General features: G+C 59.9%; 51 protein-coding genes (2 of these 51 running past the window's edge). 27 read left to right on the top strand and 24 right to left on the bottom strand.

What is annotated here, in order from left to right; genetic code table 11:
- On the top strand, positions 1-636 hold the final stretch of the coding sequence (locus KGB28_RS13275) for a peptidoglycan DD-metalloendopeptidase family protein (protein ID WP_223445716.1). 801 nt of this gene lie to the left of the window's left edge; 636 of the gene's 1437 nt are visible here — the last part of the coding sequence; its start codon lies off the left edge, out of view; it ends in the stop codon at positions 634-636.
- A 3-nt stretch (positions 637-639) separates the two neighbouring features.
- Positions 640-1731 (top strand): anhydro-N-acetylmuramic acid kinase, encoded by a 1092-nt coding sequence (locus KGB28_RS13270; protein ID WP_223445714.1) that lies wholly within the window; start codon positions 640-642, stop codon positions 1729-1731.
- A 68-nt stretch (positions 1732-1799) separates the two neighbouring features.
- On the opposite strand, the gene erpA is transcribed toward KGB28_RS13270, so the two are convergent.
- Together erpA and argC are read right to left on the bottom strand one after the other, a co-directional pair.
- Positions 1800-2150 carry an iron-sulfur cluster insertion protein ErpA gene (gene erpA, locus KGB28_RS13265; protein WP_007906865.1) on the bottom strand — a complete coding sequence of 117 codons (351 nt, stop codon included), beginning with the start codon at positions 2148-2150 and terminating at the stop codon, positions 1800-1802.
- 166 nt (positions 2151-2316) lie between these two features.
- Entirely contained in the window at positions 2317-3351 is a 1035-nt protein-coding gene (gene argC, locus KGB28_RS13260; RefSeq protein WP_007980174.1) for an N-acetyl-gamma-glutamyl-phosphate reductase, read from the bottom strand.
- A 135-nt stretch (positions 3352-3486) separates the two neighbouring features.
- On the opposite strand from argC, the gene hemJ reads away from it, so the two are divergent.
- The 6 genes from hemJ (at position 3487) to coq7 (ending at position 8042) form a co-directional block, all read left to right on the top strand.
- The gene (gene hemJ / locus KGB28_RS13255) at positions 3487-3915 is read left to right on the top strand and encodes a protoporphyrinogen oxidase HemJ (protein WP_020798784.1); all 429 of its coding nucleotides are present in this window, start codon (positions 3487-3489) and stop codon (positions 3913-3915) included.
- A gap of 33 nt (positions 3916-3948) precedes the next feature.
- Positions 3949-4917 carry an NAD(P)H-dependent flavin oxidoreductase gene (locus KGB28_RS13250; RefSeq protein WP_223445711.1) on the top strand — a complete coding sequence of 323 codons (969 nt, stop codon included), beginning with the start codon at positions 3949-3951 and terminating at the stop codon, positions 4915-4917.
- Between the two features lie 93 nt (positions 4918-5010).
- Entirely contained in the window at positions 5011-5976 is a 966-nt protein-coding gene (locus tag KGB28_RS13245; RefSeq protein WP_223445710.1) for a DUF805 domain-containing protein, read from the top strand.
- 61 nt (positions 5977-6037) lie between these two features.
- Entirely contained in the window at positions 6038-6826 is a 789-nt protein-coding gene (locus KGB28_RS13240) for an SDR family NAD(P)-dependent oxidoreductase (RefSeq protein ID WP_223445708.1), read from the top strand.
- 80 nt (positions 6827-6906) lie between these two features.
- Entirely contained in the window at positions 6907-7245 is a 339-nt protein-coding gene (locus KGB28_RS13235; protein WP_007986008.1) for a histidine triad nucleotide-binding protein, read from the top strand.
- Positions 7246-7394: 149 nt separating this feature from the next.
- Positions 7395-8042 carry a 2-polyprenyl-3-methyl-6-methoxy-1,4-benzoquinone monooxygenase gene (gene coq7, locus KGB28_RS13230; protein WP_008051652.1) on the top strand — a complete coding sequence of 216 codons (648 nt, stop codon included), beginning with the start codon at positions 7395-7397 and terminating at the stop codon, positions 8040-8042.
- Positions 8043-8174: 132 nt separating this feature from the next.
- Here the strand turns inward: coq7 and speD are convergent, their stop codons facing one another.
- A complete protein-coding gene (speD, locus tag KGB28_RS13225; RefSeq protein WP_007986012.1) occupies positions 8175-8966 on the bottom strand; it encodes an adenosylmethionine decarboxylase in 792 nt (263 codons plus the stop codon).
- 239 nt (positions 8967-9205) lie between these two features.
- Positions 9206-9628 carry an OsmC family protein gene (locus KGB28_RS13220; RefSeq protein WP_007941657.1) on the bottom strand — a complete coding sequence of 141 codons (423 nt, stop codon included), beginning with the start codon at positions 9626-9628 and terminating at the stop codon, positions 9206-9208.
- A 230-nt stretch (positions 9629-9858) separates the two neighbouring features.
- On the opposite strand from KGB28_RS13220, the gene crp reads away from it, so the two are divergent.
- Entirely contained in the window at positions 9859-10503 is a 645-nt protein-coding gene (gene crp, locus KGB28_RS13215) for a cAMP-activated global transcriptional regulator CRP (RefSeq protein WP_223445706.1), read from the top strand.
- On the opposite strand, the gene KGB28_RS13210 is transcribed toward crp, so the two are convergent.
- From KGB28_RS13210 to KGB28_RS13195, 4 genes are all read right to left on the bottom strand, one after another.
- Positions 10500-11201: a biotin/lipoate A/B protein ligase family protein gene (locus KGB28_RS13210; RefSeq protein ID WP_223445704.1), complete on the bottom strand. Its 702-nt coding sequence runs from the start codon at positions 11199-11201 to the stop codon at positions 10500-10502. The two genes, crp and KGB28_RS13210, sit on opposite strands and share 4 nt — an antisense overlap.
- Before the next feature lie 164 nt (positions 11202-11365).
- Positions 11366-12202, bottom strand: a complete 837-nt coding sequence (trpC, locus tag KGB28_RS13205) for an indole-3-glycerol phosphate synthase TrpC (RefSeq protein WP_223445702.1) — start codon at positions 12200-12202, stop codon at positions 11366-11368.
- The gene (trpD, locus tag KGB28_RS13200) at positions 12199-13248 is read right to left on the bottom strand and encodes an anthranilate phosphoribosyltransferase (RefSeq protein ID WP_223445700.1); all 1050 of its coding nucleotides are present in this window, start codon (positions 13246-13248) and stop codon (positions 12199-12201) included. The genes trpC and trpD overlap by 4 nt, the downstream gene beginning before the upstream one ends.
- Before the next feature lie 9 nt (positions 13249-13257).
- Positions 13258-13851 carry an aminodeoxychorismate/anthranilate synthase component II gene (locus tag KGB28_RS13195; RefSeq protein ID WP_007906885.1) on the bottom strand — a complete coding sequence of 198 codons (594 nt, stop codon included), beginning with the start codon at positions 13849-13851 and terminating at the stop codon, positions 13258-13260.
- Positions 13852-14259: 408 nt separating this feature from the next.
- Here KGB28_RS13195 and estP point away from each other — a divergent pair, with 408 nt between their 5' ends.
- Entirely contained in the window at positions 14260-16170 is a 1911-nt protein-coding gene (gene estP / locus KGB28_RS13190; protein WP_223445698.1) for an esterase EstP, read from the top strand.
- Positions 16171-16337: 167 nt separating this feature from the next.
- On the opposite strand, the gene trpE is transcribed toward estP, so the two are convergent.
- From trpE to KGB28_RS13140, 10 genes are all read right to left on the bottom strand, one after another.
- Positions 16338-17819 (bottom strand): anthranilate synthase component I, encoded by a 1482-nt coding sequence (trpE, locus tag KGB28_RS13185; protein WP_223445696.1) that lies wholly within the window; start codon positions 17817-17819, stop codon positions 16338-16340.
- A 70-nt stretch (positions 17820-17889) separates the two neighbouring features.
- Entirely contained in the window at positions 17890-18708 is an 819-nt protein-coding gene (locus KGB28_RS13180; RefSeq protein WP_223445694.1) for a phosphoglycolate phosphatase, read from the bottom strand.
- Positions 18705-19379, bottom strand: a complete 675-nt coding sequence (gene rpe / locus KGB28_RS13175; RefSeq protein ID WP_150725211.1) for a ribulose-phosphate 3-epimerase — start codon at positions 19377-19379, stop codon at positions 18705-18707. The genes KGB28_RS13180 and rpe overlap by 4 nt, the downstream gene beginning before the upstream one ends.
- A 115-nt stretch (positions 19380-19494) precedes the next feature.
- Positions 19495-20643, bottom strand: coding sequence for an iron-containing alcohol dehydrogenase (locus tag KGB28_RS13170; RefSeq protein ID WP_223445692.1), 1149 nt, complete (start codon positions 20641-20643; stop codon positions 19495-19497).
- Between the two features lie 219 nt (positions 20644-20862).
- Positions 20863-21687 (bottom strand): ABC transporter permease, encoded by an 825-nt coding sequence (locus KGB28_RS13165; protein WP_007980200.1) that lies wholly within the window; start codon positions 21685-21687, stop codon positions 20863-20865.
- A gap of 12 nt (positions 21688-21699) precedes the next feature.
- Complete coding sequence (locus KGB28_RS13160; RefSeq protein ID WP_223445690.1) at positions 21700-22947, bottom strand: ABC transporter permease; 1248 nt, start codon at positions 22945-22947, stop codon at positions 21700-21702.
- Positions 22948-23129: 182 nt separating this feature from the next.
- Positions 23130-24173: an ABC transporter substrate-binding protein gene (locus tag KGB28_RS13155; RefSeq protein ID WP_150725209.1), complete on the bottom strand. Its 1044-nt coding sequence runs from the start codon at positions 24171-24173 to the stop codon at positions 23130-23132.
- Between the two features lie 48 nt (positions 24174-24221).
- Positions 24222-25346 (bottom strand): ABC transporter ATP-binding protein, encoded by a 1125-nt coding sequence (locus KGB28_RS13150; protein WP_046039490.1) that lies wholly within the window; start codon positions 25344-25346, stop codon positions 24222-24224.
- Between the two features lie 358 nt (positions 25347-25704).
- Positions 25705-26358 carry a response regulator transcription factor gene (locus tag KGB28_RS13145; protein ID WP_223445688.1) on the bottom strand — a complete coding sequence of 218 codons (654 nt, stop codon included), beginning with the start codon at positions 26356-26358 and terminating at the stop codon, positions 25705-25707.
- A 92-nt stretch (positions 26359-26450) separates the two neighbouring features.
- A complete protein-coding gene (locus KGB28_RS13140; RefSeq protein WP_223445671.1) occupies positions 26451-28847 on the bottom strand; it encodes a PAS domain S-box protein in 2397 nt (798 codons plus the stop codon).
- 73 nt (positions 28848-28920) lie between these two features.
- Between KGB28_RS13140 and KGB28_RS13135 the strand changes: the two genes are divergently transcribed.
- Positions 28921-29910, top strand: coding sequence for an alpha/beta hydrolase family protein (locus KGB28_RS13135; RefSeq protein WP_223445669.1), 990 nt, complete (start codon positions 28921-28923; stop codon positions 29908-29910).
- A 142-nt stretch (positions 29911-30052) separates the two neighbouring features.
- Here KGB28_RS13135 and KGB28_RS13130 read toward each other — a convergent pair whose 3' ends face one another.
- Genes KGB28_RS13130 through KGB28_RS13120 form a run of 3 tightly spaced genes read right to left on the bottom strand, consistent with a single transcriptional unit; the run spans position 30053 to position 32509 of the window.
- The gene (locus tag KGB28_RS13130) at positions 30053-30820 is read right to left on the bottom strand and encodes a TerB family tellurite resistance protein (RefSeq protein ID WP_223445667.1); all 768 of its coding nucleotides are present in this window, start codon (positions 30818-30820) and stop codon (positions 30053-30055) included.
- Between the two features lies 1 nt (position 30821).
- Positions 30822-31493 carry an N-acetylmuramate alpha-1-phosphate uridylyltransferase MurU gene (gene murU / locus KGB28_RS13125; RefSeq protein ID WP_223445658.1) on the bottom strand — a complete coding sequence of 224 codons (672 nt, stop codon included), beginning with the start codon at positions 31491-31493 and terminating at the stop codon, positions 30822-30824.
- Positions 31490-32509, bottom strand: a complete 1020-nt coding sequence (locus KGB28_RS13120; protein ID WP_223445656.1) for an aminoglycoside phosphotransferase family protein — start codon at positions 32507-32509, stop codon at positions 31490-31492. The genes murU and KGB28_RS13120 overlap by 4 nt, the downstream gene beginning before the upstream one ends.
- Positions 32510-32639: 130 nt before the next feature.
- Here KGB28_RS13120 and KGB28_RS13115 point away from each other — a divergent pair, with 130 nt between their 5' ends.
- From KGB28_RS13115 to KGB28_RS13065, 11 genes are all read left to right on the top strand, one after another.
- Complete coding sequence (locus KGB28_RS13115; RefSeq protein ID WP_223445654.1) at positions 32640-35438, top strand: LPS-assembly protein LptD; 2799 nt, start codon at positions 32640-32642, stop codon at positions 35436-35438.
- Positions 35419-36735: a peptidylprolyl isomerase SurA gene (surA, locus tag KGB28_RS13110; RefSeq protein WP_223445652.1), complete on the top strand. Its 1317-nt coding sequence runs from the start codon at positions 35419-35421 to the stop codon at positions 36733-36735. Before KGB28_RS13115 ends, surA begins: the two co-directional genes overlap by 20 nt.
- Complete coding sequence (pdxA, locus tag KGB28_RS13105) at positions 36732-37721, top strand: 4-hydroxythreonine-4-phosphate dehydrogenase PdxA (RefSeq protein WP_150756416.1); 990 nt, start codon at positions 36732-36734, stop codon at positions 37719-37721. Before surA ends, pdxA begins: the two co-directional genes overlap by 4 nt.
- Positions 37718-38527 carry a 16S rRNA (adenine(1518)-N(6)/adenine(1519)-N(6))-dimethyltransferase RsmA gene (gene rsmA, locus KGB28_RS13100; RefSeq protein ID WP_046039480.1) on the top strand — a complete coding sequence of 270 codons (810 nt, stop codon included), beginning with the start codon at positions 37718-37720 and terminating at the stop codon, positions 38525-38527. The genes pdxA and rsmA overlap by 4 nt, the downstream gene beginning before the upstream one ends.
- Before the next feature lie 115 nt (positions 38528-38642).
- Complete coding sequence (apaG, locus tag KGB28_RS13095; protein WP_223445650.1) at positions 38643-39023, top strand: Co2+/Mg2+ efflux protein ApaG; 381 nt, start codon at positions 38643-38645, stop codon at positions 39021-39023.
- A complete protein-coding gene (locus KGB28_RS13090; RefSeq protein ID WP_223445648.1) occupies positions 39023-39904 on the top strand; it encodes a symmetrical bis(5'-nucleosyl)-tetraphosphatase in 882 nt (293 codons plus the stop codon). The genes apaG and KGB28_RS13090 overlap by 1 nt, the downstream gene beginning before the upstream one ends.
- 33 nt (positions 39905-39937) lie before the next feature.
- Positions 39938-40267, top strand: coding sequence for a thiosulfate sulfurtransferase GlpE (glpE, locus tag KGB28_RS13085; RefSeq protein WP_008051614.1), 330 nt, complete (start codon positions 39938-39940; stop codon positions 40265-40267).
- A gap of 297 nt (positions 40268-40564) precedes the next feature.
- Entirely contained in the window at positions 40565-42487 is a 1923-nt protein-coding gene (locus tag KGB28_RS13080) for a PrkA family serine protein kinase (protein WP_007982655.1), read from the top strand.
- Positions 42488-42691: 204 nt separating this feature from the next.
- On the top strand, positions 42692-43963 hold the full coding sequence (locus tag KGB28_RS13075) for a YeaH/YhbH family protein (RefSeq protein ID WP_007993202.1): 1272 nt from the start codon (positions 42692-42694) through the stop codon (positions 43961-43963).
- A complete protein-coding gene (locus KGB28_RS13070) occupies positions 43960-45522 on the top strand; it encodes a SpoVR family protein (RefSeq protein ID WP_223445646.1) in 1563 nt (520 codons plus the stop codon). The genes KGB28_RS13075 and KGB28_RS13070 overlap by 4 nt, the downstream gene beginning before the upstream one ends.
- A 63-nt stretch (positions 45523-45585) precedes the next feature.
- Positions 45586-46815, top strand: a complete 1230-nt coding sequence (locus KGB28_RS13065) for a multifunctional CCA addition/repair protein (protein ID WP_223445644.1) — start codon at positions 45586-45588, stop codon at positions 46813-46815.
- 96 nt (positions 46816-46911) lie between these two features.
- Here the strand turns inward: KGB28_RS13065 and folK are convergent, their stop codons facing one another.
- On the bottom strand, positions 46912-47430 hold the full coding sequence (folK, locus tag KGB28_RS13060) for a 2-amino-4-hydroxy-6-hydroxymethyldihydropteridine diphosphokinase (protein WP_223445642.1): 519 nt from the start codon (positions 47428-47430) through the stop codon (positions 46912-46914).
- Positions 47421-47777: a dihydroneopterin aldolase gene (gene folB, locus KGB28_RS13055; protein ID WP_223445640.1), complete on the bottom strand. Its 357-nt coding sequence runs from the start codon at positions 47775-47777 to the stop codon at positions 47421-47423. The genes folK and folB overlap by 10 nt, the downstream gene beginning before the upstream one ends.
- Before the next feature lie 74 nt (positions 47778-47851).
- Between folB and plsY the strand changes: the two genes are divergently transcribed.
- Positions 47852-48421, top strand: a complete 570-nt coding sequence (plsY, locus tag KGB28_RS13050; RefSeq protein ID WP_007993197.1) for a glycerol-3-phosphate 1-O-acyltransferase PlsY — start codon at positions 47852-47854, stop codon at positions 48419-48421.
- A 23-nt stretch (positions 48422-48444) separates the two neighbouring features.
- Here the strand turns inward: plsY and tsaD are convergent, their stop codons facing one another.
- Positions 48445-49470 (bottom strand): tRNA (adenosine(37)-N6)-threonylcarbamoyltransferase complex transferase subunit TsaD, encoded by a 1026-nt coding sequence (tsaD, locus tag KGB28_RS13045; RefSeq protein ID WP_223445632.1) that lies wholly within the window; start codon positions 49468-49470, stop codon positions 48445-48447.
- 199 nt (positions 49471-49669) lie between these two features.
- Here tsaD and rpsU point away from each other — a divergent pair, with 199 nt between their 5' ends.
- The 4 genes from rpsU to KGB28_RS13025 form a co-directional block, all read left to right on the top strand.
- Positions 49670-49885 (top strand): 30S ribosomal protein S21, encoded by a 216-nt coding sequence (rpsU, locus tag KGB28_RS13040; RefSeq protein WP_002551877.1) that lies wholly within the window; start codon positions 49670-49672, stop codon positions 49883-49885.
- A gap of 480 nt (positions 49886-50365) precedes the next feature.
- Positions 50366-52333 (top strand): DNA primase, encoded by a 1968-nt coding sequence (gene dnaG, locus KGB28_RS13035; protein WP_223445630.1) that lies wholly within the window; start codon positions 50366-50368, stop codon positions 52331-52333.
- A gap of 67 nt (positions 52334-52400) precedes the next feature.
- Positions 52401-54248: an RNA polymerase sigma factor RpoD gene (gene rpoD, locus KGB28_RS13030; RefSeq protein WP_223445627.1), complete on the top strand. Its 1848-nt coding sequence runs from the start codon at positions 52401-52403 to the stop codon at positions 54246-54248.
- 122 nt (positions 54249-54370) lie between these two features.
- Positions 54371-57671 carry the 5' portion of a bifunctional diguanylate cyclase/phosphodiesterase gene (locus KGB28_RS13025; RefSeq protein ID WP_223445625.1) on the top strand. Its footprint extends 446 nt past the window's final position, so 3301 of the gene's 3747 nt are visible here — the first part of the coding sequence; the start codon lies at positions 54371-54373; its stop codon lies off the right edge, out of view.

Here is a 57671-nt window from a genome sequence, read left to right as displayed (position 1 = left end):
GTCGGCAATGGTCCGATCCTGTCCGCACGCTTCACCAACCGCGGCAAGACTTACACTGCCGTGCGTTACACCAACAAACAAGGCAACAGCAGCTACTACACCGCTGACGGCAACAGCATGCGCAAGGCGTTCATCCGCACACCGGTGGACTTCGCCCGCATCAGCTCGAAATTTTCCATGGGCCGCAAACACCCGATCCTGAACAAGATCCGCGCCCACAAAGGCGTCGACTACGCAGCACCGCGCGGCACGCCGATCAAGGCAGCCGGTGATGGCAAGGTCTTGCTGGCCGGTCGCCGTGGTGGCTACGGCAATACCGTGGTCCTCCAGCACGGCAATACCTACACCACGCTCTACGGCCACATGCAAGGCTTCGCCAAAGGCGTGAAGACTGGCGGCACGGTGAAACAGGGCCAGGTGATTGGCTATATCGGCACCACCGGTCTCTCCACCGGCCCGCACTTGCACTACGAATTCCAGGTCAATGGCGTGCACGTCGATCCGCTGGGCCAGAAAGTAGCGATGGCCGATCCGATCTCCAAAGGTGAACGCGCACGCTTCCTCGCGCAGAGCCAACCGCTGATGGCGCGCATGGATCAGGAAAAATCCACCCAGCTAGCTTCGGCCAAGCGCTAAGCCATGGCGCTCTATATAGGCGTGATGTCCGGGACCAGCCTTGATGGCCTGGATATCGCGCTGATCGAGCAAGCCCCGGCGATCAAGCTGATCGCCACCCATTACATCCCGATGCCCGACTCACTGCGCGCCGAGCTGCTTGGCTTGTGCGCCAGTGGGCCGGACGAGATTGCCCGCTCCGCCATCGCCCAGCAGAACTGGGTAAAACTGGCCGCGCAGGGCATTAATACCCTCCTGACCCAACAGCAGCTCAAGCCTGAAAGCATTCGTGCGATTGGCAGTCATGGCCAGACCATCCGCCACGAACCGGCACGCGGTTTCACAGTGCAGATTGGCAACCCGGCCCTTCTGACGGAGCTGACCGGCATCACCGTGGTCAGCGATTTCCGCAGCCGCGATGTCGCTGCCGGCGGACAAGGCGCACCGCTGGTTCCCGCCTTTCACGAAGCCCTGTTTGAAGAGCGGGCTGGTCATCGCGCAGTGCTGAACGTTGGCGGCTTCAGCAACCTCAGCCTTATCGAGCCCGGCAAGCCGGTCGCCGGTTTCGACTGTGGCCCGGGTAATGTGCTGCTGGACGCCTGGATTTACCAGCAACGCGGCGACCACTTTGACCGTGACGGCCAATGGGCTGCCAGCGGCAACGTAGAACCGGTGCTGTTGAATGCACTGCTCAGTGATCCGTTCTTTGTGACCAAAGGCCCGAAGAGTACCGGCCGGGAAGTGTTCAACCTGCCATGGCTGACACGGCATCTGGCACAACTGCCAGCCTTCGCCGCCGAAGATGTTCAGGCGACGCTGCTTGAGCTGACCGCGCTGACCATCATCGAATCACTGCAAAGCGCCCAAGCAGACACGCAGGAACTGCTGGTCTGCGGCGGCGGCGCCCACAACACTGCCTTGATGAATCGCCTGGCCAGCCTGCTGCCAAACGCCAGCGTCAGCAGCACCGCCACTTACGGCGTGGACCCCGACTGGGTCGAAGCCATGGCCTTCGCGTGGCTGGCTCATTGCTGCCTCGAAGGCATCGCAGCCAACCGTCCGAGCGTTACCGGTGCCCGTGGCTTGCGCGTACTGGGCGCCATCTACCCCGCATAAATCCTCCACACAGCAAAACGCCGCAAGGCCCTGAGGCCGTGCGGCGTTATGTGAAACCGGTGCGCTGATCAGATCGAGAACGAAGAACCGCAGCCACAGGTGGTGGTCGCATTCGGGTTCTTGATGACAAAACGCGAACCTTCCAGACCTTCCTGGTAGTCCACCTCGGCACCTGCCAGGTACTGGAAGCTCATCGGATCGACAACCAGACTCACACCTTCGCGCTCGACGATGGTGTCGTCATCGGCCACTTCTTCATCGAAGGTGAAGCCGTACTGAAAACCTGAACAACCGCCGCCCGTAACGAATACGCGCAGCTTCAAGCGATCATTCCCCTCTTCATCGACCAGGCTCTTCACCTTGTGCGCGGCACCGTGGGTGAATTGCAAAGCCGTGGGGGTGAAGGATTCGACGCTCATGCTGACTATCTCCCGGCGTTACGCCGTCATATTGCGTGATGACGCGCATTATCCGCTTCTCCTAGAAAAGCGGTCAACTATTGTTATGGTATATCAACCAATCCAGTCGCCAGCCCGGAATGCAAAAAGGCCCGTCAGACGGGCCTTTTGCTGTACGCGATAACGCTTACGGCAGCATGCCGGCGTGGGACAGGCCCAGACGTTCATCCAGCCCGAACAGAATGTTCATGTTCTGCACGGCCTGACCCGAAGCGCCTTTGACCAGGTTGTCGATCACCGACAGCACAACCACCAGATCGCCATCCTGTGGGCGATGCACCGCGATACGGCAGACGTTGGCACCCCGTACGCTACGAGTCTCCGGATGGCTGCCGGCCGGCATCACATCGACGAACGGTTCGTTGGCGTAACGCTTTTCAAACAATGCCTGCAGGTCCACCGAGCGATCAACAACGGTTGCGTAGAGCGTGGAGTGAATGCCACGAATCATCGGTGTCAGGTGCGGAACGAAGGTCAGGCCGACGTCCTTGCCTGCTGCGCGACGCAGCCCCTGGCGAATCTCCGGCAGGTGACGGTGACCTTTGACCGCATAGGCCTTCATGCTTTCCGACGTCTCGGAGTACAACGAGCCTACGGAAGCACCACGACCGGCACCGCTGACGCCGGACTTGCAGTCAGCGATCAGATGCGCGGCATCGGCCAGGCCGGCTTCGAGCAATGGCAGGAAGCCCAATTGCGTTGCAGTTGGGTAACAGCCCGGCACGGCAATCAGACGTGCTTTCTTGATCTGTTCGCGATTGACTTCCGGCAAGCCATAGACCGCCTCGTCCAGCAACTCCGGTGCACCGTGCGGCTGGCCGTACCACTTGGCCCATTCATCCGCGTCTTGCAGACGGAAGTCGGCCGACAGGTCGATGACCTTGGTCCCGGCCGCCAGCAGTTCGCCCGCCAAGGCATGGGCAACACCGTGCGGTGTGGCGAAGAACACCACATCGCAGGCACCCAGGGTCTTGATGTCCGGAACGCTGAACGCCAGGCCGTCGTAATGGCCTCGCAGGTTCGGGTACATGTCGGCCACGGCAAGGCCAGCCTCGGATCGGGAAGTGATGACAACCACCTCAGCTTGCGGATGTTGCGCCAACAGACGCAGCAGTTCGACACCGGTGTAACCCGTGCCGCCGACGATACCGACCTTGACCATAAACCTGCCCTCAACGAACCCACTGGAAAGCCGTCGATAATAGGGGCCGCGCGCCCCTGCGACAACCGTCAAGGTGACGTGCGGACGCTCAAGCCTCTACTATTCCCAGTACCGTGAATTGGGGAATAACTAAAAATGCTCTATCTGTGGCTAAAAGCTTTTCACATCATCAGCGTCGTTTGCTGGTTTGCCGGCCTGTTCTACCTGCCACGACTGTTCGTTTATCACGCACAAAGTGAAGACACGATCAGCAAGGAACGCTTCAGCATCATGGAGCGCAAGCTGTACCGGGGCATCATGGGCCCGGCGATGATCGCCACGCTGATCTTCGGTGGCTGGCTCATCTACCTCAATCCAGGCATCTTCAGCCAGGGTGGCTGGATACACGCCAAACTGACCCTGGTCGTGTTGCTGATCGGCTACCACCACATGTGCGGCGCCCAGGTAAAACGTTTTGCCCGTGGCGAGAACACCCGCAGCCATGTCTTTTATCGCTGGTTCAATGAAGTGCCGGTTCTGATATTGCTGGCTATCGTAATTCTGGTCGTCGTTCGGCCGTTCTAAATCCAAGAGACACAACTCACCGGGGTACTTCCAATGTCGCTGCCCGCTCTGCTCGAAGAACGTTTGCGCCTACCCGTGGTGGCGGCGCCGATGTTCCTGATTTCCAATCCGCAATTGGTACTCGCCTGCTGTCGCCAGGGCGTGGTCGGCAGCTTCCCGGCGCTGAACCAGCGCGAAAGCAGCGGCTTCAAGGCCTGGCTGGAGGAAATCGAAGCCGGGCTGGCGACACTGGAAAAACCCGCGCCTTATGCCGTGAACCTGATCGTCCATAACAGCAATCCTCGTTTACAGGCGGATCTTGAGATCTGCGTCGAACACAAAGTGCCGATCGTGATCACCAGCCTCGGTGCCGTGAAAGAACTGGTCGACGCGGTGCACAGTTACGGCGGCCTGGTGTTCCATGATGTGACGACTCGTCGTCATGCCGAGAAAGCGGCCGAAGCCGGCGTGGATGGCTTGATCGCCGTGGCTGCCGGCGCCGGTGGACACGCCGGGACCTGGAGTCCGTTCTCGCTGATTGCCGAAATCCGTCAGTTCTTCGACAAGACCCTGTTGCTGGCCGGCTGCTTGAACCACGGCCACGAAATTCTTGCCGCTCAATTGCTCGGCGCGGATTTGGCCTACTTTGGTACACGATTTATCGGCACGACCGAAAGTCACGCGCCTGACGCCTACAAAGAAATGCTGCTGACATCCAAAGCGGCAGACATCATCCATACTCCAGTCGTGTCAGGTGTCCCCGCGAGCTTCATGCGCCAGAGCCTGGAGGCCGCCGGTTTCGACATGGCCGCCTTGCAAGGCAAGGGCGAGATCAACTTCGGCTCCAAGCTCAAACCCGTGAGCGATGAGGCCAAAGCCTGGAAAACCGTTTGGTCTGCCGGCCAGGGCGTGGGAGAAATCGAGGACTTGCCGAGTGTCGAGCAGTTGATTGCACGTCTCGACGCGGAGTACCGCAAGGCCCTGGAGCAGGCTGCCCAGTTGACCAAGCGCTGGCCGAGCTGACAGCAAACCTTGGCCAGTCTTGCTCGGCTGGCCTTACACTCGCTTGGGCACAACATTCTTCTTTCAACCTCTCGCGACAAGGATGCTTCGCACATGGGCGAAAATCATTTCAAAATCGTATTCGAGGGCGCCTTGCTACCCGGTGTCGACATCACCACGGCAAAGCTCAATCTCGCCGATTTGTTCAAAAGCGATGTCACGGCCATTGAGCGCTTGTTCACCGGGCGTCCGGTAGCACTCAAACGCAACCTGTCGCAAGTCGATGCCCAGACCTATCTCCAGGCGCTGAGCAAAACCGGTATCGACGCCCGCATCGAAGCCGAAACGCCGATCGAACTGAACCTCGCCGACGTTCATGACCATGCTCCGGCCAGCAGCCAGGCGTCTTTTGCAGATCCGCAGTCCCCTTACGCGCCGCCTCGCGCGCCCGTCGGCGAAGCCGTGGCGGAATTCGCCACGCTCAAGCCCTTCAGTTTCGATGGCCGTATCGGCCGCTTGCGTTACCTCGCCTGGACGCTGGTGCTGTCAATTGTGCTCCTGGCCGTTTGCGGGGTGTTTGCATTGGCCGCTCTGACCGTCATCGGCGCGGATTCGTCCGCCGGCCTGATATTGGGCAGCTTGCTGGCCTTGATCCTGTTCGTCGGATTTGTCTTCGTCAGCATCCAGATCACTGTTCAACGCTTGCACGATATCGGCTGGTCCGGCTGGCTGTGGCTGCTGAACCTGGTGCCGTTCGTTGGCAGTTTCTTTCCGTTCGTGATCATGGTCGTACCGGGCAACGACACCGCCAACCGCTACGGCCCGCCGCCTCCGCCGAACAGTACCGCAGTCAAGGTATTGTCTTCGCTGTGGCTGATCGTTATCGCGCTGGTTCTGTTCGGCTCGCTGGCCGGTGGTCTCACGGCGATACGGGAAGAATACAAAAGCGCCGCCCAGAGCAGCTACGAAAGCAGTTCGGTCACCACCGATGAAGTCGACGTCGAGGTCGAACCGGTGCCAAATTCCACCGACGATACAGCCGAAGAGGCCCGGCCCCCTGTAGACTCTGCGAAAGAATGAACAGCGCTCCTGGCCCGTGACACCTGCGTCGCGGCGCGGAGCTGTTGCGATGGAGAACTGCATGACCCGTTACGCTCTGATCACTGGCGCCTCCAGCGGCATCGGCCTGGCAATGGCCGAAGCGCTGGCCCGCCGCGGCCGCAGCCTGATTCTGGTGGCCCGACAACGTGATCAGCTGGAAAGTATTGCGATTGAACTGACCCAAAGGTTCGGCGTGGAAGTGTTGTTCCGTGCCTGTGACCTGGGTGAACCGCTGCGCCTGTCCGGATTCCTGCTGGAGCTGGAAGAAGGCGACCGGCAGATCGATCTGCTGGTCAATTGCGCCGGTATCGGTACATGCGGCCCGTTTCTGGCCCAGGACTGGATGACCGAGCAAGACCTGATCGAAGTGAACATCCTCGCCCTCACCCGCCTGTGCCATGCCATCGGCAACAGCATGGCCCTGCAAGGCGGCGGGCAGATTCTGAATGTGGCCTCGGTGGCGGCGTTTCAGCCCGGGCCGTGGATGAGCACCTATTACGCCAGCAAGGCGTATGTGCTGCACTTTTCCGAAGGATTGCGCGTCGAGCTGAAAAAATGTGCGATCAAGGTTTCGGTGCTCTGCCCCGGGCCGACCCGCACGGCGTTTTTCCGTACAGCACAACTCGACAGCGACAAACTGGCCAACAGCAAACTGCTGATGAGCCCCGAGGAAGTGGCGCTCTACACCGTGCGCGCACTGGAAAAGAATAAAGCGATCATTATTCCCGGGCGGCGCAACCGCTGGTTCACCTTCCTGCCGCGGCTCGGCTCGCGCTGGCTGACTCGCACAATCGCCGGCATGATCAACAAGGCTTACTGCCCGCGCTGATCCAATTCAAGGTAAAAAGCTGGGCGCTGGCATACGCCATGAGTACACTCAGGCCAGCCCAAATAACGGAGAAAACAGCTGTGGATACTCTGTTCACCAAGATCATCAACCGGGAAATCCCGGCGAAGATCATTTACGAGGACGACCAGGTACTGGCCTTCCACGACATTGCCCCACAGGCACCGGTACATTTCCTGGTGGTCCCGAAGAAACCGGTTCGCACCTTGAACGACCTGACCGAGGACGACAAGGCATTGGCCGGGCACATCCTGTTCACCGCCCAGCGCCTGGCACTGGAACTGGGCTGCGAAAAAGGTTTCCGCGTCGTCATGAACTGCAATGAAGAAGGCGGACAAACCGTCTACCACATTCATATGCACGTGCTGGGTCAGCGCCAGATGCACTGGCCACCGGGCTGATTACTGCCTCCCCCTGTGGGAGCGGCGTACTGCCGCTTCCACAAAAAGCATCACAACACTGTCACAGCCTCTGCATCACAATGACCCAGCGCAAACCTTCCCCGGCCGTTTGGGTTAAACTGGCCGCCGAAATCCCCCCGGAGGTCAGCATGACTACCCAACGTCACTACTCGCCAATTGACCGCCTTCTGCTGCAAGCCGATGCCGCGATGCGCACCCTGCTGCCCTTCAGCGGCCAGCCGTACCGTCCGTCGCCAGCCATCGTGCAGCCGGATGCGAAAATGAGCGACGAAGACACACGCCACGTTGCCGGTCTGATGCGCATCAACCATACCGGCGAAGTCTGCGCCCAGGCGCTGTACCAGGGACAGGCGCTGACCGCCAAGCTGCCGCAAGTGCGCGCTGCGATGGAGCATGCCGCCGAAGAAGAAATCGATCACCTGGTCTGGTGCGAACAACGCATTCACCAACTGGGCAGCCACACCAGCATCCTCAATCCGCTGTTCTATGGCATGTCGTTCGGGATTGGCGCAGTGGCCGGCCTGATCAGCGACAAAGTCAGCCTGGGGTTCGTTGCGGCGACGGAAGACCAGGTGTGCAAGCACCTGAACGAACATCTGGAGCAATTGCCGGCCGAGGATGAAAAGTCCCGGGCGATTCTTGAGCAGATGCGCATCGATGAAGAACAGCATGCCGAAAGTGCGCTGGATGCTGGCGGGTTCCGCTTTCCGGCACCAGTGAAGTTCGGGATGAGTCTGATGGCCAAGGTGATGACCAAGAGTACCTATCGAATCTAATTTCTCTGCTGCCTGATTGGGCCTCTTCGCGGGCAAGTCGGATCGCCGCACCGCCACTCCTACAAGGGTTCGGTGATAACAATAAAAAAGGCGACTGCCGTGAGGGAGTCGCCTTTTTTGTGTTCGAGAATCTTACGCCATATTGCGCGCGTAGAAGATTTCGAGCATTTCGTGTTTCACCCGCTCGGTCACCTGGGCACGTTGCTCAGAGGACAGGTTGCTGGTGGCGTCGCCGAACAGGTAGTTATCCAGTTCGAAGTTCTTCAGCAGCATCTTGGTGTGGAACAGGTTTTCCTGGTACACGTTCACGTCGGTCATCTGGTACGCGTCGTAAGTGTCGTCGGAGAGGTAGTTCTGGATCGAATTGATCTCGTGGTCGATGAAGTGCTTTTTGCCCTCAACGTCACGGGTGAAGCCGCGCACACGGTAGTCCACGGTCACGATGTCCGAATCGAACTGGTGAATCAGGAAGTTGAGCGCTTTAAGCGGTGAAATGACGCCGCAAGTCGACACGTCGATATCCACACGGAAGGTTGCAATACCGCTGACCGGATGGATTTCCGGGTAGGTGTGCACCGTGATGTGGCTCTTGTCGAGGTGGGCCAGAATAATTTCGGGCAGCGGGCCCGGGGACTCTTCGATCTGACTATCGGTCGGGGTTACCGGCTCTTCCGAGATCAGGATCGTGACGCTGGCGCCCTGCGGCTCATAGTCCTGACTGGCAATGTTCAGGATGTTGGCACCAATGATATCGACAACTTCCGTGAGGATCTGCGTCAGGCGTTTCGCGTTGTACTCTTTATTGATGTACTCGACGTAAGCCTGCTGGTCTTGCGGGGTTTCCGCGTAGCAGATGTCATAGATGTTGAAGCTCAAGGTCTTTGTCAGGTTATTGAACCCGTGGAGCTTGAGTTTGCTTTTCACCGTTAAAAACTCTCTATGTGTTTGCGGCCCGGCCGCGTGATCAAGCATGCCCGTCAAATGCGAACAACGCACCTGCGTAGGACGGTTAACACCTCTTCGCGATGGCGATTTTGGTTGTCTGTTCGGGTGCGAGGCCTGTCGGCTGACGGGCCACTACCCTGAAAAAAGTGGCGCATTATGCAGACGTCAGCTTGTGTTCGCCAGAGTCTGCACAGACTTTATGATAGTTGAATGTCGATTCAACCGAGCTCGATGATTTCGTAGTCGTGGGTGATTGCCACGCCGGCCGCACCGAGCATGATCGAAGCCGAGCAATACTTCTCGGCAGACAGCTCGATGGCGCGTTTGACCTGGGCTTCTTTCAGCCCGCGGCCCTTGACCACGAAGTGCATGTGGATCTTGGTGAACACCTTTGGATCTTCGGTCGCACGCTCGGCTTCGAGGAAGGCTTCACAGCTTTCGACCGCCTGGCGGGACTTCTTGAGGATGCTGACCACATCGAAATTGCTGCAACCGCCGACACCCAGCAGCAGCATTTCCATCGGCCGGACACCCAGGTTACGTCCGCCGGCATCGGGCGGACCGTCCATGACCACGACATGACCGCTACCGGATTCGCCGAGGAACATGGCTTCGCCAGCCCATTGGATGCGTGCCTTCATCGCCAAGACTCCACTGTATAAAAAAGGGTCGCCAGCTTAGCACAGGCCCCGTGATTGACGGCGCCCGGCGTCCTGGGACATATCCCACCGCCTTGTAGGTAAATGCTCGAATATTTCAGGAAGTGTCTGTTAAGCTGACGCCAAATCAATGGCGCATGGCCAGCTTTACCTCAGCGTTCACTATTCATAAAAAAACCAAACACACCGTGCAGTCTTTTCGGGATACAACCATGGTTGCGATTGCCCCCAACCCCAAGATCAAGAACCTCGACAAGCTGTTGATGCATTGCCAGCGCCGCCGTTATCAGGCCAAGAGCAACATCATTTGTGCCGGCGACCGCTCGGAAACGCTGTTCTTCATCATCAAAGGCTCAGTCACCATCCTGATCGAAGATGACGACGGCCGGGAAATGATCATTTCCTACCTGAACACCGGGGACTTTTTCGGCGAGTTGGGCCTGTTTGAGCAAGCTGGCCTGGAGCAGGAGCGCAGCGCCTGGGTGCGGGCCAAGGTTGAATGCGAAGTCGCGGAAATCAGCTACGCGAAATTCCGCGAGTTGTCCCAGCAGGACCCGGACATTCTTTACGTGCTCAGCGGACAAATCGCACAGCGCCTGCGCAACACCACGCGCAAGGTCGGTGACCTGGCGTTTTTTGACGTGACCGGCCGAGTTGCCCGCTGCCTGCTGGAACTGTGTAAACAGCCAGACGCCATGACTCACCCCGATGGCATGCAAATCAAGGTGACCCGTCAGGAAATCGGGCGGATTGTCGGTTGTTCCCGGGAGATGGTCGGTCGCGTGCTCAAGGATCTGGAAGAACGCAACCTGGTGGGCGTCAAAGGCAAGACCATGGTGGTCTTTGGTACGCGTTAAGCGCTGAACATCTGTGCCAGCATCAACCGGTAGAGTTCGTCCAGACGTGCCAGTGCATTGGGTGCCGTGAACTTCTCATGCAGCGCGATGTGGTTTTCGGAGCGTACGCGTTGCTCCAGCCCGCAGGCCTCGTTGAAACGATTGACCGCGGCTACCATTGACTCTCGCTCGTTATCGATCAGCATCGCTCCGTGCACCAGTCCTACCGGGCGCTGCCCACCCTGGCTCTGACGCCAGCGCTGGGCGGTGCCGACCATCTTGCGTCCATCGAGGTTGACGTTGAAGCGACCGTCACAGAAGGCGCCTTCGATTTCACCCAGGGATGAAGTGCCTCCCAACTCATCCAGCAACTGACAGATTGGATCGCACAAACGGTGGTAACCGGTTTCGATGCGATTCAGATCCCCTTCGCTGCGTGGTGGCGCGTAAACCAGGGCGATGTTGATCGTTGTGGCTGATTGTGGAACCGGTTCGCCGCCGGTTTCACGCAACAGCACTGGCCAATCTGCCGCTGCCGATACCTCACATGCAGCTTCGAAACCAGGCAAGCGATTCAAACGGCGCGGCATCACCAATGCCTGATCACTTGGTTGCCAGAACAGCAGGCCGAACTCGGCATCGCCGGCGCAGACCGAGGCCAACAGATCCTGTTCGGCTTGCAGGCCGGCTTCGATGGTCAGGGAGATTGGCAGCGACATGGAGAACTCCGACAGACATGAGGTCTTTGGGGAATTTGCGGACCTCTTCGCGAGCAAGTCGAATCGTCGCACCGCCGCTCCCACATTTGATCGCGGTCTAATGTGGGAGCGGCGGTGCGACGATTCGACTTGCTCGCGAAGGAGTCGACTCGGTCTGCGCGTGATCAGTCGAGTGTAGAACCGCTGACAGGCACACCGCGCTCAGGGAAGAACAGACGCTGCAACTCGCTGCCCGGGCTTTCGGCACGCATGAACGCCTCGCCGACCAGGAACGCGTAGACGTCGCTGATTTCCATCAGTTCGACATCGGCGCGGTTGAGAATTCCGCTCTCGGTGATGACCAAACGATCGCGCGGAATACGCGGCAACAGGTCGAGGGTGGTTTCCAGGCTGACATCGAAGGTGTGCAGATTGCGGTTGTTCACGCCAACCAGCGGAGTGTCGAGGGTTTTCAAGGCCCGCTCCAGCTCGTCGCCATCGTGGACTTCCACCAACACATCGAGGTTAACGCTTTTGGCCACGGCTGCCAGTTCGGCCATTTTCACGTCATCCAGCGCGGAAACGATCAACAGCACGCAGTCGGCACCCAAGGCACGGGCTTCGACGATCTGGTACGGATCGATCATGAAGTCCTTGCGGATCACCGGCAGCTGGCACGCCGCGCGAGCCTGCTGCAGATACGCATCCGCGCCCTGAAAGTAGTCGATGTCGGTGAGTACCGACAGGCAGGTCGCGCCGCCCTTCTCGTAGCTTCTGGCGATGTCGGCGGGAACGAAGTTCTCGCGGATCACGCCTTTGCTCGGCGAGGCTTTCTTGATTTCGGCAATGACTGCCGGCTGCTTCAGCTTGGCCTGAGCCAGCAAGGCCTTGGCAAAACCACGGGGTGCATCGGCCACCTTGGCCAGGCTTTCCAGCTCGGCGAGGCTGACGCGAGCGCTGCGCTCGGCCACCTCCTCGACTTTGCGCGCCAGAATCTTTTCCAGAACCGTCGGTACACTCATCCCTCATTCTCCACTCTGAATACCGCGGTAAACGCACCCAGCTCCTCAAGCTTTTCTCGAGCGAGGCCGGTGTGCAGCGCATCGTGCGCAAGTGCAACTCCCTCTTTCAAACTGCTGGCATGATCGGCGGCGTACAGCGCGGCACCGGCATTGAGCATGATCATCTCGGCCGCTTTCTGACCGTTTTCGGTCTTGCGCTTGCCCAGGGCATCGCGAATCAGTTCAAGAGAAGCCGCCGGGCTTTCCACCGCCAGGCCATGCAGGCTCTGGCTCTTCATGCCCAGGTCTTCCGGCTCGACCCAATACTCGGTGATCTGGTCGTTTTTCAGCTCTGCCACGAAGGTCGGTGCTGCCAGGCTGAACTCATCCAGGCCATCCTTCGAATGCACCACCAGCACATGCTTGCTGCCCAGACGCTGCAACACTTCCGCCAGCGGCCGGCACAAGGCCTGGGTGAACACGCCCACCACCTGATGTTTCACACCGGCCGGATTCGTAAGCGGGCCAAGCATGTTGAACAAGGTCCGCAGACCCAGTTCGCGGCGCGGGCTTGCAGCGTATTTCATCGCAGAGTGATGGGTCTGGGCAAACATGAAACCAATACCAACGTTGTCAATGCAGCGCGCCACTTGCACCGGTGTCAGGTTCAGGTAGATACCGGCCGCCTCCAGCAGGTCGGCACTGCCGCTCTTGCCCGAGACTGCACGGTTGCCATGCTTGGCCACGGTGCAGCCAGCAGCGGCAACCACGAACGCAGCAGCGGTCGACACGTTGAAGATATTGGCACCGTCACCGCCGGTGCCCACCACATCGACCACACCGTCGAGGGTCTTGAGTTCGACCTTGTCCGCCAGTTCGCGCATCACCGACACCGCGCCGACGATCTCGTCGATGCTTTCGCTTTTCATGCGCATGGCCATCATGAACGCGCCAATCTGCGCATCCGAGCATTGCCCGGTCATGATTTCGCGCATGACATCGCGCATTTCATCGGTGCTGAGGTCGAGGTGATCGACGATACGGCTCAGGGCTGTCTTGATGTTCATGAAAAGTCCTTAGCGCGTGCCGCCGGTTTGTTTGAGGAAGTTGGCGAACAGTTCGTGACCCTGTTCGGTGAGGATCGACTCAGGGTGGAACTGCACGCCTTCGATGTTAAGAGTCTTGTGACGCAGGCCCATGATCTCGTCGACCGAGCCGTCTTCGAGCTGGGTCCAGGCCGTCAGCTCCAGGCAATCGGGCAGGGTTTCGCGCTTGACGATCAATGAATGATAGCGGGTCACCGTCAGCGGACGATTCAGGCCTTCGAATACACCCTTGTCCTCGTGAAATACCGGGCTAGTCTTACCGTGCATCACTTGGCGGGCGCGCACCACATCACCGCCAAAGGCCTGGCCGATGGACTGGTGGCCGAGGCAGACGCCAAGAATCGGCAGTTTGCCGGCGAAATGCTTGATCGCTTCAATCGAGATGCCGGCTTCGGTCGGCGTGCAAGGACCGGGGGACACAACGATGCGCTCAGGGTTGAGGGCTTCGATTTCAGCGATGGTCAGTTCGTCGTTGCGCACGACCTTGACCTGGGAGCCGAGCTCGCCCAGGTACTGCACAACGTTGTAGGTAAAGGAGTCGTAATTATCGATCATCAGCAACATGGCGTTTAGAACCTCTTGAACTCACTGACTTTGAGGATGGCCTTCGAATGATTGACCCGCAGAGCGCTGCGCTTTGTCAGATGCTGGAGCAGCGCCAGCAAAGCGGCATTTCAAACAGGTAAAGAAGGCGAAGCGATACAGGTCCGGCGAGGCCGGCAAAAGAATTCAGGCGCGCCAACGCCAGCGGGCGTGTGCCTTGATGACTTGATCCAGGAGTTTACTGATGATCAACACGGGGAAGGTCTCGTTCGTACGTCCCGGCACAGTAACTTAGCTGGGCAGAGCGCGCAATATCGCCGGGGGTGCTGCCCGCGAAACTATCAAAGGCTTCGCGACAGATGGCAAAAGGCCGAAAGTTTTTGGTACTGTCGTTTCGTTCACTACAACAATAAATAAACGGACTTGCTCATGATCAAACAGTCGTTGTTTGTACCGCTCGCAGGATGCTTGCTCGCGATCGCGTGCGCCCAGGCGAACGCCGCACCTAATCCTTATACAAATTTCGTTGTCTTCGGGGACAGTCTCAACGATGCAGGGACCTTTGCCGACACGGGCGGGCCTGCCGGGGCGACACAGCGCTTCACCAACCGGACGGGGCCGGTGTACCTGGATGGCAGCGGCGAGGTCCGCTCGCTCAACTCCACACAGATTCTGGGTGGGAAACTGGGGTTTTCAGCAGATCAGACGGCATCCTCTGCTTCAGCAGTTCGCGCCAACGAAGGCCTGCCTGATGGTAACAACTGGGCTGTAGGCGGCTACCGTACCGACCAGATTCTTGATTCGATCACCAGCACCTCCGCCACCGGCGAACGCACCCGGGCCGGCTATCTACCATCCAATAACTTCCGTGCCGACCCGAACGCACTGTATTACCTGTCGGGTGGCGGTAACGACTTCCTGCAAGGTCGCGTCACCAGCCTGCCCCAGGCCAGTGCCGCCGCCGACCGCCTGGCCGACAGCGTGCAGACGCTGCAAACCGCCGGCGCCAAATACGTCATGGTCTGGTTGCTGCCCGATATCGGCTTTACCCCGGCGTTCAACGGCACCCCGCTGCAAGCGTTCACGTCCCAACTCAGCGCCCAGTTCAACACTGAACTGGTAAGCCGACTGCAAAACATCAATGCCGAAGTCATCCCGCTGAACATTCCGGTACTGCTCAAAGAGACGTTCGCCAATCCGGCACAGTTTGGCCTGGCCACCGACCAGAACCTCATCGCCACCTGCTTCAGCGGCAGCGGCTGCACCGAGAACGCCCGCTACGGCATCAACAGCGCGACGCCGGACCCGACCAAGCTGATCTACAACGACTCAGTGCACCCCACCGAAGCCGGGCAGCGCCTGATTGCCGATTACGCCTATTCCCTGCTGGCAGCGCCGTGGGAGCTGACCCTGTTGCCGGAAATGGCCCAGGGCACCGTGCGTGCGCATCAGGATGAGTTGCGCAATCAGTGGCTGGCCGATTGGGAAAACTGGCAAGGCGTCGGCCAATGGCGAGCCATTGTTTCCGGCGGCGGACAGCATCAGGACTTTGACGGTCAGGACAGCGTGGCAAGCGCCGATGGCAACGGAGCCAACCTGAACATCGGTGGCAGCTATCGTCTCGACGATGCCTGGCGTGTTGGTCTGGTGGCGGGTTTCTATAACCAGAAACTCGAAGCCGGCAACAACGACTCCGACTACAAGCTCAACACTTACCTGGGCACGGCATTCGCCCAGTACCAGCAAAACCGTGTGTGGGCTGATGCTGCGTTGACTGCCGGGCATCTGGATTACGATAGCCTCAAGCGTAAATTCCAGCTGGGTGTCAACGAACGCGGCGAAAAAGGCGATACCAGCGGCTACGTCGAAGCCTTCAGCGCACGCGTGGGTTACGACATCGCGCAACAAGCCAGCAGCCCCTGGCATCTGTCGCCGTTTGTCAGTGCCGATTTCGCCAAGGTGCAAGTCGACGGTTACTCGGAGGACGGCAACGATTCCACGGCGCTGACCTTCGCCGATCAGGAGCGTATTTCCCGGCGCCTGGGCGCTGGCCTGCAGGGCAAATACCAGATCACCCCGCAAACCCAGGTTTTCGGCGAAGCGGCAATCGAGCGCGAGTACAACGACGATACCCAGGACGTCGACATCAACCTCAACAGCCTGCCGAACAATCAGTTCACGCTGGAAGGCTACACCCCACAAAGTCACTTGCAACGTGTGAACCTGGGGGTGAGCCACAACCTCACCCGGGACCTGGCACTGCGCGCCAGCTACAACATCCGCAAGGACGACGACTTCACCCAACAGGGCATCAGCGTAGGTGTTGCGCTGGACTTCTGATGTGCAGCCAATAAAAAACGCGGCGCCCTCACAGGCGCCGCGTTTTTTTGGCGATGAGATCATTGTGGGAGCGAGCTTGCTCGCGATAGCGGTGGGTCAGACAACATCAATGTGGCAGTGATGGCCCCATCGCGAGCGAGCTCGCTCCCACAGGATTTTTCGCAAACTCAGGCGTTCGGTGTTTGTTCCGCCAAGGCAACGGCGCGGAACATCGCGCGGCGCTTGTTCAGGGTTTCTTCCCATTCCAGCGCCGGCACCGAGTCGGCGACGATGCCGCCACCAGCCTGCACATGCAGTTCGCCGTTCTTGATCACCGCCGTGCGGATCGCAATGGCAGTGTCCATGTTGCCGTTCCACGCGAAGTAACCGACCGCACCGCCGTAGACGCCACGCTTGACCGGTTCCAGTTCGTCGATGATTTCCATCGCGCGAATCTTCGGTGCACCGGACAAGGTGCCCGCTGGCAGGATCGCCCGCAGTGCGTCCATGGCCGTCAACCCGGCTTTCAGTTGCCCGGTGACGTTGGACACGATGTGCATCACGTTGGAGTAACGCTCGATGACCATCTTCTCGGTGAGCTTCACCGAGCCGATTTCCGATACGCGACCGGTGTCGTTGCGGCCGAGGTCGATCAGCATCAAGTGTTCGGCGATTTCCTTGTCGTCCGACAGCAGGTCTTTTTCCAGCGCCAGGTCAGCCTCTTCGTTGGCGCCCCGCGGACGGGTACCGGCAATCGGGCGTACGGTGATGAGGTTGTCTTCGACCCGCACCAGCACTTCCGGCGAACTGCCGACGACGTGGAAGTCGCCGAAGTTGAAGAAGTACATGTAGGGCGTCGGGTTGAAGCAGCGTAGCGCGCGATACAGATCGATCGGCGCCGCCTTGAAGTCGATCGACATGCGCTGGGACGGCACGACCTGCATGCAGTCACCGGCCAGGATGTATTCCTTGATGGTGTCGACGGCTTTTTCGTAATCGTCCTGGGTGAAGCTGGAGCGGAACACCGGGTCAGCCGATTGTTGCTTGCTGAAGTCCAGGCCACGGCGTGGGGTGATCGGCTGACGGAGTTTTTCCAGCAGCTCTTCCAGGCGCGCGCGACCTTGTTCGAAGGCGTCTTCCTGCGCCGGGTCTGCCAGGACGATGGCGTGCATCTTGCCGGCCAGGTTGTCGAACACCACCACCGCGTCGGACACCATCAGCAGAATGTCCGGTACGCCCAGCGGGTCCGGGTTCGGGCATTTACCCAGGCGCTTCTCGACATAACGTACGCAGTCATAACCGAAGTAACCCACCAGGCCTCCGTTGAAACGCGGCAGGCCGGCAATGGTCGGCACGTTGTAGCGAGCCTTGAAGGCTTCGACGAAGGCCAGCGGGTCTTCCACGTCGTGGCTTTCGGTCTCGACGCCATCGACGGTCACGCTGACGTGATGATCGTGAACCCGCAGCACGGTACGGCACGGCAGGCCGATGATCGAGTAACGGCCCCACTTCTCGCCGCCCTGTACGGACTCCAGCAAGTAGGAATTGGGCTCGTCGGCCAGCTTCAGGTAGATCGACAGCGGCGTGTCGAAGTCGGCCAGGGTTTCGCAGGCAAGCGGGATGCGGTTGTAGCCGGCAGCGGCCAAACGCAGGAATTCTTCGCGGATCATGAGGTGCCTCGTGGCTTGAGGGTCGAACAGTCAGGTATGCAAACGCGCCGGATAACCGGCCAGAATCAAGTCAGGCGCGCCAACGCCAGCGGGCCAGGGCCTTGATGACTTTCATCCAGAGTTTGCGAGTGACCACCACGATGGCGTTTCCAGAAGGGGGTTTGACAGCGTCGGCCAACGTTATCTCAGCAGCCGGATCCAGGCAACCGGGAATTAGTTTGCGCAGGTCGTCGATCACCATTGCCGGCGATTCTTCGGCAATTGGGCGACCGTGGTTATAGCCGTAGCTCAGGGCCACGCACTTGACCCCCGCCGCTTTCGCCGCCAGCACATCGCTGCGCGAATCGCCGACAAACAACGACTGCGAAGCCGGAATGTTGGCCATTTTCATCACGAAAAACAGCGCGGCCGGATCGGGTTTTTTCTGTGGCAGGGTGTCGCCGCCGATAATCCAGCGGAAGTAACGACCGATTTTCATCTGATCCAGCAGCGGCGCGACGAAACGCTCCGGCTTGTTGGTGATCAGCGCCATCTCGACGCCCTGCTTTTGCAGCCATTTGAGGAAGTCGCGCACCCCGGGATACACCACCGTCAACTCATGGCTCTCGCCATAAGCCTGCATGAAATACTCCAGCGCCCGTTCGGCCTCGTGGTTATCGACCGCAGAATGATCGATAGCGCCAGCCAGCGCACGGCGCACCAATACCGGCGCGCCGTTGCCGACCCATTCGCGAACCGCTTCCAGACCGGCGGGCTTACGACCGAGTTTGAGCAGCATCTTGTCCACAGCCACTGCCAGGTCCGGGACTGAGTCGATCAAGGTACCGTCCAGATCGAACATCACCAGCCGCGGCAGTTGCCCCGGGAACAACTGCTCAAAACCACTCATGGGCGAGCCAGCGCCAGTTCGGAACGCATCTTGTCGATGACTTCCTGATAGTTCGGCGCATTGAAGATGGCCGAGCCGGCGACGAAGGTGTCAGCGCCTGCCGCTGCGATTTCGCGAATGTTGTTCACGTTCACGCCACCGTCGATTTCCAGGCGAATGTCACGGCCCGACGCATCGATCAGCGCCCGCACTTCACGCAGCTTGTCGAGGGTGCCGGGGATGAACTTCTGCCCGCCGAAGCCCGGGTTGACGCTCATCAACAGGATCATGTCGACCTTGTCCATGACGTGCTTGAGCACATCCAGCGGGGTCGCCGGGTTGAACACCAGGCCCGACTTGCAGCCGCCTTCGCGGATCAATTGCAGGGAGCGGTCGATGTGCTGCGTGGCTTCCGGGTGGAAGGTGATGTAGGTAGCGCCGGCTTCGATGAAGTCGCCGACGATGCGGTCCACCGGGCTGACCATCAGGTGCGCGTCGATCGGCGCGGTCACGCCGTACTTGCGCAGCGCCGCGCAGACCATCGGGCCGATGGTCAGGTTGGGCACGTAGTGATTGTCCATGACATCGAAGTGCACGAAGTCGGCGCCGGCGGCCAGGACGTTGTCCACTTCTTCACCCAGGCGGGCGAAGTCGGCGGAGAGAATCGACGGAGCAATTACGAAGGGCTGCATGACGCACCTTTTCTGAGCAGAATCACGATGGCGCGCATTGTATACCTCATGCTTTGACGCGCGCACCGTGAGCGCGATGATTGGACCTTGCCATCATCCCTGATCAGAGAAGGCCCTAGTACGCCGCGCGATAGATCTTTTCGATATCGACGGCACTCAACTTACGCGGATTGTTGCGCATCAAGCGCTCGATCCCCGCCGCTTCCACGGCCATGGAAGGGATGGCGTCCTCGGGCACACCGAAACTGCGCAGGCCTTGGGGAATTTCCACAGCGGCACACAGTTCGGTCATGGCTTGCACGGCTTTGTCGGCCGCTTCGTTGATACTCAAGTGAGCGGTCTTCACGCCCATGGCCTCGGCGATATCCTGCATGCGTTCGATGCAGGCCATCTTGTTCCAGGTCATGACATGGGGCAGTAGCAAGGCATTACTGACCCCATGGGCAATGTTGAAACGCCCGCCCAGCGGATACGCCAGCGCATGCACCGCGCCAACCCCGGCATTGCCGAACGCCATGCCGGCCATCAGGCTGGCAGTGGCCATGTCTTCCCTCGCTTGCAGATTCGACGGGTTGGCGTAGGCCTTGGGCAAAGCCTTGGCGATCAACTTGATGGCACCGATGGCCAGGGCATCGGTAATCGGCGAGGCGTTGACCGACAGATAGGACTCGATGGCGTGCACCAGCGCATCGACACCGCTGGCCGCCGTGACGCTGCGCGGACAGGTCAGGGTCATTTGCGGGCTGACCAGCGCCACATCCGGCAACAGGTAGTCGCTGACAATGCCCTTCTTCAGTTGCGCAAGCTTGTCGGAAAGGATGGCGACGTTGGTCACTTCCGAGCCGGTGCCGGCGGTGGTCGGGATGGCGATCAGCGGTGGGCCTTTGCGCGGGACCTGATCGATACCGAACAAATCCTCCAGCGCACCGTGGTACCCGGCGTAGGCCGCCACGCTCTTGGCAATGTCGATGGCACTGCCGCCGCCGAGGCCGATCAAGCCGTCATGCCCGCCGTCGCGATAGACCTGCATGCAATCTTCGACGATGGCGATTTCCGGGTCTGGCAGCACCCGGTCGAAAATCTCGTAGCTACGATCGCCCAGCTGCGCCAGTGCCAGTTCTACCGTGCCGGACTTGACCAGGGCGGCATCGGTGACGATCAGCGGGTTGTCGATGTCCAGGCGTGTAAGCTCGGCAGACAGCTGCTCGATGGCACCTGCGCCGGTGATCAGTTTGTGAGCGATTTTGAAAGAGGAAAGACTCATGTGCGCAGCCTCTTATAGGTAGGGGAGCTGGGCACAATAGTAGCTGGGGATTGGGGTTTGTCTGCCATTCAGGCGCTGAATGACCAAGGTTTCCGGGAACACTAAAAACCATTGTGGGAGCGGGCTTGCTCGCGAAGGCGGTGTGTCATTCAACTAATACACCAGCTGACACTCCGCTTCGCGAGCAAGCCCGCTCCCACATTTTTACCGGGTTCGGCTTCAGACCTGCGCAGTACGCAGTTTCTCGCTACGCCCACGCAGCCATTCCAGGGTCAGCAGCAGGATCACCGAGAAGGCAATCAGCAGCGTCGCGGCGGCGGCGATGGTCGGGCTGAGGTTTTCGCGGATGCCGCTGAACATCTGCCGTGGCAACGTCGCTTGTTCAGGGCCGGCGAGGAACAACGTCACCACCACCTCATCGAACGAAGTCGCAAAGGCAAACAGCGCCCCGGAGATCACGCCCGGCGCAATCAGTGGCAAGGTCACCCGGCGGAACGTAGTCAGCGGCGAAGCGCCCAGGCTCGCAGCGGCCCGCACCAGGTTGTGATTGAACCCCTGCAAGGTCGCCGACACGGTAATGATCACGAACGGCACACCCAATACCGCATGCACCACGATCAGCGAGAAGAAGCTGTTACCCAATCCCAGCGGAGCAAAGAACAGATAACTGGCCACACCGATGATCACCACCGGCACCACCATCGGTGAAATCACCAGCGCCATCACCAGCGCCTTGCCGGGGAAGTCGCCACGGGTCAGGCCGATGGCCGCCAGCGTACCGAAGACCATGGCCAGTACCGTGGCCGCCGGGGCGACGATGATGCTGTTCTTCAGGGCGCGCATCCATTCCGCCGAGGCGAAGAAATCGTGATACCACTGCAACGAGAAGCCTTGCAGCGGGTACACCAGGAAACTGCCGGAGTTGAACGACAGCGGAATGATCACCAGCACCGGCAGGATCAGGAATAACAGAATCAAGCCGCAGAGAATCCGCAAGCTGTAGAACCACACCCGTTCGATGGGCGACATATAAGGACTCAGCATTTCGTTCTCCCCTTAGCTCAGGCGCAGGCGGCTTGCGCCTACCAGCCAGCTGTAAATCAGATAAAGCACGACCGTCGCGAGCAACAGCAGCCCACCGAGTGCGGTCGCCATGCCCCAGTTGATGCTGGTGTTGGTGTAGAAGGCGACAAAGTAGCTGACCATCTGATCGTTCGGGCTGCCCAGCAATGCCGGGGTGATGTAGTAGCCGATGGCGAGGATGAACACCAACAGGCAACCGGCGCCGACACCGGCATAGGTCTGCGGGAAGTACACCCGCCAGAAACTGGCGAACGGATGGCAGCCGAGGGAAATCGCGGCGCGCATGTAGGTCGGCGAGATACCTTTCATCACGCTGTAGATCGGCAGGATCATGAACGGCAGCAGGATGTGCACCATCGAGATGTAGACACCGACGCGGTTGAACACCAGCTCGATCGGCTTATCAATGATGCCCATGGCCATCAGGCCGCTGTTGATCAGGCCACCCGATTGCAGCAACACGATCCACGCCGCGACTCGTACCAGGATCGAGGTCCAGAACGGCAACAGCACCAGAATCATCATCAGGTTGCTCTGCCGTGACGGCAGATTCGCCAGCAGGTAAGCCAGGGGATACGCCAGCACCAGGCAGATCACGGTGATGACCAGGCCCATCCAGAAGGTGCGGGCGAAGATGTCGAGGTAGATCGCCTGATCCGGGGTGGCTGGGGCGATTTCGCCGAGGTCGTCGATGCGGTGATCGACAGCCGCCAGCAGGTAATACGGGGTGATGCTGCTGGTGTTACGGCGCACCGCTTGCCAGTAGGCCGGGTCGCCCCAACGCTCATCGAGGCCTTCCAGCGCTTCCTTATAAGAAGCTGGTTCAGTGGCGAGCGGCAAAGCGCGGGCGGTTTTGGTCAGCAGGCTGCGGTAGCCGGCCAGTTCCATGTTCAGGCGCTTGGACAGATCGCCCAGGGTCTGATTCTTGCGAGCCTCGGCGAGGTCTTCGGCCGCTGCTTTATAAACCGGTTCAGCGGGCAGGCCGCGGCCGTCCCAACTGGCAATGGCGGTCACGGTGCGCGGCATGCCGCCGACCACTTCCGGGTTGCCAACGCTTTTGTAGAGCAGCGCCACGATCGGCACCAGGAACACCAGCAACAGAAACAGCACCAGTGGCGCGATCAACGCCTGGGCCTTCCAGCGGTTGACCCGCTCGGCGTGCTTGAGCCGCTGCTTCAAGGTGGGGCTGGTGCCCTCGTTCAGGGGAACGGCGATAGCCATGACGTACTCCGGGAATCTTTGATCGTTACAGAGGCGGCGAACCACCTCTGTTGTGTTGAAACACCGCAATCTGTGGGAGCGAGCTTGCTCGCGATGAGGCCATCACATTCAACATCTATGTTGATTGACCCACCGCTTTCGCGAGCAAGCTCGCTCCTACAGCGTAAGCCCGCGGTGCGGTCTTACTTGGCAGCCCAGGAATTGAAGCGCTGTTCCAGTTGCTCGCCGTTGTCAGCCCAGAAGCTGACGTCGATCTGCACCTGGTTGGCGATGTTTTCCGGGGTGGTCGGCATGTCTTTCAGGACTTCCTTGGCCAGCAAGGGTACGGCCTGGGTGTTGGCCGGGCCGTAGGCGATATTTTCCGAGTAGGTCTTCTGCTGCTGTGGCATTACCGAGTAGGCGATGAACTTCTTCGCCGCTTCGGCGCGCTTGGCATCCAGGCCTTTTGGGATGGCCCATGCGTCGAAATCGTAGATACCGCCGTTCCACACAACTTTCAGGTTGCTTTCTTTCTGCACGGCAGCGATACGACCGTTGTAGGCCGAGCTCATGACCACGTCACCGGAAGCGAGGTATTGCGGCGGTTGCGCGCCGGCTTCCCACCACTGGATGTTCGGCTTGAGCTCATCGAGCTTCTTGAACGCGCGGTCCTGACCGTCTTTACCGGCCAGCACTTTGTAGACGTCTTTCGGCGCAACGCCGTCGGCCATCAGTGCGAATTCCAGGGTGTACTTGGCGCCTTTACGCAGGCCACGCTTGCCCGGGAACTGCTTGGTGTCCCAGAAATCCACCCAGCTGGTCGGTGCGGTTTTCAGCTTGTCGGCGTTGTAGGCCAGCACGGTCGACCACACGAAGAAACCCACGCCGCAAGGCTGGATGGCGCCCTTGACGTAGTCTTCGGTCTTGCCGAACAACTTCGGATCAAGCTGTTCGAACATGTCTTCGTCGCAACCACGGGACAGTTCCGGCGATTCAACCTCTACCAGATCCCAGGACACGCTCTTGGTGTCGACCATGGCCTTGACCTTGGCCATTTCGCCGTTGTACTCACCGGCCACGATCTTGCCGTTGCCTGCCGCTTCCCACGGTGCGTAGAAGGCTTTGACCTGAGCCGCCTTGTTCGCGCCGCCAAAGGACACCACGGTCAGGTCCGGGCCGGCCGCCATTGCGTGTGCCGCGCCCATCATGCCCAGTGCCAAAGCGGTGAATTTCAGGGATCTCAACATTTATTGTTCTCTCCACGTGCAGGGTTGGTGTTGGTGTTGCCGGGGCGATCAATGCGCCTCTAAAAGAGGATCGAGTGCGCGAACGTGCTCGACCTGCCAGCCAAGCGGTACCACGTCGCCGACGGCGAGCGAGGGATCAAGCTCGGCAATCGGCTGTTTCACGAAGAAGTCGGTCTTGCCGCAGACTTCCATGCGCACCCGGACGTGGTCGCCCAGATAGATGAATTCCTCGACTCGCCCGGAGAAGCGGTTGACGCATTGGTCGCTGGAGCCATTGAGGCTCACTCGCTCCGGACGAATGGACAGGGTCACCGGCTCGCCGGTCTGGCCAACGTTGACCGCCAAGGCTTCCACCTTCTCACCGCGCCCGAGTTCCACAATGCAACGGTCGCCGGTCTGGCTGTGCAGTCGGCCATTGAGGCGGTTGTTCTCGCCGATGAAGTTGGCGACGAAGGTATTTTTCGGCTCTTCGTAGAGGGTGCGCGGTGGCGCGATCTGCTGGATTTCGCCCTGGTGGAACACTGCCACACGGTCGGACATGGTCAAGGCTTCGCCTTGATCGTGGGTCACGTAGACCACGGTGACGCCCAGGCGCTGGTGCAGGTGCTTGATCTCCATCTGCATGTGTTCACGCAGTTGTTTGTCGAGTGCGCCGAGGGGTTCGTCCATCAGCACCAGTTGTGGCTCGAACACCAGCGCGCGGGCCAATGCCACACGCTGTTGCTGACCGCCGGAGAGCTGCGCCGGGTAACGCTGGGCGAAAGCATCGAGCTGAACCATGCTCAGCACGCGCTTGACCCGGGCACTGACGTCGCTCTTGTTCATGCCGCGCACGGTCAGCGGGAACGCCAGGTTCTCGGCCACCGTCATGTGCGGGAACAATGCGTAGTTCTGGAACACCATACCAATGTCGCGCTTGTGCGGCGGCACGTTGTTGATGGCGCGCCCGGCCAACAGAATTTCGCCCGCGGTCGGCGTTTCGAAGCCGGCGAGCATCATCAGGCTGGTGGTCTTGCCGGAGCCGGACGGCCCGAGCAACGTGAGGAATTCGCCTTTGCGAATGTCCAGGTTGAGGTCCTTGACGATCAGGTTCTCGCCGTCGTAGCTCTTCTGCACTCCACGAAAGCTGACCAGAACATCATTGGCCCCTGCGCTTGAATCGACCTGGCTCATACCCACACCTTTGTTATTGATGACTGCTGTGGGGTTAAGCCTAGTGGACGCTGGGGACCGCGCAAATCGGGGCGCAAGAGAGATTGGCCTCAGCCGGATGGAAGGCTGGGGGTAGGGATTGCCCTACAAGGATGGCGGGGATGGATAGGGCAGCAGCACGCTTCAAGCTGCAAGCCGCAAGAATTGGCAAAGCCGCTGCAAAAACATGTCGCTTTTGGATATGCCGGAAATCGAATAGTCGATGGAGCCCCCTGTGGGAGCGAGCTTGCTCGCGATGGCAGCATCACATTCAACATCGATGTTGGCTGGCCCGCCGCTATCGCGAGCAAGCTCGCTCCCACAGGTACAGCAGTGTGCTTTAGAGGAGCTTGTGCTCCATCGCGTACTTCACCAGTTCCGCCAGCGAGGTGATGTTGAGCTTCTGCATCAGCCGCGCCTTGTGGGTGCTGATGGTCTTGCTGCTCAGCGCCAGTTGCTGGGCGATGTCATTGACGTTGGCGCCTTGGGCCAGGCGTTCGAACACGGAGAATTCGCGTTCGGAGAGCAACGAGTGCAATGGCCGCGAGTCGGTAAGACCGACCTCGAAAACCATGCGGTCAGCCAGTTCCGGATCGATGTAACGCCCGCCTGACGCCACCTTGCGAATGGCTGTCAGCAACAGTGCCGGGTCGCTGTCCTTGGTTGCATAACCGGCAGCCCCGACCTTCAACGCCCGGGCGGCCATCTGCGCTTCATCGTGCATCGACAACACCAGGATCGCCGGTGGATTGTTCAGGGCGCGAATCCGCGGAATCGCTTCCAGGCCGTTGACGCCCGGCATGGAGATATCCAGCAACACCACTTCGCAGGGCACATGACGCAAGGTGTCGAGCAACTGCTCGCCATTGCTCGCCTCCCCCACCACCTGCAAGTCCTTGGCCAGGCCGATCAACTGCTTGATGCCTTCGCGAACAATGGTGTGGTCTTCGGCTACCAGTACACGGATCACGTTCTTCTCCAGATTCAAGATCATTCGCGAGCAAGCCCGCTCCCACATTTGGAATGCGCCCCCCCTGTGGGAGCGGGCTTGCTCGCGAAAGCGTCGGTACAGTCAACACAACTTGTTCAGGCAGCATCCAGCGGCACTCGTACCCTCAGGGTTGTGCCTTCACCCGGCTCACTCTCAATGGATAGCTCGCCGCCCATAATCAACACTCGCTCACGCATTCCGACGATCCCGAAAGACGTCGGCCTGCCAGCTGCGGCGACAAATCCTACGCCATCATCGCTAACCGTCAGACACAACTCGTCGCCTTCCAGCGCCAGTGTCAGTTCAACAGTATGCGCCTGGGCGTGCCGCATGACATTGGTCAGCGCCTCCTGAAGGATTCGAAACAGGCCGATTGCCTTCGCATCGCTGAGCACGGGCAAATTGTCCGGCACCTGCACCAGACACGGGATCTGCGTGCGCGCCTCGAATCGGCGGGCCTGCCATTCAATGGCCGAGGCGATGCCTGCGTCGAGAATCGGCGGGCGCAATGCCGTGGCCACATCACGGACCAACTGAAACAACTGAGCGATCAAGCGCTTCATGCTGTTCAAGCGCTCGTTCAAACCAGGGTCGAGCTGGGCGTAGGCCAGTTCGCACATGGACGTTTCCAGCTTCAACACGGTGAGCATCTGACCCAACTCGTCGTGAACTTCCCGGGCGATGCGCGCCTTTTCTTCTTCGCGCACGCTTTCCAGGTGCGCGGACAACTCACGCAGTTGTTCCCGGGAGCTGGCCAGTTCAAGTTCGATGCGCTTGCTTTCGCTGATGTCCCAGACGATCCCGTCCCAGACATAGGCGCCGTCTTCCAGCCGGCGGGTGATGGCCTTGATTTCCGCCCAGCGCTGCTCGCCCTGACGCGTGAGGATTCGCCCCTGCCACGACCAGTCGCTGTCGGTATCCAGCGCATGATCCTGGGTCTGGTGATAGCTGGCCTTGTCATCCGGATGCACGAGGCTGCGCAGGCCTTTATCGCGATGCGCCAGCGTGGCCGGCGAGTAACCCACCAGGCTTTCGCTGCCTTCGCTGATGTAGGCAAAGTCGATCTGACCGGTCACCGGCGCCCGCTCCAGCCGGAACACCAGCCCCGGAACGTTGGCGGCGATGCCTTGCAGTCGCGCCTCGCTTTCCTGTAAGGCCGCCAGGGCGCGACGCCGCTCGGTGACATCGTTGAGGTAAACCACCAGGTATTCGCCATCGCGAAAGCGCAGAAAACTCAACGAGACATCGGCCGGCAAGATGCTGCCATCGGCCCGCACGCAATTGGATTCGAAGCTTTGCGGGCCTTCTTCACTGGCCCGGGCGCGTTTCCACAGGTTCAGCCAACGGTCCATGTGCAGGCCAGGCTCGAAGTCGATCAGGGGTCGATCGATGATCCCGCCGGCCGGATAGCCCAGCATGCTTTCCGCCGCGCGGTTGGCGTAGCGCACATGGCTGTCCCAGTTGACCCAGAGTATGCCGACGGTGCTCTGGTCGATGGAAAACTGGGTGAGCCGCAAGGCCTCTTCGCTGGCGGCGCGCAAGGCGATGTCTTCTTGCGCGGCCAGCAGGCGCTGTTCCAGGTTGTGCTGCTGGCGACGCTGCCAGACCACGATGGCCATGCAACTCAACGCCAGCACGGCCAGCAACAGGCAGAGGTTCTGCCAAAACCCCGGAGACTCGGTGAGCCTCGGATACTTGGGCTGCAGCCATTGATTGTGCAGTTGCTCCAGGTCCTTGGCCGGGATCGCCCGCAATGCACTTTCGACGATGCCCGCCAGTTCCGGCTTGTCGCGGAGCGTGGCCACCCGCAGCAGCTGCGGCAGACCGACATCCCCCACCACCACCAACCCGGCAAACTCCGTCTCGACCGACAAGCGTCCCAGTTGCGCCTCATCGATCACCGCATAAGTTGCCTGCTGGCCAGCCAATAATTGCAATGCCTGGCGCTCCATCGGTACGCCTTGCAGATTCAGGTGCGGGTAGTTGCCACGCAGGTAATCGGCGATGGCACTGGGCATGCGCACGGCGACGCGGGTCTGGCTGTCGAGTTTTTCCAGCTCGACCGCGCCGGCGCTTTTCTGATCGCTGACCACCAGTTGCGGCACCCGCATGTAGGGGTCGGAAAACTGCCAGAGGCGCAGCCCGCCAGGGGTCTGGGTCAGCCCCGGGGCGATGTCGATTTCGCCCTCGCGGGCCGCGGTTTCCAATTGCTCAAGGTCGGGAAAATTGCGCCAGCTCAGTTCGACATTGAGGTTTTTTGCCAGCCACTTCATCAACTCGACGTTCACTCCGGACAGGCGCTGCAAACGGCGATCGTATTGCGCATAGGGCGCCTGCAACACCACGCCGACCCGCAACTCGCCCTGCTGCGCCAGCCAGTGCTGCTGTTTCGGGGACAGTTGGGCAACGGGCGCCGGAGGCGCGGCGGCCGCCCAGCCCATCAAGGGAAACCACAAGCAGCCGATAACCCACAGGCAGCGAAAACGCATCATTGAACTCTCACACACTGACAAATACTGACCAACTCATTAGGCTGCCGGAACATCTTCTGGCCTGGAATATCCGATGCCCCCTGTCTACCGCCTGGCACTGCCAGCATTGTGCCTGTCGCTGATCCTGCCTTGCGCTTTTTCCGTCAAGGCGGCCGACCCGGCGCCCGCCGCGGAGGAAAAAACCGCCGAAGAAAAACCACTTGAACGTCAGCCGCTGCCTGAGCGTAGTCAGGAAGAAGCGACTGCACTTGAGCGAAAGATCCCGGCTCAGGAACAGCAACAACTGCAAGCAGGCACCGACACGTTTCTGGCCTTGTGGAAACCGGCCAATACCGCCGAACCCAAAGGCGCGGTAATTATCATCCCGGGCGCCGGTGAAACCGTTGACTGGCCGCAAGCGGTCGGTCCTTTGCGACGCAAATTGCCGGATGCCGAATGGAGCAGCCTGAGTATCACCTTGCCGGACCTGCAAAGCGATGCCATTGCGCCACGAATCGTCGAAGCAGCGCCAGCTCCCAAGCCCCCCGAAACCGGTAGTAAAGACTCAACTACCGCCACCCCCGTCGAACAGGTGGCCGGTGGCGAGGCCGATGTGGCCGACAAGGCCATTGCCGAAACCACTGAGAAACAGTCCAAGGCAGATGCCGAGCGCATCTTTGCCCGGATCGACGCCGCGATCGCCTTCGCCGAACAGCAAAGCGCCCGCAGTATCGTGGTGTTGGGGCATGGTTCCGGCGCCTATTGGGCCGCGCGTTACCTGAGCGAGAAGCAGCCATCGCAGGTCGAAAAGCTGGTGATGGTTGCTGCCCAGGCACCTGTGGCGGCGAAACCGGAACTGGCTGAACTGACCCCAACCTTGAAGCTGCCGACTGTCGACATTTTCTATAACGACAGACTGCTGGATCGCAACGCAGCGCTGGCCCGCTTGCAGGCCAACAAACGCTTGAAGGCGTCGTCATTCAGCCAGGTGTCGCTCAAGGCGTTGCCAGACAACAAGGTCGAGCAGGAGCAACTTTTCCGTCGGGTGCGGGGCTGGTTGAATCCGCTGAATGTGGCGGACTGACAGATCGCGTCGCCCTCTTCGCGAGCAAGCCCGCTCCCACACTTGTCCTTGGGCGATCACAAATTTTGTGTTCACTCTGGATCTAATGTGGGAGCGGGCTTGCTCGCGAAGGGGTCATCACAGACGACATAAAGCTGTTCGGCTAGCGAAAATCCCGTCGCTCCCGAATCAGCGTATAGGCATTATGCAGTTCACGCGTTCGCTCGGTGGCCTCACGAACCTGCGTCGCCGTCGCGCCACTGCCGGCAATCTTGTCCGGGTGATGACGACTGAGCAGGCGCCGATAAGCACGCTTGATCTGCGCCGGTTCAGTGGTGGCCGACACCCCCAAAAGCCTTAACGCGTCCTGATAACTTGGCACACTGCTGCCCAATGGCCGCTTCTGCGGCTCATAGTCGTGGGCCAGCATCTGCACCTGATGGGGCGTCCAGCCCAGCCACTTGCCCCATTGGCCGATCAATTGACGCTCACTGCTGCCGGCACGACCATCGGCCCACACCATTCGCCAGCAGGCGCGCAACACGCCTTCTGCCGCATGGGGCTGGGCACTCAGGCGACGCAGATATCCGTGTAGCCGGTCGCGGCCCGACTTGCCGCGATTGAACGCGGCAATCGCACGACACCGGGCCGATTCGGACATGTCCAGCGAGCGCATTTCCGCTCGGGCCTGTTCGATGTGCCCGGCCATCACCTGGCCGTCGCACTTGGCCAGCCGCCCCAACAGAACAAATAGCAATTCATCGTTACGCAGCACCGGGCGACCGCCCAGTTTTTCCCGCAAGTGCCCCCAGCTCTGCAGGTGCAAGCGCCGGTCCAGCGCCTGCCCCAACAACGCGCCGAGCATGGCCCCCGGAATGCTGGCTATGGCAAAGCCTGCTCCGGCTCCGATCAGAGTCCCTGGCCACAGCATGTCAGCGGCTCGCTTCTATCAATGTTTCAACTTCGGCCAGACGCTCGTGAGTACCGACATCGACCCAGTGCCCCCTCAATTGCTCGCCGGTCACCTGCCCGTCAGCCATGGCTTTGCGCAACAGCGGCGCGAGCTTGAAGGCCCCCGCAGTGCAACCGTCGAACAGCTGCGGATGCAACACGGCGATGCCGCTGTAGGTCAGAGTGGCGGCCTCCGGCTGACCGTCGTGCACCTGGTTGCCGACCAGGCTGAAGTCCCCGGCCGGATGATGGGGCGGGTTGCCGGCCAGCACCAGGTGCGCCAGGCCGTTGATGGGCTGATGCAACACGCTGAAGTCGTAATCGGTCCAGATGTCGCCATTGACCACGACAAACGCTTCATCCCCCAGCAACGGCAACGCGCGGAAAATCCCGCCGCCGGTTTCCAGGGGCTCACCTTCCGCCGAGTATTGAATGCTCACGCCATAACGCGAACCATCGCCCAGATAGTCTTCGATCTGCTGACCGAGCCAGGCGTGATTGATCACGATATCGGTGAACCCGGCGGCGGCGAGCGCTCGCAGGTGATACTCGATCAGCGGCACTCCGCCGGCACGAACCAGCGGTTTTGGCGTGGTCAGGGTCAGCGGGCGCATGCGCTCGCCTTTGCCCGCGGCCAGAATCATTGCCTTCATGCTTTCACTCCGGCACGCAGACTGGCCAGCAACACATCCAGCCCGGCCAGTTCAGGGCGGCGAGCGATCACCGCTTCTATGTACGCAAAGAAGCGCGGCACGTCGCCCAGATAACGCGGTTTGCCGTCGCGGTGGCAGATACGCGCGAAAATGCCGATGACTTTCAGGTGACGTTGCACGCCCATCAAATCGCTGGCACGCAGGAAGTCCTCGAACTCGGGCTGAACCGGAATGCCGAGGGCTCCCGCTTGCTGCCAGTAGCTTTCGAGCCAGCCGTGCACACGTTCTTGCGGCCAGCTGAGAAATGCATCCTTGAACAGGCAGGTCACGTCGTAGGTCACCGGGCCATACACCGCATCCTGGAAATCCAGTACACCGGGATTGGGCTCGCTGAGCATCAGGTTGCGCGGCATGTAGTCGCGATGCACCAGGACTTTTGGCTGTGCCAGGGCGCTGTCGATCAACAGTTCGCTGACCTGCTGCCAGAGCACTTGCTGCGCCGCGTCGAATTCGATGCCCAATTCGCGCTTCACGTACCACTCGGGGAAAAGTTCCAGCTCGCGACGCAGCAAGGCCACGTCATAGCTCGGCAAAGGCGCAACCATCGGCAACTGCTGGAAAGCCAGCAACGCTTGCAGGGCGTCCTTGAACAAATCGTCAGCGTTTTCGCTGTCGATGACGTCCAGATAGGTCTTGTTGCCCAGGTCATTGAGCAAAAGAAAACCGCGTTCGAGGTCTTCGGCATAAATTTTCGGCACATTTATTCCGGATTTCGCCAGCAAAAAGGCGATATCCACGAAGGGTTTGCAGTTTTCCTGGGGCGGCGGAGCGTCCATCACGATGAAACTTTTGTCACCGCCTTCCCAGCGGAAATACCGCCGGAAACTCGCGTCGCTGCTAGCCGCAGTCAACGTGGCCGGGGGTACGACGCCCCAGCCCTGCTCGGCAAAAAGGGTCGCCAATTGTTCATCGAGCCAAACTTTCAGGTGTTGCAAGCGTACATCTTGATCAGGCATTGCAAGGGTCTCCGACGGCGCTAGCCGTCAAGCGGGTCATGCTTTATTATCCAGCATCTTTTTCAGACCATCGAGAGGCGTGCGGCCCACACCGCGGGCAGATGGCACGCAGGAAGCCCGGACTAATAAGATGGCATTGAAATCCCCCGCGTTTGGTAAAAAATTTCCGTTGTTGGTTACCGGCAGTTTGCTGGCGCTGCAACCCCTTGCCACTTCCTACGTGGTCGCCGCGGAACAGTTTGACTGCTCAGTCTCTGCTTCGGGTTCCTGGGACTGTGCACCAAAGTCGCCAGCGGCTGCATTGCCACCGCGTCCCGTTCATGATGGCAGCGCAGTTTCCGCCACCGGCGAAGCCCCGGCCGAGAACGGCTCCAGCGAAGACACTGGCGCCAAGCCGGTGCTGGTCACCGAATCCAAAGGCCGTGGCCTGAAGTCGCGTAGCGCAGACTACAGTCACCTCGACTGGGTTCCCCGCGAGCAGCTCACCGCCGCACAATTGGCCGAAACCGGTCCTTATTGCTCTGGTTCCTATATCGAACCGATTCGTCCTGGCATGGATGACAAGACGAATCAAAGTGACGCTCCAACCTTTATCGGCGCAAAAGCCTCCCGCTATAAGCAGGATGAGCAAGTTGCGACCCTGGCCGGCGACGTTGTCATGCGTCAGGGCAGCATGCAGGTCGAAGCCGACGAAGCCAACCTGTACCAGGCCGAGAGCCGTGGCGACCTGAACGGTAACGTGCGCATTCGCGACAACGGCGCACTGATCGTCGGCGACCACGCCGACGTGCAGCTCGACACCGGTGAAGCCAAGGTCGACAACGCCGAATACGTGATGCACAAATCGCGCATCCGCGGTAATGCGCTGTACGCCAAACGTGCCGAGAACGCGATCATCCGCCTCAAGGATGGTACGTACACCACGTGCGAACCGAACAGCAACGCCTGGCAGCTCAAGGGCAACAACATCACCCTGAACCCGGCCACCGGTTTCGGCACGGCGACCAACGTGACGCTGCGGGTCAAGGACATTCCGGTCCTGTACACGCCGTACATCTATTTCCCGATCGACGACCGTCGCCAGTCCGGCTTCCTGCCGCCGACCATCGGCACCGGCAGCGATACCGGCTTCATGCTGGTCACCCCGTACTACTTCAACCTGGCGCCGAACTACGATGCCACGTTGTACCCGCGCTACATGGAAAAGCACGGCTTGTTGATGGAAGGCGAATTCCGCTACCTGACCAAGTCCAGCGAAGGCCAGTTCGGCGCGGCGTACCTCAACGACGAAAGCGACGAACGCGACAAGCAGACCGACGCCGAAACAACCCGCTACATGTACAACTGGCAGCACAAGGGCGGTCTCGACTCGCGAACGCTCACGCAAGTCGACTACACCAAGATCAGCGATCCGTATTACTTCCAGGATCTGCAGACCGACCAGATTGGCGTGAAAAGCCAGGACTACGTGAACCAGCAGGGCTCTGTCACCTATCGCGGCGACAGCTATACCGCTCGCGTGAATGCCCAGGCATACCAACTGGCGAGCGTATCGAACATTACGCCGTATGATCGCTTGCCGGAGATCACCTTTGATGGTGCGCTGCCATATCATCCGAACGGTCTGAATTTTTCGTACAACACCGAAATCGTGCGGTTTGACCGTGATCTGCAGAACGGCAATTACTCCGATGAAGACGGTAATGTAACTCCACGCCTGGACACCAACGTTGTAGGCCTGGCACGCGCCACTGGTGACCGTCTGAATCTCGCGCCCGCCATCAGCTTGCCAATGAACACGACATACGGCTTCCTGACACCAAAGCTCAAGTACCAGTACACCCAGTACCAACTGGATCTGGACAGCATCGGCAAAGCACAGATTGCTGCACAAACCCCACAGCAGGACAAACTCAGCGGCACCTTCGACAGCAACCAGAACCGCGGCGTGCCGATCGCGAGCATCGACAGCGGCCTGTACTTCGATCGCAATACCCAGTATTTCGGCAAGAACTACCGCCAGACCCTCGAACCGCGTCTGTTCTACCTGTACGTGCCTGAGGTCGACCAAGAAGACATCCCGGTATTCGATACCAGCGAATACACCTTCAACTATGCGTCGCTGTTCCGTGACAACCGCTTCTCCGGCTCCGACCGTGTCGGCGACGAGAACAAACTGTCCCTGGGCGTGACCAGCCGCTGGATTGAAGACAACGGCTTCGAACGTCAACGTCTCAGCGTCGGCCAGGCGCTGTACTTCAAGGACCGTAAAGTCCAGTTGCCAGGTGTGGACTTCAACGATCGCGACGACGCCAAAGCCAGCGTTTCCCCATATGCGCTGGAGTACGAGTATCGCTGGAACCGCGACTGGCGTACCACGGCCGATTACAACTGGGACCCGGACAGCCGCAGCCCTCGCTCGGGCAGCGCGATGTTCCATTACCAGCCTGAAGACAACCCGAACAAGGTCATCAACGCCGGCTATCGATATCGCAATGACCAGGTACGTTACGACCAGAACACCGGTAAATGGACTGTGGGTGGTGGCGACTACGGCACCCCTGGCACTCCTGGCTATGTGAAGGATTACTACAAGATCGAACAGCACGACTTCTCGGTGATCTGGCCGATCGTGCCGCAATGGAGCGCTATCAGCCGTTGGCAGTATGACTACAACCGCAACCGTACCCTGGAAGCCTTCGGTGGTTTCGAGTACGACAGCTGCTGCTGGAAACTGCGCCTGATCAACCGTTACTGGGTCTCCTATGACGAGTTCAGTCAGGAAGCACCGCAAAACGAAAAAGGCGACCATGGCGTCTTCCTACAAATTGTTCTGAAGGGACTCGGCGGCCTCACCGGCTCCAAGGCAGAGAGCTTCCTCGACAAAGGCATTCAAGGTTATCGTGAACGTGAAGACCAAGCTTTCTGATTGTTTGCGCCCGCTGATGCTGGGCGCGCTGTTCCTGAGTACGGCGGCCAGTGCCGCTGTACAGTCCATCGATAAAGTGGTGGCCATCGTCGACAACGACGTGGTCATGCAGAGCCAACTGGACCAACGCGTTCATGAAGTTCAGCAAACCATTGCCAAGCGTGGCTCTGCCGTGCCGCCGGCCAGCGTGCTGGAGCAGCAGGTACTTGAGCGCCTGATCGTCGAAAACCTGCAATTGCAGATCGGCGAACGCTCCGGCATCCGCATTACCGATGAAGAGTTGAACCAGGCTGTCGGCACCATTGCCCAGCGCAACAACATGTCGGTCGAGCAGTTCCGCGCCGCCCTGACTCGCGACGGTTTGTCCTACGACGACGCACGCGAGCAGATTCGTCGCGAAATGGTCATCAGCCGTGTGCGCCAGCGCCGGGTCGCCGAACGCATTCAGGTCTCCGAGCAGGAAGTGAAGAACTTCCTGGCGTCCGACCTGGGCAAAATGCAGCTGTCTGAAGAGTTCCACCTGGCCAACATCCTGATTCCTACGCCGGAAAGCGCCAACTCCGACGCGATTCAGAATGCAGCCAAACAGGCCGATGCGATTTACCAGCAGCTCAAGCAAGGCGCTGACTTCGGTCAGTTGGCAATCGCCAAGTCCGCCAGCGAAACCGCACTGGAAGGTGGTGACATGGGCTGGCGTAAGGCCGCTCAGCTGCCTCCACCGTTCGATCGCCTGCTGAGCACCATGCCGGTGGGTGATGTCACCCAGCCAATGCGCACCCCGGGCGGCTTCATCATCCTGAAGGTCCTCGAAAAGCGTGGCGGCCAGACCCAGATGCGCGACGAAGTGCATGTGCGCCACATCCTGGTCAAACCGAGTCCGATCCGCGACGAAGCAAAAACCAAGGCCCTGGCTGACTCGCTCTACAGCCGTATCGAGGCTGGCGAAGACTTCGGCGAGCTGGCGAAAAGCTACTCGGAAGACCCGGGGTCCGCCCTCAACGGCGGCGACCTGAACTGGATCGACCCGAACGCCCTGGTGCCCGAGTTCCGCGAAGTGATGGCCAAGACCCCGCAAGGTCAGCTGTCCAAGCCGTTCCAGACTCAATACGGCTGGCACGTCCTGGAAGTCCTTGGCCGTCGCGCCACCGACAGCACCTCACAGGCTCGCGAACAACAAGCAATGACCGTTTTGCGTAACCGCAAATACGACGAAGAGCTGCAAACCTGGCTACGTCAGATCCGTGACGAAGCGTACGTGGAAATCAAACTCCCTGGCGCCGACCAGGCAGCGCAGTGAAACCCCAACGTTTCGCGCTGACACCCGGCGAACCGGCCGGCATAGGTCCCGACCTGTGCCTGCTGCTCGCCTCGCAAGCCCAGCCTCACCCCCTGATTGCCATTACCAGCCGCGACCTGCTCATTGAGCGGGCCGCGCAATTGGGCGTGGCTGTCGACTTGCTGCCGGTCACACCGGACAACTGGCCGGATGCACCCGCGCCAGCCAACAGCCTGTATGTCTGGGATACACCGCTTAATGCCAAGGTCGTCGCCGGGCAACTGGACAAGGCCAACGCTGCCTTCGTTCTGGAAACCCTGACCCGCGCCGGCCAAGGCTGCCTGAGCGGAGATTTTGCCGGCATGATTACCGCGCCGGTGCACAAAGGTGTGATCAACGAATCCGGGATCGCCTTTTCCGGGCACACGGAATTTCTCGCCGACCTGACCCACACCGCGCAAGTGGTGATGATGCTGGCCACACGCGGCTTGCGCGTGGCCCTGGTGACCACTCACCTGCCCCTTCGCGAGATTGCCGATGCAATCACGCCGGAGCGTCTGGAACGCGTCACGCGAATCCTGCACGCCGACCTGCAAAACAAGTTCGGCATCGCCCAGCCACGCATCCTGGTCTGCGGGCTTAACCCCCACGCCGGCGAGGGCGGACATCTGGGCCATGAAGAAATCGATATCATCGAACCCACATTAGAGCGCCTGCGCGGCGAGGGCATGGACCTTCGTGGCCCCCTGCCCGCCGACACTCTGTTTACCCCCAAATATCTGGAGCACTGCGATGCGGTGCTGGCGATGTACCACGACCAGGGCCTGCCGGTGCTGAAGTACAAAGGCTTCGGCGCGGCAGTCAACGTGACCCTTGGCTTGCCGATCATCCGCACTTCGGTCGACCACGGCACCGCCCTGGACCTGGCCGGCAGCGGCAAGATCGACACCGGCAGCCTGCAAGTCGCCCTGGAAACCGCCTACCAGATGGCCGAGACCCGTTTATGACCGAGCACTACCAACACAAGGCGCGCAAACGCTTTGGCCAGAACTTCCTGCACGACGCCGGCGTTATCGACCGCATCCTGCGTTCCATTCATGCCAAGGCAGAAGATCGCCTGCTGGAAATCGGCCCGGGCCAGGGTGCACTGACCCAAGGCCTGCTCAGCAGCGGTGCGCAACTCGACGTGGTGGAGCTGGACAAGGATCTGATCCCGATCCTCAACCAGCAGTTTGCCGGCAAGAGCAACTTCAACCTGCATCAGGGCGATGCACTGAAGTTCGACTTCAACAGCCTGAATGCCGCACCAGGCAGCCTGCGAGTGGTCGGCAACCTACCGTACAACATCTCCACGCCGCTGATTTTTCACCTGCTGCACAACTCGCACCTGATCCGCGACATGCACTTCATGCTGCAAAAGGAAGTGGTCGAACGCCTGGCTGCCGGCCCGGGTGGTGGTGACTGGGGTCGCTTGTCGATCATGGTTCAGTACCACTGCCGGGTCGAGCACCTGTTCAACGTCGGCCCGGGCGCGTTCAACCCGCCGCCGAAAGTCGATTCAGCCATCGTGCGCCTGGTACCCCACGCGGTACTGCCGCACCCGGCCAAGGATCACCGCTTGCTGGAGCGCGTCGTGCGCGAAGCCTTCAACCAGCGCCGCAAAACCCTGCGCAATACCCTCAAGCTGCTGCTGAGCAACGCCGAAATCGAAGCCGCCGGCGTCGATGGCAGCCTGCGTCCCGAGCAACTCGACCTGGCCGCGTTCGTGCGCCTGGCCGACAAGCTCAGCGAACAAAAGCCTGCCGCTGACTGACAGGCGATGAGCGCTATCGGGTAGGACGCCACTCTGGTCTACTACCCGATACTTGGCCTAGACTGAACTCCATCAGCTACGCCCCGCGTCCCGCTTCGTTTTTAAGGCCCCTTGCATGTCCGATCCTCGTTATCAGATCGACGTCAGCGTCGTCACCCGCTATCTGGCGGAACAATCGCAACCCGAGCACGACCGCTTTGCCTTCGCCTACACCATCACCGTGCAAAACAACGGTGAAATGCCCGCCAAACTGCTTTCACGGCACTGGGTCATCACCGATGGTGACGGGCATGTCGAAGAAGTGCGCGGCGCAGGCGTGGTAGGCCAGCAGCCCTTGATCGACCCCGGCAAAAGCCACACCTACAGCAGCGGCACGGTCATGACCACCAAGGTCGGCACCATGCAAGGCACTTATCAAATGTTGTCCGACGACGGCAAACATTTCGATGCCATCATCGCGCCCTTCCGCCTGGCGGTGCCCGGAGCCCTGCACTGATGGCAACGTACGCTGTCGGTGACCTGCAAGGCTGTCTTCAAGCCCTGCAATGCCTGCTCAAACAAGTGACGTTCGACCCACAACGGGATCGTCTGTGGCTGGTGGGCGACCTGGTCAACCGCGGCCCGCAGTCGCTGGAAACCTTGCGCTTCCTCTACAGCATTCGCGAATCGCTGGTGTGCGTGCTCGGCAACCACGACCTGCACCTGCTGGCTGCCGGACGCAACATCGAACGCCTGAAGAAGGCCGACACCCTGCGCGAGATCATTGAAGCGCCCGATAGCGCCGAACTGCTGGAATGGCTGCGCCAGCAAAAGCTCATGCACTACGACGAACAGCGCAACCTTGCACTGGTCCATGCCGGCATTCCACCCCAGTGGTCGCTGCGCAAAGCCTTGAAATGTGCTGCCGAAGTCGAGGCCGCCTTGCGTGACGACAACCTGTTGCCACCCTACCTCGATGGCATGTACGGCAACGATCCGGCGAAATGGGACAACGACCTCAAAGGCGTGACGCGCCTGCGAGTGATCACCAACTATTTCACGCGCATGCGCTTTTGCACCGCCGAAGGCAAACTCGACCTCAAGAGCAAGGAAGGCCTCGATACCGCACCACCTGGCTACAAGCCCTGGTTCCAGCACAAGGAACGCAAGACCAAGGACCTGAAAATCATCTTCGGTCACTGGGCAGCGCTGGAAGGCAACGTCGAAGAGCCAGGTATCTCGGCCCTCGACACCGGTTGCGTCTGGGGCGGCGCCCTGACCCTGATGAACGTCGACAGCTTTGAGCGCCTGTCCTGCAAATGCGACGAACACGGTCATGCCGTGCCGCCAGTCGCCTCATCCATTCCCCAAACATCGCCAGCCAGCGCCCCGCGCTAGACTGCCCATTCAGCCGAGCCACAGGAGCCCGCCATGAGCGAATTCAAACGTATCCCCCCGGAACAGGCCCAGGCCCTGCGCGAACAAGGCGCAGTGGTGGTCGACGTCCGCGACCCGGCCACTTTTGCCGCCCTGCACATCGCAGGCTCGAAGCATCTGGACAATCATTCCCTGCACGCGTTCATCCAGGGCGCCGACCTCGATGCACCGACCGTGGTGGTCTGCTATCACGGCAATTCCAGCCAGGGTGCGGCCGCCTACCTGATCAGCCAGGGCTTCTCCGACGTCTACAGCATGGATGGCGGATTCGAGCTGTGGCGTACGACATATCCTGCGGAAACGGCGCAAGGCACCACTGAATAATTTTTTTGTAACGTTGAAGGCCCCGGCTCCCGCGGGCTGGCGCGGTGGCAGACGAACGGTCTGCCACAACTAATTGCGTATCTCGCCTTTACCTGCCGAATTCCCAACTATCCTTAAGCGCAGGCCATCCAAAACAGGGGAGAGCCGGTACACCGGCGCACGGGTCATCGGGAGTAGCTTTCGGAGTAGTCAGCTCCGGGAGAGTTCTGGGGGGTAAACAGCAATCGCCTGTTCGGTTGCTGCCAGCATCGACTGAGTGATCCGGCGTCGGCTCCACGTATCGAGCGAGGTGACGTCATGAGTATCTTTAGCCACTTCCAACAACGCTTCGAGTCCACACGCCAGGAAGAACTCTCTCTGCAAGAGTATCTGGAACTGTGCAAAAAAGACCGTAGCGCCTACGCTTCCGCCGCCGAGCGTCTGCTGCTGGCCATCGGTGAACCGGAACTGCTCGACACCTCGACCAACTCGAGACTGTCGCGCATCTTCTCCAACAAGGTCATCCGCCGCTATCCGGCCTTTGAAGACTTCCACGGGATGGAAGAATGCATCGACCAGATCGTGTCGTATTTCCGCCATGCCGCTCAGGGCCTGGAAGAGAAGAAACAGATCCTTTACCTGCTCGGCCCTGTCGGTGGTGGTAAATCGTCCCTGGCCGAGAAGCTCAAGCAACTGATGGAAAAAGTGCCCTTCTATGCCATCAAGGGTTCGCCGGTTTTCGAGTCGCCCCTGGGTCTGTTCAACTCCACTGAAGATGGAGCGATCCTCGAGGAAGACTTCGGCATTCCACGGCGCTACCTCAACACCATCATGTCGCCATGGGCAACCAAGCGCCTAGCCGAATTCGGTGGCGACATCAGTCAGTTCCGCGTGGTGAAACTCTATCCGTCGATCCTCAACCAGATCGCCGTGGCCAAGACCGAACCAGGCGATGAAAACAACCAGGACATCTCGGCGCTGGTGGGTAAGGTCGATATCCGCAAACTGGAAGAATTCCCACAGAACGACGCTGATGCATACAGCTACTCGGGCGCCCTGTGCCGGTCCAACCAGGGCCTGATGGAATTCGTCGAAATGTTCAAGGCACCGATCAAGGTGCTGCACCCACTGCTGACCGCCACCCAGGAAGGCAACTACAACAGTACCGAAGGCCTCGGCGCGATTCCGTTCACCGGGATCCTGCTGGCGCACTCCAACGAATCGGAGTGGCACACCTTCCGCAACAACAAGAACAATGAAGCCTTCATCGACCGGATCTACATCGTCAAAGTGCCGTACTGCCTGCGGGTCAGTGACGAAGTGAAGATCTACGACAAGCTGCTGTTCAACAGTTCGCTGGCCAAGGCGCATTGCGCGCCGGACACCCTGAAGATGCTGGCCCAGTTCACCGTGCTCTCGCGCCTCAAGGAGCCGGAAAACTCCAACATCTACTCGAAGATGCGCGTGTACGACGGCGAAAACCTCAAGGACACTGATCCGAAAGCCAAGTCGATCCAGGAATACCGCGACAATGCAGGCGTCGACGAAGGCATGAACGGACTCTCGACCCGCTTCGCGTTCAAGATCCTGTCGAAGGTGTTCAACTTCGATCCGCACGAAATCGCCGCCAACCCGGTGCACTTGCTCTACGTGCTGGAACAACAGATCGAACAGGAACAGTTCCAGGCCGAGACCCGCGAACGCTATCTGCGCTTCCTCAAGGAGTACCTGGCACCGCGCTACATCGAATTCATCGGCAAGGAGATCCAGACCGCCTACCTCGAGTCCTACAGCGAGTACGGCCAGAACATCTTCGATCGTTATGTGCTGTACGCCGACTTCTGGATCCAGGACCAGGAATACCGCGACCCGGAGACCGGCGAGATCCTCAACCGCGTAGCGTTGAACGAAGAACTGGAGAAAATCGAAAAACCGGCCGGCATCAGCAATCCGAAGGACTTCCGCAACGAAATCGTCAACTTCGTCCTGCGCGCCAGGGCCAACAACAACGGCAAGAACCCGACCTGGCTCAGCTACGAAAAACTGCGGGTGGTCATCGAGAAGAAAATGTTCTCCAACACCGAGGACCTGCTGCCAGTCATCAGCTTCAATGCCAAGGCCAGCAAAGAGGACCAGCAGAAACACAACGACTTCGTCACACGGATGGTCGAGCGGGGCTACACCGACAAACAGGTACGACTGCTGTCCGAGTGGTACCTGCGGGTCAGAAAATCACAATAACCCGCTGCCGGTCAGACCGGTTGTCGTCAGCCAGAGGCCTGTGTATGCATTTTCTGTTACACAAGCCTCTGGAAGGTGTTCGAAAGTCGGTAGCGAGTTCAGGCAGCATCCAAAGCGCTTGGGGGAGCGTTCAACATCCCTCGGCTCTCGGTTCGATGCTGTATCACCGCTCGCCCCTTTCAGGACAGCTTCTAAGGAGCAGTCATGAGCTATGTGATCGACCGACGTCTCAATGGCAAGAACAAGAGCACGGTGAACCGCCAGCGGTTTCTGCGGCGCTACCGTGATCACATCAAAAAGGCTGTCGAAGAGGCGGTCAGCCGGCGCTCCATTACCGATATGGAACACGGCGAACAAATCAGCATTCCCGGTCGCGACATCGACGAGCCGGTGCTTCACCACGGTCGCGGTGGCAAGCAGACGGTCGTGCACCCGGGCAACAAGGAATTCACCAGCGGCGAACATATCGCCCGTCCACCGGGAGGCGGTGGCGGTCGAGGCCCCGGCAAGGCTGGCAACTCCGGCGAAGGGATGGACGAATTCGTCTTCCAGATCACCCAGGAAGAATTTCTCGAATTCATGTTCGAGGACCTCGAACTGCCCAACCTGGTCAAGCGCAACCTGACCGGCACCGACACCTTCAAGACCGTGCGCGCCGGGATCAGCAACGAGGGCAACCCGTCGCGGATCAACATCATCCGCACCCTGCGTTCAGCCCACGCCCGGCGAATCGCCCTGTCCGGCAGCAGCCGGGCAAAACTGCGCGAAGCCAAAGAGGAACTTCTGCGACTCAAGCAGGAAGAACCGGACAACTTCGGCGATATTCAGGAAATCGAAGCAGAAATCGAAAAACTCAGCGCGCGCATTCACCGCATACCGTTTCTCGACACATTCGACCTCAAATACAACCTGCTCATCAAGCAACCCAACCCCAGTTCCAAGGCCGTGATGTTCTGCCTGATGGACGTGTCCGGCTCGATGACCCAGGCGACCAAGGACATCGCCAAGCGCTTCTTTATCCTGCTGTACCTGTTTCTCAAGCGTAACTACGAAAAGATCGACGTCGTGTTCATCCGCCATCACACCAGCGCCCGCGAAGTGGATGAAGAGGAGTTTTTCTACTCCCGGGAAACCGGCGGCACCATCGTCTCCAGCGCCCTGAAACTGATGCAGGAGATCATGGCTGAGCGTTATCCGAGCAACGAGTGGAACATCTACGCCGCCCAGGCCTCAGACGGTGACAACTGGAACGACGACTCTCCGATCTGCCGCGACATCCTGATCAACCAGATCATGCCATTCGTGCAGTACTACACTTATGTTGAGATCACCCCGCGCGAACACCAGGCCCTGTGGTTCGAGTACGAGCGCATCGCCGAAGCCTTTTCCGACACTTTTGCCCAGCAACAACTGGTCTCGGCCGGGGATATCTATCCGGTCTTCCGTGAACTCTTCCAGCGCAGGTTAGTGACATGACCGCCAAAGAGCAGAAACGCCAACCCATTTCCACCGGCTCCGAATGGACGTTCGAGCTGATCCAGGCCTATGACCGCGAAATCAGTCGTATTGCGGCCGGCTACGCACTCGATACGTACCCCAACCAGATCGAAGTGATCACCGCCGAACAGATGATGGACGCCTACGCCTCGGTCGGTATGCCACTGGGTTATCACCACTGGTCCTACGGCAAGCACTTCCTCAGCACCGAAAAGTCCTACACCCGCGGCCAGATGGGGCTGGCGTACGAGATCGTGATCAACTCCGACCCATGCATCGCCTACCTGATGGAAGAAAACACCATCTGCATGCAGGCGCTGGTGGTGGCCCATGCCTGCTACGGGCACAACAGCTTTTTCAAAGGCAACTACCTGTTCCGCACCTGGACTGACGCCAGCTCGATCATCGACTACCTGGTGTTTGCCAAGCAGTACATCATGCAGTGCGAAGAACGCCACGGTATCGACGCGGTAGAGGACCTGCTCGACTCCTGCCATGCGCTGATGAACTATGGTGTCGACCGCTACAAACGCCCCTATCCGATCTCCGCGGAAGAAGAACGTCGCCGGCAAAAGGACCGGGAAGAACATCTACAGAAACAGATCAACGATCTGTGGCGCACCATTCCCAAGGGCGCGGACAAGTACAGCGACAAGGACAACGCACGCTTCCCCGCCGAACCTCAGGAAAACATCCTGTACTTCATCGAAAAACACGCGCCGCTGCTGGAGCCATGGCAGCGGGAAATCGTGCGCATCGTGCGCAAGATCGCCCAGTATTTTTATCCACAGCGCCAGACCCAAGTGATGAACGAAGGCTGGGCCACGTTCTGGCACTACACCCTGATGAACGACCTGTACGACGAGGGCCTGGTCACCGACGGCTTCATGATGGAGTTCCTGACATCCCACACCAGCGTGGTCTTTCAGCCGGGCTTCGACAGCCCTTACTACAGCGGAATCAACCCCTACACTCTCGGGTTTGCCATGTACCGGGACATCCGGCGCATGTGCGAAGAACCCACCGAGGAAGATCGCCGCTGGTTCCCGGAAATTGCTGGCACCGACTGGCTGGCAGCCATCAAGTTCGCCATGAGCAGCTTCAAGGATGAGAGCTTCATCCTGCAGTACCTGTCGCCGAAGGTGATCCGCGACCTGAAGCTGTTCAGCATTCTCGATGACGACCAGAAGGACGACCTGCTGGTGCCCGCCATCCACGACGAAGGAGGCTACCGCATCATCCGTGAAACCCTCGCGGCACAGTACAACCTGGGAAATCGTGAGCCCAACGTGCAGATCTACAGCATCGACCGGCGTGGTGACCGCTCTCTGACCCTGCGTCACCAGCAACACGACCGCAAACCGCTGGGAGAGTCCACCGAGGAAGTGCTCAAGCACTTGCACCGCCTCTGGGGTTTCGACATTCACCTGGAAACCCTGCAGGGCGATCAGGTCATGAAAACCCATCATGTGCCGCCCAGAAGCGAGCACAGCGAAGGCGATTACGGCCGCCTGGACCTGGCCGTCATCCATCTTTGATCCGGTTTGTGCCTCCGAAAGCTCGATGCAACGGTTATCCTGTCGAGCTAACGGAGGTTTTTTATGCGTATTTATAAAGTCGGCGGTGCGGTACGCGATCGCTTGCTGGGCAAACCGGTTACCGATATCGACTGGGTCGTGGTCGGCGCGACGACCGAAGAGATGCTCGCCAAGGGCTTTCGCCCGGTGGGCGCGGATTTCCCGGTGTTCCTTCATCCAAAAAGCGGTGAGGAGTACGCCCTCGCCCGCACCGAGCGCAAAAGCGGGCGCGGTTACGGCGGGTTCACTTTTCACGCCAGCCCTGAAGTCACCCTCGAAGAAGACCTGATCCGTCGCGACCTGACCATCAATGCCATGGCTGAAGACGATCAGCAGAACCTGACCGACCCGTACCACGGCCAGCGCGACCTCGAAGCACGCCTGCTTCGTCACGTTTCCCCGGCATTTGCCGAAGATCCGCTCCGGGTCCTGCGTGTTGCCCGCTTCGCGGCGCGCTACGCGACGCTGGGTTTTACCGTCGCCCCGGAAACCCTGGAACTGATGCGCCAACTCAGCGAGTCAGGCGAGCTTGAAGCACTGACCCCGGAGCGCAGCTGGAAAGAAATTTCCCGCGCTCTGATGGAAGATCAGCCACAGGTGTTTGTGGAGGTTTTGCGTGCATGCGGCGCACTCAAGGTACTGATGCCCGAGGTCGACGCGCTGTTTGGCGTACCGCAACCACCCGCCCACCACCCGGAAATCGATACAGGCACACATACCCTGAGCGTGTTGCAGCAAGCGGCGCGGCACAAACAGCCGCTGACCGTGCGTTGGGCCTGCCTGCTGCACGACCTGGGCAAGGGCCTGACGCCAGAGGAAGAATGGCCGCGACACATTGCCCACGAGTTCAAGGGTCTGAAGATGATCAAAACGGTCAATGAACGCTTTAAGGTACCGAGGGACTGCCAGGAACTGGCGCTACTGGTGGGCGAGTATCACACCCACGGGCATCGCGCCCTTGAGCTGAAGCCATCGACATTGCTCGAATTGCTGCAAAGCTTCGACATTTACCGTCGGCCACAGCGGTTCGAGGAGTTCATCGCGGCATGCGAGATGGATGCGCGGGGGCGCAAAGGGCTGGAAGAAAGAAGTTATCCACAGGCGGATTACTTGCGCGGCGCGGCAACCGCTGCTCGCAGCGTGGCGGTTCAGCCGTTGCTGGAAAAAGGCTTCAAGGGGCCGGAGTTGGGGGAGGAGATCAAGCGCGAGCGGCTAAAAGCCTTGAAAGTCTACAAAGAGACGGCATCTGTCTGAAAAAGCTTCGTCGGAGCGCCTTCGCGAGCAAGCCCGCTCCCACAGGGTTAGCGTAACCCTGTGGGAGCGGGCTTGCTCGCGAAGGCGTCAGTCAGATCACAACAAATCTGAAGGTGTCAGCTGCTCACCGCGCCATTCGAAAGCCACCGGTGCCAACACCTGATCAATCTGCGCTTCACCCCACAGGGTCGCAAAGCTCTTGCCTACACCCGGATGCACCCGATCAGGCGCAATCAGCGACAAGGGCCACAAAACGAACGCATTTTTCAGAATTTCTGCCCGCGGCAAGATCAAGCCATCGAAGTTGCCCACCAGGTCACCGAACAACAACACGTCGATATCCAGCGGCAAACCTCGGCGATCCGGTGCGTAACGACCGTTATCCGCCTCGATGAACTTCAGTCGACGATCAAGCTCCATCAGCGGCAGGTCGGTATACGCCGACACCACGAAATTGAAGAACGGCCCACTCTTGATGCCCACCGGCTGGCTTTCGAACACCGCCGAACAGCGGATATCGACAAGGAACGCCGACAATGCATCGAGCCCCGCCCGCAAATGGGCTTCACGCTCGATATTGCTACCGAGCCCGAGGTACACCTGAGTCAGCGACATCCGCGCTCGATCTCCACGCCCACACCGCCGGTGGCAGCCGGGACAGCACCGGGCTTGGTCAGCTTCAGGCGCATCCAGGTGATCTTGAATTCGCTCATCAGCACTTCAACCAGGCGCTCGGCAAAGGTTTCCACCAACTGGAATTGCGCCTGCTCGGCAAACGCCTGGATGCGCAAGGAAACACTGGCGTAGTCGAGCGCCAGGGTCAGGTCATCACCGGCTGCGGCCGGGCGATTATCCCAGGCGAAGCTCAGATCAAGACGCAAGCACTGTCGGATGCCTCGTTCCCAGTCGTAGGCACCAATCACCGTGTCGACTTCCAGGCCCTCGATAAACACTCTGTCCAAGCACTTCTCTCCGCTACACGACAAGGGCGCAATGCGCCGTTAGAATCAGGGCTTCCTCGCCCGGAATAGTTAGCATGTTTTGGTTATTGGCGATCCTCGCCTACCTGCTCGGCTCTCTGTCCTTTGCCATTTTGCTCAGCCGCCTGACCGGTAACCCCGATCCGCGAATGAGTGGCTCGGGCAATGCCGGTGCCACCAACATGTTGCGCCTGGCCGGCAAGAAACTCGCCATCCTGACCCTGCTCGGCGACCTTTGCAAAGGCCTGCTGCCGGTACTGATTGCGCGCCTTGCGGGCCTTTCGCAGCAGGAACAGGCCTGGATCGGCGTCTATGCCGTCATCGGCCATCTGTTTCCGTTGTATTTCCGCTTTCGCGGCGGCAAGGGTGTCGCCACCGCTGCCGGCATGTTGCTGGGACTGTACCCGCCCGCAGCCCTTCTGGCGGTCTGTGCCTGGCTCTTGACGTTCTACCTGACCCGCACCAGTTCCCTGGCCGCCCTCATCGCCACACCGCTGACCCTGCCGTTGCTGGCCTGGCAAGAACCGGCCGCCCTACTGCCCATGAGTACGCTCACCGGGCTGATCGTCTGGCGTCATCGCGGCAATCTACGCGACCTGTTTGCCGGACGCGAACGGCATTTCTAGCGGCCGGACATGAGCACCACTCATCACAATGCCGACAACTGCTCCATCGGCCAGCGCGCCTGCACGCTGATCGCCAGGCTTTCCTGCTGACCGGCCTGCAAGCGCTGGCAGCCGGCGAACGCGATCATTGCGCCATTATCGGTGCAGAACTCAGGGCGCGCATAAAACACGTCGCCCTTCATGTCGCCGAGCATCTTCTCCAAAGAAGAGCGCAACGCCTTGTTGGCGCTGACGCCTCCAGCGATCACCAGGCGCTTCATTCCTGCCTGCTTGAGGGCACGCTTGCACTTGATGGTCAAAGTCTCCACCACGGCCTGCTGGAACGCCAGCGAGATGTCGCAACGGGCTTGTTCGCTGTCGTCCCCGGCGCTAACGCACTGCTGCCAGGTGTTCAACGCAAAGGTTTTCAGGCCACTGAAGCTGAAATCCAGACCCGGACGGTCGCACATCGGACGCGGGAAGAGGAAACGCCCTGCAACGCCCTGTTCTGCAAGGCGAGCGATCTCCGGCCCGCCCGGATAATTGAGGCCCATCATCTTGGCCGTCTTGTCGAAGGCCTCGCCAGCGGCGTCATCCAGGGTCTCGCCCAGGAGCGTGTACTGGCCAATTCCGTCGACCTGAACCAGTTGCGTATGACCACCCGACACCAACAAAGCGACGAACGGAAATTCCGGTGGTTGCGGCTCCAGCATCGGCGCCAGCAAGTGGCCCTCCATGTGATGCACGCCGAGGGCCGGAATGCCCCAGGCAAAGGCCAGCGCCTGAGCGCAGGAAGCCCCTACCAGCAAGGCACCGACCAGGCCAGGACCCGCGGTGTAGGCGATCGCATCGATCTCGGTCGGCACGCAGTCGGCCTCGGCCAACACCTGCCGAATCAAGGGCAGCATGCGTTTGACGTGATCGCGCGAAGCCAGCTCCGGCACCACGCCACCATAGGCGCGGTGCAGGTCGATCTGACTGAACAGCGCGTCGGCCAGCAGGCCGCGCTCACTGTCATATAATGCGACACCGGTTTCGTCGCAGGAGGTTTCTAATCCCAGTACTAGCATGGGTTTGCGCCTTGTTTAGGCTGAATTCGAAGGCGCGCATAATAGTCGTCGCGTGATGCCCCGACCAGCGGTTTTCGATCAGAGGCTTTGCATTCCGAGCGTTGAGGGGTTAACATCCGCAACCCTTAAAAACCGACGTCTTCAAGTGCTCTTTTGCCGCGAGGATGTTGACCCCGGTAATGAATGAAGGTAGCTCTGGATGCCAGCCGTCAAAGTAAAAGAGAACGAACCCTTCGACGTAGCTCTGCGTCGTTTCAAGCGCTCCTGCGAAAAAGCCGGTGTACTGGCTGAAGTTCGTAGCCGCGAATTTTACGAGAAGCCAACTTCTGAGCGTAAGCGCAAAGCAGCAGCCGCTGTTAAGCGTCACGCCAAGAAAGTTCAGCGCGAACAGCGCCGCGCCGTTCGTCTGTACTAATACACAGACGATCGTAGCAAGCTTCTGCCAAGCCCGGCCCTCAGCCGGGCTTATGGCATTTGCGTAAAACGCTTGATGCTTCACCGTCAAAGCCGCAGACGCGACCGAGACAAATCTGCTTCACCGCGTCAGACCTGGCTCTTTTGCCAGCGGTGCACGTCTTTTCTGACGAGCCTTTCAAGGCTACTGACGAGCACACCCACTGATTCCTCTCACGACGATCAGCCCAAGGCACCTGCTTGCGTGCCAGATGATGAGCTATCCGGGGCCTATGATTGGCCATAGCGGATTCAGCGCAACACATTCAAACAGTCGAATACTGATTGGCATTAACGTCAGTGGATTTTCGGCAGATACACTTCCCGACAGCGATTACGCAGACGACACTGGTCGAGCCGCACACTTTGCGCGCCTCAAACAATGACCGCGCTCGATCGCCGCACGTTTCGGGCTCCTTTCAGCGCAGATGACGAGAACGCCATGGCCGGGCTAATTCCCCAGAGCTTCATTGACGACCTTCTGAACCGCACCGACATCGTCGATGTGGTCAGCTCGCGCCTGCAATTGAAAAAGGCCGGCAAGAACCACACCGCCTGCTGCCCGTTCCACAAGGAAAAGACTCCGTCGTTCAGCGTCAGCCCCGACAAGCAGTTCTATTACTGCTTCGGCTGCGGCGCTGGCGGCAACGCCCTCGGCTTCATCATGGACCACGACAACCTGGATTTCGTCCAGGCTGTCGAAGAACTGGCCAAAGCCGCCGGCATGGAAATCCCCCGCGAAGAAAGCGGCCGCCCGCACAAACCGCGACAGCCAACCGATTCGCCGCTGTATCCGCTACTCAGCGCCGCTGCCGACTTTTATCGCCAGGCCCTGAAAAGCCATCCATCGCGCAAGGCCGCCGTGGAATACCTTAAAGGCCGCGGGCTGACCGGCGAAATCGCCCGGGACTTCGGCCTGGGTTTTGCTCCGCCTGGCTGGGACAACCTGTTCAAGCACTTGAGCAGCGATACCCTGCAACAAAAAGCCATGATCGATGCCGGCCTGCTGATCGAAAACGCCGAAAGCGGTAAACGCTACGACCGCTTCCGCGACCGCGTGATGTTTCCGATCCGCGACAGTCGCGGGCGCGTCATCGCCTTTGGCGGCCGGGTATTGGGCGACGACAAGCCGAAGTACCTGAACTCCCCGGAAACCCCGGTTTTTCATAAAGGCCAGGAACTCTACGGCCTGTACGAAGCGCGCAAGACTAACCGCAACCTCGACGAGATCATCGTCGTCGAGGGTTACATGGACGTCATTGCCCTGGCCCAGCAAGGCCTGCGCAATGCTGTCGCGACCCTGGGCACCGCTACCAGCGAGGAACACCTCAAGCGGCTGTTTCGCGTCGTACCCAGCGTGCTGTTCTGCTTCGACGGCGACCAGGCCGGCCGCAATGCGGCATGGCGGGCGCTGGAGGCGACACTGTCGAGCTTGCAGGACGGTCGTCGTGCACGCTTTCTGTTCCTTCCCGAAGGCGAGGACCCGGACACCCTGGTCCGCTCCGAAGGCACCGATGCCTTCCGCGCACGGATCAACCAGCACGCGCAGCCTCTGGCCGACTACTTCTTCCAGCAACTGACGGAAGAAGCCGACCCGCGCTCGCTTGAGGGCAAAGCCCATATGGCCACCCTCGCCGCACCGCTGATCGACAAAGTCCCGGGCGCCAACCTGCGCACCCTGATGCGTCAACGCCTGAGCGAAATCACCGGTCTGAGCGGCGAAGCGGTGAGTCAACTGGCACAAAGCGCCCCGCAAGAAGCACCGCCGGCCTACGACCCGGGCATCGATTACGACGCGATGCCTGATTACAGCGACTATCATCAGCCGCAGGCACAGGAAATGTATGTGCCGCAGCAGGAATGGACGCCGAAGAAACCCGGTGCAGGAGGCAAGAAATGGGACAAAAAACCGTGGGACAAGAATGGCAAGCGGGGCGGTGATCGCGATCAACCCCGCGCGCCACGGGTGCCCGCCGCCGTAGAACCGCCGACCCTCGCCGCCTTGCGCACGTTGCTGCATCACCCGCAACTGGCGAAAAAAGTCGAGGATGCCGGGCACTTCGCCGCCGAAGATCACACCAACACACAATTGCTGGTGGCGCTGCTCGAAGCCGTGCAGAAGAATCCCAAGCTAAACTCAATTCAACTGATTGCGCGCTGGCACGGCACAGAACAAGGCCGCCTGCTCAAGGCGCTGGCCGAAAAGGAATGGCTGATTGATGGAGATAACCTTGAACAACAGTTTTTCGACACCATTACTAGCTTGTCAGCCCGCCAACGCGAGCGAAACCTGGAACAACTTCTGCGAAAAGCGCGTCAAAGCGAATTGACCAGCGAAGAGAAAAATCAACTGCGCGACCTCTTGAGTCGCAATGTTTCCGCAACAAACCCGACCTCAACTGGCGCGTGAGGTCATAGCTCAGGTATAATCCTCGGCTTGTTTTTTGCCCGCCAAGACCTTCAGTGGATAGGGTGTTATGTCCGGAAAAGCGCAACAGCAGTCTCGTATCAAAGAGTTGATCACACTTGGTCGTGAGCAGGGCTACCTGACTTACGCGGAGGTCAACGACCACCTGCCGGAGGATATTTCAGATCCGGAACAGGTGGAAGACATCATCCGCATGATCAATGACATGGGGATCAACGTATTCGAGGTTGCGCCAGATAAGGATTCCCTTATGCTGGCCGACGCCGATACCGACGAAGCCGCAGCCGAAGAGGCCGCTGCAGCGTTGGCTGCGGTCGAGACCGACATTGGTCGCACTACCGACCCGGTGCGCATGTACATGCGTGAAATGGGTACGGTAGAGCTCCTCACGCGTGAAGGCGAAATCGAAATCGCCAAGCGTATTGAAGAGGGCATCCGTGAGGTGATGAGCGCAATCGCGCACTTCCCTGGCACGGTTGATCATATTCTCTCCGAGTACACCCGCGTCACCACCGAAGGTGGCCGCCTGTCCGACGTCCTGAGCGGTTATATCGACCCGGACGACGGCATCGCGCCGCCTGCGGCAGAAGTGCCGCCGCCGATCGACGCGAAAGCCGCTAAAGCGGATGACGACTCCGAGGACGATGACGCCGAAGCCTCCGATGACGAGGAAGAAGCCGAAAGCGGTCCGGATCCGGTCATCGCCGCCCAGCGTTTCGGCGCTGTCGCCGATCAGATGGAAATCACCCGCAAGTCGCTGAAAAAGCACGGTCGCAACAACAAGGCAACGATTGCCGAGCTGTTGGCCCTGGCCGAGCTGTTCATGCCGATCAAACTGGTGCCGAAGCAATTCGAAGGCCTGGTCGAGCGTGTTCGCAGTGCCCTGGATCGCCTGCGTCAGCAAGAGCGCGCAATCATGCAGCTCTGCGTTCGTGATGCACGCATGCCGCGTGCCGACTTCCTGCGCCAGTTCCCGGGTAACGAAGTCGACGAAAGCTGGAGTGATGCCCTGGCCAAAGGCAAAGGCAAATACGCTGAAGCCATTGGTCGTCTGCAGCCGGACATCATCCGTTGCCAGCAGAAGCTGACCGCGCTGGAAACCGAAACCGGTTTGACCATCGCCGAGATCAAGGACATCAACCGTCGCATGTCGATCGGTGAGGCCAAGGCCCGCCGCGCGAAGAAAGAGATGGTTGAAGCCAACTTGCGCCTGGTGATCTCGATCGCCAAGAAGTACACCAACCGTGGCCTGCAATTCCTCGATCTGATCCAGGAAGGCAACATCGGCTTGATGAAAGCGGTAGACAAGTTCGAATACCGTCGCGGCTACAAGTTCTCGACTTATGCCACCTGGTGGATCCGTCAGGCGATCACTCGCTCGATCGCCGACCAGGCCCGCACCATCCGTATTCCGGTGCACATGATCGAGACGATCAACAAGCTCAACCGCATTTCCCGCCAGATGCTGCAGGAAATGGGTCGCGAACCGACCCCGGAAGAGCTGGGCGAACGCATGGAAATGCCTGAGGACAAGATCCGTAAGGTATTGAAGATCGCTAAAGAGCCGATCTCCATGGAAACCCCGATCGGTGATGACGAAGACTCCCACCTGGGTGACTTCATCGAAGACTCGACCATGCAGTCGCCAATCGATGTTGCAACCGTTGAGAGCCTTAAAGAAGCGACTCGCGAAGTACTGTCCGGCCTCACTGCCCGTGAAGCCAAGGTACTGCGCATGCGCTTCGGTATCGACATGAATACCGACCACACCCTCGAAGAGGTTGGTAAGCAGTTCGACGTGACCCGTGAGCGGATTCGTCAGATTGAAGCCAAGGCGCTGCGCAAGCTGCGCCACCCGACGAGAAGCGAGCATCTGCGCTCCTTCCTCGACGAGTGATCACAGAACCCCCGGCCCAGGCCGGGGGTTTTGCTTTGTACAGATTAAATCCCCCCGCTTCCCCCCTCCGCCCAGTAGCCGTCTACACTCGAAACATTCCCCCGAGCCATAACGAGACCGTTATGCCCAGACTGCCGACCGTGCTTTTTTTGCTGTCGCTGATGACCTGGACCGCAACGGCTGGCGCTCTGACTCTCACTGACGATGAACGTAGCTGGCTGGCGGCTCACCCGGAATTGCGCCTGGGTGTCGATGCGTCGTGGCCGCCCTTCGAGTTTCGTGACGATGAGGGCCGCTACCAGGGCCTTGCCGCGGATTACATCGAGGTCATCCGCAAAAGGCTGGCAACCCGGCTCACGCCCATCGAGCCGGTGAGCTGGACCGCCGTCCTGGAACAAGCCAAAAAGGGCAAGCTGGACCTGCTGCCGGGCATCATGTCGACCCCTGAACGCCAGAAATACCTGTCGTTCACCCGCCCCTATCTGGATTTTCCGATTGTCATCCTGGCCCATGTCGGGGGCCCCCAGCCACATAACCTGAAAGACCTGTACGGCCTGAAAATCGCCGTGGTGGAAAACTACGCCCCCCACGAACTGCTGCGCACCCACCATCCCGACTTGAACCTGGTGGCGATGCCCAACGTCAGTTCGGCGCTGCAGGCGCTGGCCACCGACGAAGTAGACGCCGTGGTAGGCGATCTGGCTTCCAGCGTCTGGAGCCTGCGCCAACTCAAGCTCGATGGGTTGTATGTCAGCGGTGAAACCCCCTATCGCTATCAACTGGCCATGGGTGTACCCCGCGGCAACAAGATGCTGGTCGGCATTCTCGACAAAGTCCTGGCGGACATGAGTCCCGCTGAAATCAGCGCCATTCAGGAGCATTGGGTCGGCAACGTCCTCGATCATCGAACTTTCTGGAATGACCTGTTGGTGTATGGCCTGCCCGGATTGCTGCTGCTGACTATCGTGCTGGCGGTGGTTATCCGCATCAACCGCCGCTTGAGCTCGGAAATCGCCCGCCGGGTCGACCTTGAACAGGAACTGCGCAGCAGCGAATACCACTACCGTGGCCTGGTGGAGAGCCTGTCGGCCATCGCCTGGGAAGCAAAAGTCACCGACTTCACCTACAGCTATGTATCGCCCCACGCCGAAGACCTTCTCGGTTATCCCCTATCCCATTGGCTGATACCGGGCTTCTGGCGCAACATCATTCACCCCGCCGACCTGACCCGTGCCCAGACCTTCTGCGATCACGAAGTGCTGGCCGGGCGCGATCACCGACTCGATTACCGGGTGATCACCGCCGACGGGCGCTGCCTGTGGGTGCGCGATATCGTCAGCCTGATCGAACACGGGCATGAGCCGGTGCTGCGCGGGTTGATGATCGATATCACCGACGCCAAGCGCACCGAAGAAGCATTGCGCCTGTCGGAGCAGAAATTCGCATCCGTGTTCCAGCAATGCCCGGACATGCTGGTGATCGCGCGCCTGAGCGACGGCTGCCTGCTGGAAGTCAACGAAGCGTTCGAAGAACAGATCGGCCTCAAGGCCGAGGACGTCATTGGCCAGACCGCCACCAACCTGAACATCTGGGGGATTCCCGGTGTTGGGCCGGGCCTGTTGCAACGTTTGCAGGCCGGCAGCATCCGCAACCTGGAAATGCCCTTTCGTCGAAGCAACGGCCAGGTGTTTACCGGCCTGATCTCCGCCGAACCGTTCAACCTCGACATGACACCGGCGCTGGTGGTCGTGGTGCGGGACATCACCCAGCTCAAGGAAACCCAGCAACAGTTGCAAACTTCCGAAGAAAAATTCGCCAAGGCCTTCCACGCCTCTCCCGACGGTTTGCTGCTGTCTCGGCAAAGTGATGGCTTGCTGTTGGAGGTCAACGATGGTTTTAGCCGCATCACCGGGTTCAACAGCGCCATGTCGGTGGATCGTTCGGCGCTGGACCTGGGAATCTGGGTCAACCTCAATGAACGCAAGCAAATGCTCGACCTGCTGCACCGAGACGGTTTTGTCCGCGACTTCAGCTGCCATATCCGCCGCAGCGACGGGCAGATCCGCCTCTGTGAAGTGTCCAGCCGTCCGCTGCCGATTGGTGATGAAGACTGCATGCTGACCATCGCCCGGGACATCACCGAGCGGCACCTGATGCAGGAAAAACTGCAACAGGCCGCCACCGTGTTCGAAAGCACCGCCGAAGGCGTGTTGATCACCGATACCCAACAGCACATCAGCGCGGTCAACCGCGCGTTCACCGAAATCACCGGTTACAGCGAAAACGAAGCCCTGGGCCACACGCCACGCCTGCTCGCCTCAGGCCTGCATGACAGTGCGTTCTACGCGGCCATGTGGCATCAATTGACCGCCGAAGGTCATTGGCAGGGCGAGATTTCCAATCGGCGCAAGAATGGCGAGCTGTATCCGAGCTGGCTGACCATCAGTGCCGTGCGCAACCGCGACAAGTTCATCACCCACTTTGTCGCGGTGTTCGCCGACATTTCCAGCCTCAAACATGCCCAGGCCAAACTCGACTACCAGGCGCACCACGACCCGCTGACCGGCCTGCCTAACCGCACGCTGTTCGAAAGCCGCTTGCTGACGGCGCTCAACAACCAGCAGGAAAACGGCGGCCAGGGCGCCGTGCTGTTCCTCGACCTTGACCGCTTCAAGCACATCAACGACAGCCTCGGCCACCCGGTCGGCGACCTGCTGCTCAAGGGCATTGCCGTACGTCTCAAGGAGCAGTTGCGTGACATCGACACCGTGGCGCGACTGGGTGGTGACGAATTCATCATTCTGTTGCCGGGCCTGCAACAATCCAGCGATGCCGACCACATCGCCACCAAATTGCTCAATTGTTTCGCCGCGCCGTTCCAGGCTGGCGAACACGAGTTTTTCATCAGCGCCAGTATCGGCACCAGCCTCTATCCGAAGGATGGCTGCGACGTTGCCACACTGATCAAGAACGCCGACGCCGCGATGTACCGCTCCAAGGCCAAGGGCCGCAACCGCGTCGAAAGCTACACCCGCGACCTCACCGCCCAGGCCAGCGAACGCGTGGCGCTGGAACACGAACTGCGCCGCGCCATCGAACGCAACGAGCTGCACCTGTGCTACCAACCGAAAATCAGCCTCGTGGACTACAGCCTGGTCGGCGCCGAAGCCCTGATCCGCTGGCGCCATCCGACCTTTGGCGACGTGCCGCGGGAACACTTCATCCCGCTGGCCGAAGAAAACGGCATGATCCTGCAAATCGGCGACTGGGTCCTGGAAACCGCCTGCCGGCAGATGGCCGAATGGCACCGGCTGTACGACAGTCCCGGCCCGCTGTCGGTCAACCTTGCCGGCGCCCAATTGCGCCAACCCAATCTGCTGGGCCGTATCGAACAGTTGCTCAAGGACAACGGCCTCAACCCCG

The organism is Pseudomonas sp. BF-R-19 (genome assembly GCF_019956445.1).
GTDB lineage: Bacteria > Pseudomonadota > Gammaproteobacteria > Pseudomonadales > Pseudomonadaceae > Aquipseudomonas > Aquipseudomonas fluorescens_BH.
This window is presented reverse-complemented; position numbering and strand designations above follow the sequence as displayed.

Excerpts from the sequence above, each read along its gene's own strand:
- KGB28_RS13270 (WP_223445714.1), top strand. The coding sequence starts at position 640 with ATGGCGCTCTATATAGGCGTGATGTCCGGGACCAGCCTTGATGGCCTG.
- erpA (WP_007906865.1), bottom strand. The coding sequence starts at position 2,150 with ATGAGCGTCGAATCCTTCACCCCCACGGCTTTGCAATTCACCCACGGT.
- argC (WP_007980174.1), bottom strand. The coding sequence starts at position 3,351 with ATGGTCAAGGTCGGTATCGTCGGCGGCACGGGTTACACCGGTGTCGAA.
- hemJ (WP_020798784.1), top strand. The coding sequence starts at position 3,487 with ATGCTCTATCTGTGGCTAAAAGCTTTTCACATCATCAGCGTCGTTTGC.
- KGB28_RS13250 (WP_223445711.1), top strand. The coding sequence starts at position 3,949 with ATGTCGCTGCCCGCTCTGCTCGAAGAACGTTTGCGCCTACCCGTGGTG.
- KGB28_RS13245 (WP_223445710.1), top strand. The coding sequence starts at position 5,011 with ATGGGCGAAAATCATTTCAAAATCGTATTCGAGGGCGCCTTGCTACCC.
- KGB28_RS13240 (WP_223445708.1), top strand. The coding sequence starts at position 6,038 with ATGACCCGTTACGCTCTGATCACTGGCGCCTCCAGCGGCATCGGCCTG.
- coq7 (WP_008051652.1), top strand. The coding sequence starts at position 7,395 with ATGACTACCCAACGTCACTACTCGCCAATTGACCGCCTTCTGCTGCAA.
- KGB28_RS13220 (WP_007941657.1), bottom strand. The coding sequence starts at position 9,628 with ATGAAGGCACGCATCCAATGGGCTGGCGAAGCCATGTTCCTCGGCGAA.
- crp (WP_223445706.1), top strand. The coding sequence starts at position 9,859 with ATGGTTGCGATTGCCCCCAACCCCAAGATCAAGAACCTCGACAAGCTG.
- KGB28_RS13210 (WP_223445704.1), bottom strand. The coding sequence starts at position 11,201 with ATGTCGCTGCCAATCTCCCTGACCATCGAAGCCGGCCTGCAAGCCGAA.
- trpC (WP_223445702.1), bottom strand. The coding sequence starts at position 12,202 with ATGAGTGTACCGACGGTTCTGGAAAAGATTCTGGCGCGCAAAGTCGAG.
- trpD (WP_223445700.1), bottom strand. The coding sequence starts at position 13,248 with ATGAACATCAAGACAGCCCTGAGCCGTATCGTCGATCACCTCGACCTC.
- KGB28_RS13195 (WP_007906885.1), bottom strand. The coding sequence starts at position 13,851 with ATGTTGCTGATGATCGATAATTACGACTCCTTTACCTACAACGTTGTG.
- estP (WP_223445698.1), top strand. The coding sequence starts at position 14,260 with ATGATCAAACAGTCGTTGTTTGTACCGCTCGCAGGATGCTTGCTCGCG.
- trpE (WP_223445696.1), bottom strand. The coding sequence starts at position 17,819 with ATGATCCGCGAAGAATTCCTGCGTTTGGCCGCTGCCGGCTACAACCGC.
- KGB28_RS13180 (WP_223445694.1), bottom strand. The coding sequence starts at position 18,708 with ATGAGTGGTTTTGAGCAGTTGTTCCCGGGGCAACTGCCGCGGCTGGTG.
- rpe (WP_150725211.1), bottom strand. The coding sequence starts at position 19,379 with ATGCAGCCCTTCGTAATTGCTCCGTCGATTCTCTCCGCCGACTTCGCC.
- KGB28_RS13170 (WP_223445692.1), bottom strand. The coding sequence starts at position 20,643 with ATGAGTCTTTCCTCTTTCAAAATCGCTCACAAACTGATCACCGGCGCA.
- KGB28_RS13165 (WP_007980200.1), bottom strand. The coding sequence starts at position 21,687 with ATGCTGAGTCCTTATATGTCGCCCATCGAACGGGTGTGGTTCTACAGC.
- KGB28_RS13160 (WP_223445690.1), bottom strand. The coding sequence starts at position 22,947 with ATGGCTATCGCCGTTCCCCTGAACGAGGGCACCAGCCCCACCTTGAAG.
- KGB28_RS13155 (WP_150725209.1), bottom strand. The coding sequence starts at position 24,173 with ATGTTGAGATCCCTGAAATTCACCGCTTTGGCACTGGGCATGATGGGC.
- KGB28_RS13150 (WP_046039490.1), bottom strand. The coding sequence starts at position 25,346 with ATGAGCCAGGTCGATTCAAGCGCAGGGGCCAATGATGTTCTGGTCAGC.
- KGB28_RS13145 (WP_223445688.1), bottom strand. The coding sequence starts at position 26,358 with ATGATCTTGAATCTGGAGAAGAACGTGATCCGTGTACTGGTAGCCGAA.
- KGB28_RS13140 (WP_223445671.1), bottom strand. The coding sequence starts at position 28,847 with ATGATGCGTTTTCGCTGCCTGTGGGTTATCGGCTGCTTGTGGTTTCCC.
- KGB28_RS13135 (WP_223445669.1), top strand. The coding sequence starts at position 28,921 with ATGCCCCCTGTCTACCGCCTGGCACTGCCAGCATTGTGCCTGTCGCTG.
- KGB28_RS13130 (WP_223445667.1), bottom strand. The coding sequence starts at position 30,820 with ATGCTGTGGCCAGGGACTCTGATCGGAGCCGGAGCAGGCTTTGCCATA.
- murU (WP_223445658.1), bottom strand. The coding sequence starts at position 31,493 with ATGAAGGCAATGATTCTGGCCGCGGGCAAAGGCGAGCGCATGCGCCCG.
- KGB28_RS13120 (WP_223445656.1), bottom strand. The coding sequence starts at position 32,509 with ATGCCTGATCAAGATGTACGCTTGCAACACCTGAAAGTTTGGCTCGAT.
- KGB28_RS13115 (WP_223445654.1), top strand. The coding sequence starts at position 32,640 with ATGGCATTGAAATCCCCCGCGTTTGGTAAAAAATTTCCGTTGTTGGTT.
- rsmA (WP_046039480.1), top strand. The coding sequence starts at position 37,718 with ATGACCGAGCACTACCAACACAAGGCGCGCAAACGCTTTGGCCAGAAC.
- apaG (WP_223445650.1), top strand. The coding sequence starts at position 38,643 with ATGTCCGATCCTCGTTATCAGATCGACGTCAGCGTCGTCACCCGCTAT.
- KGB28_RS13090 (WP_223445648.1), top strand. The coding sequence starts at position 39,023 with ATGGCAACGTACGCTGTCGGTGACCTGCAAGGCTGTCTTCAAGCCCTG.
- glpE (WP_008051614.1), top strand. The coding sequence starts at position 39,938 with ATGAGCGAATTCAAACGTATCCCCCCGGAACAGGCCCAGGCCCTGCGC.
- KGB28_RS13080 (WP_007982655.1), top strand. The coding sequence starts at position 40,565 with ATGAGTATCTTTAGCCACTTCCAACAACGCTTCGAGTCCACACGCCAG.
- KGB28_RS13075 (WP_007993202.1), top strand. The coding sequence starts at position 42,692 with ATGAGCTATGTGATCGACCGACGTCTCAATGGCAAGAACAAGAGCACG.
- KGB28_RS13070 (WP_223445646.1), top strand. The coding sequence starts at position 43,960 with ATGACCGCCAAAGAGCAGAAACGCCAACCCATTTCCACCGGCTCCGAA.
- KGB28_RS13065 (WP_223445644.1), top strand. The coding sequence starts at position 45,586 with ATGCGTATTTATAAAGTCGGCGGTGCGGTACGCGATCGCTTGCTGGGC.
- folK (WP_223445642.1), bottom strand. The coding sequence starts at position 47,430 with ATGTCGCTGACTCAGGTGTACCTCGGGCTCGGTAGCAATATCGAGCGT.
- plsY (WP_007993197.1), top strand. The coding sequence starts at position 47,852 with ATGTTTTGGTTATTGGCGATCCTCGCCTACCTGCTCGGCTCTCTGTCC.
- tsaD (WP_223445632.1), bottom strand. The coding sequence starts at position 49,470 with ATGCTAGTACTGGGATTAGAAACCTCCTGCGACGAAACCGGTGTCGCA.
- rpsU (WP_002551877.1), top strand. The coding sequence starts at position 49,670 with ATGCCAGCCGTCAAAGTAAAAGAGAACGAACCCTTCGACGTAGCTCTG.
- dnaG (WP_223445630.1), top strand. The coding sequence starts at position 50,366 with ATGGCCGGGCTAATTCCCCAGAGCTTCATTGACGACCTTCTGAACCGC.
- rpoD (WP_223445627.1), top strand. The coding sequence starts at position 52,401 with ATGTCCGGAAAAGCGCAACAGCAGTCTCGTATCAAAGAGTTGATCACA.